The following is a 57,671-nucleotide window of genomic DNA, read 5'->3' on the forward strand; positions in this document are numbered from 1 at the left end:
AGGGGATTACCGTCCACCCTCGTCCGGATGAGCGCCACATCCGCAAGACAGACGTTCTTGACCTCGCCGAACTCATCGAGGACAGGTTCCCCAACAAGGAACTCTGCCTGGAAGGCTACCCGACCGAAGACTTCATGAAGCTCGTGGAACAGGCCCGGCCAGATCAGGTTCTGTTTGTGCCCGACGATCCAGACCAGACCACCTCCGACCACGGTTGGCAATTCGACAAGGACCTCTCCAGTCTGACGACAGCGATTGCGGCCGCGCATGAATGGAACATCACGGTTTCTCTGTTCTGCGATCCTGATCCCGCAGCGCCGGCCCGCGCTGCTGCCTTGGGAGCTGAGCGGATCGAAATCTACACCGGCCCCTATGGCGCTTGTCACGACAATGCGGATCTAGCCGAAAAAGAACTGGCCAAAGTGGTCGAGACAGCAGAGGTCGCTCGCACGGCTGGTCTTGGCGTCAATGCTGGGCATGACCTGACGGTTGAAAACATTCCTGCGCTCCTCGCCAAAGCCCCCTTCATTCGCGAGATGTCCATCGGTCACGGGTTCACGGCTGATGCCCTGATCCATGGCTTCGCAGACAGCGTGAAGCGCTTCCGGGCCTCGATGGGCGAACTCTGACCATGTCCCTCGAAACCTGGCTCCTCTTCATACTCGTCGCGCTGGTTCCTGCGGTCTCACCCGGCCCCGGTGTGATGCTGGCAATCCACAACACTCTGCGCTTCGGGCGCAACGCAACGCTTGCATCGGCCACAGGCAACGCTGTCGGACTGGTTGTGATCGGGCTCTCGGTCGCCTTCGGGTTCGGCGCTTTGATGGCAACATCAGCCGCCGCTTTTACCGTACTAAAGCTGATCGGCGCTGCCTATCTGATTTACATCGGCATCAAGGTCTGGCGAGATAAATCCGGCTTCAACGCGCTGGATGACGCCTTGAGTCCACGAAAAAGCTACCATGCCCTGTTTTTGCAGGCATTTCTGGTTTCCGTGACCAACCCCAAGGCAATCCTGGTTATTACTGCATTGTTCCCGCAATTCATGGCCAAAGACGGAATTCATCTGGATCAGGCTGCGGTTCTATCGTTTACCTATGCAACACTATGCTGGGCAAACCATGCAGGCATTGCCTTTGCTGGCAACTCAGTCCGCAGGTTCCTCACCTCAGAGAAACGCCTGAAGATGACCCGTCGCCTCACCGGCGGTCTATTCATCGGCTTCGGCGCTGCATTGGCAGGTGCCAGCCGTTAATCTCTTCCGGCGCAATCAGGGGCACTTACCAAACTACTGCGCCAGCGCCGGGTCACTGTCACATCGCGACAACGGAATCTGGGTGAAGGAGTGAATGGCCGTAATATAGGGTTCCCCTTCGTAAATGGAGGTATCGGCCTCAGCACAGGCACATCCGTAGCCATAGTTGCCGTTTGACTTTCGGTAGTCACCAGCGGAAATGTCGCCAATCCGATCCATGCCCAACGGTTCCCACGGAGTTCCTTGAGTACGAATGGTCCAGGTTTCGTCCGCATCGGTGAACCACCAGTTCCCCGGCGTTGGATTCTGTATCCAGCCACAACGGGTTTCCGCTGCTGCAGCCCACCCGCTACCTAGCGCTCCGGTCAGAAACACACTCAAACCAGCGGCCCTGAAAATCTTCCAATTGCCATCCATATGACGTCCCCTTCCGACCAAGTCGCAATGAAGTGGTTAAGAAGACAGCCTAGCCCGCCTGCCGGAAATACCATAGCTTTTCCAGCGAGGCTTGATGCTAGCGCGCCGGACCGTAGAGCGCTACAGCACCTGCAATATCACCTTCAGATAAGCCGTTGCGCGCTTCCGTGTACTTGAAATGCATCAGGGATCCGCGACGGGCCGGGTGATCAAGGCCAATCGCATGGCCAATTTCATGCGTAAATGTGTGGGTCAGATCGTAGGTCTTCAGATTTCCGTCAAAGCCGAGCTTCCAGTCATGAACCGGGTTCAGGCAAACGGCGGATTTTTCGATAACGGAAACGGGCCGGCTACGTCGACGCGAATTCGTCGTGATAACGCCCTCAAGCGGCTGCACCCGGTTAAGCGCGCGCTCGCCACCAACTTCATTACCGATAAAGCTGACAGGTCCCCTTGCAACATCGCTTTCAATCTGGCGCACATTTGCAAAAGCATAACCACGCGGGATCATCTGGCTACCGATAACGATGTTGGCCATTTCGACTGAGGCTGATTCACGAAACTGCAAGTCTGCGACATTCGACCAGCGTTTGAATGCGGAGCGAGCGGCTGAGCGGATTTCCTGTCGGGTGAAGCCACTGCGTGAGCTCAGGGTCTTGAACCCGGTCATCGCCGTACAATTGCGTGCCTTGCTATCGCGAACAGGTCCTTCAAGGAAGGCATAGGTCACGACAGCCCCGCTCCCAAGTGTCGGCCGGCCCCATTTCACGAGTGACCCATTCAGCTTGAGGAGCTTATAGGCGCTCTTCAAAGCCTTCTCCTGAACTGCTCCGGCTGCAATAGCGTCTCGGCCGGACGTAAGCCCCACAGTCACACTGGCCAAAACTGCCAGTACGACCCCGGTTCTCGCCCAGGATCTGGTGCGCCAGGGTGTCCCCTCGGCGGTGATCCGATGGTTCCAGGTCATATGCCCCTCTACCGCTTTGGCAACTCTGAGTCCCGGACCCTCATCCGGTGGCGACTCGGTTGCCTTGCTGTCAGCAGATAGAATGAATCATCTCAGTCGAAGCGCCTATCCGCAAGAACGCGCAATCAGTTTTCCCTATGCCGGTAAACAATTTGACTACGTATCCCACAGCAAAAACCGCAGACCTGTGCGGGTTATCAATGACATTTCCTGTGAGACACATTTTTTCCGGCTCCCCCAAGCGTCGCTCCAGCGCGGCATTGGATGAGTTCTCAAGATCATGATTTTCCATCTTGACCTCCCAAATCAACGTCGGTAAATAGCAGTACCGTACCGTACGGTACAAGAATTGACGCATCTGTTTGCGCCACGCAGCATTCCACCCGGACCGTCCGGAAATATCGCTAACCAGAAACACTATCGCCCGTGAATACGATGTCCCTTACAGCAGCACTCACCGATCAAGATTTTGAGAATATTGATTTCACCCCTCGTCAGGAGGCGGTGCTTGAATGTGCTTTGGGGCTGCTTGTTGAAGGCGGTGAAAAGGCTCTGACGACAGCCGGCCTGGCCAGAAAGGCCAACTGCTCAAAAGAGAGCCTTTACAAGTGGTTCGGCGATCGAGACGGCCTTTTGGCAGCTGTGGTTGCCTATCAGGCCAGCAAGGTTCACTTCCCGCCGGAAAGTGGCGCGACGGCTGATGGCGCCACCTATCGCGCCTATCTGGTGGACTTCGCCACCGAACTGCTTGCCGTGCTTTTCGGCGAGACATCGGTGGCCCTCAATCGTCTTTCCATTGGTCAGTCCAAACGGGAAGACAACCGGCTGGGCCATCTGCTATTGGTCCGCGGCAAGCGCATGATCGCAGCAAAGGCCAGGGGGCTTCTGGAGGCAGGACGCCATCGAGGTTATTTGCGCTTCGACGATGCGACCGAGGCCTATCAGGTGCTTTACGGCCTAGCGGTTCGCGACGTTCACATCCGTCTGTTGCTCGGCGATGAAGCCAGCGAGCAGGAACGCGATCTCAAGGGCCAGGCACAATTGGCGGTAGATCGCTTTTACAAGCTTTTCGGCGTCAGCCTCTGACGCCCGATCACAGTTTCACAGAAATTTCCGGGCACCGACGGCAATAAGTCGGGTTTCGGGGTAAACGGGAGAAAGGAAAACCCATGCGTGTTTATTACGATCGCGACGCCGATCTGAACCTGATCAAATCCAAGAAGGTTGCCATCATCGGTTACGGTTCCCAGGGCCGTGCCCATGCGATGAACCTCAAGGACAGCGGTGCCAAGGAACTCGTCGTTGCTCTGCGCGAAGGCTCCACCACTGCTCTCAAGGCTGAAGCTGATGGCTTCAAGGTCATGACAGTAGCGGAAGCAGCTGCTTGGGCCGACCTGATGATGATGGCCACGCCTGATGAACTTCAGGCCGACATCTACAAGGATCACATCGAAGCCAACATCCGCGACGGCGCAGCTATTGCATTCGCACACGGCCTCAACATTCACTTCGGCCTGATCGAAGCCAAGTCCACTGTTGACGTTCTGATGATCGCCCCGAAGGGCCCAGGTCACACCGTGCGCGGCGAATACCAGAAGGGCGGCGGCGTGCCTTGCCTGATCGCTGTTCATCATGACGCATCGGGCAACGCCCATGACCTCGGCCTGTCCTACGCCTGTGGCGTTGGTGGCGGTCGCTCCGGCATTATCGAAACCACCTTCAAAGAAGAGTGCGAAACCGATCTATTCGGCGAACAGGCTGTTCTGTGTGGCGGTCTCGTCGAGCTGATCCGCGCTGGCTTCGAAACACTGGTTGAGGCCGGCTATGCTCCGGAAATGGCCTACTTCGAGTGCTTGCACGAAGTGAAGCTGATCGTCGACCTGATCTACGAAGGCGGTATCGCCAACATGAACTACTCGATCTCCAACACCGCTGAGTGGGGCGAGTACGTCACTGGACCACGCATCGTGACGTCGGAAACCAAGGCCGAGATGAAGCGCGTCCTGACCGACATTCAGAACGGCAAGTTCACTTCTGATTGGATGCAGGAATACCGTGCAGGTGCTGCCAAGTTCAAGGCAACTCGTCGCCTGAACGATGCACACCAGATCGAAGAAGTCGGCGAAAAGCTCCGCGGCATGATGCCCTGGATCAAGTCCGGCGCACTCGTCGACAAGACCAAGAACTAAGACTGCGCGAGCGCCGGACTGGATCCAGGACATCAAAGTACAGCGCCTGCTCAAAGCAGGCGTGGGGGATCGAATCCGGCGCACTCGTCGACAAGACCAAAAACCAAGGTTCACGCAGTCAGAAAAATACGAAACGGCCCGCTGTTTTCAGCGGGCCGTTTCTGTTTCAAATCTGTGCATCGTTTCAACTGAGCTGGATCAATGGACAGGCAGTTTGTCACGATCCCCAAACAGGCGGTAGACGAAGCCCCCTTCGCCATACTCCATCGAGACCTCGCCGCCGAAATCAACGGGGGCAATCTGGCTCAGCAGAATGCTGCCAAACCCCTCCTTTGAAGGAGGCGCCACAGCAGGCCCTCCCCGTTCCGCCCAGACAAAGAAAAAACCCCTGCCTTCGTCCGCCGTTGTATCAACTCCCCAGGTCACCATGACCGAGCCCGTCCCCTGGCTGAAGGCACCGAACTTAACGGCATTGGTCGTCAGCTCATTGACAGTCAGCGCAAGAGCCATGGATTGCCGCTCGTCGAGATCCAGTCGGGGACCTTCAAAAGTCACCACCCGTCCGTCGCCCAAATGAGGGGACAATGCCGCACGAACAATCTCTTCCAGATCGACCTTGCGAGACTGCGCGTCGAGGATTTTCGTATGTGCGTTGGCAAGGGCCGCAATACGATGCTGCAGCGAAACACGCGCGTCATTGATAGAGATCGAGCCGCGCACGGTCTGATTGGCGATTGCCGCCACTGATGCCAGCATGTTCTTGATGCGATGGTGCAGCTCCCTGTTCAGGAAATCCGTCCGCTTCTGCTGCTCAACCTTGGCGGTGGTTTCAATGACCGTATCCATAAAACCGCAAACGGTTCCACGCTCATCATAGATAGGACTATAGCAGAAGGTGAAGGACGCCGTTTCATCGTAGCCATGGCGGTTTATCACGAGCGGGAAGTCTTCAATGAAGGTCGCCGATCCATTCATCGCCTTTGCGGCAATAGGCTCAATGTCATCCCAGGCCTCTGCCCAGATATCAGCGAAGGAGCGTCCCAGGGAATTCTTCTTCTCTCCCAGGATGGGCGCAAAGGCTGAGTTGTAGATCGTTGTGAGGTCCGAGCCCCAGGCAATGGCCTTCGGGAAATGGGAGTTCAGCATCATTCCACAGGCAATCTTCAGGGCTGGCGGCCAATCCGCCATCGGCCCCAGTGGGGTTGTCTCCCATGGAAATTCCGCAACGGCCCGAGACATATCGTCATCCGTCGGAAAATGCTTTGGTATCATTTGGATGGATGGAACCCCATTGGAACAGACAGCCGACTATATTAATGCTTTGGACGGGTGCAATCTGAGAACGCCGGTGAGAACTGACGGTTCCCGAAAGGACGACGGCAAAACACCTTTACCCGAGCTCTCTTAAGGACTGTTGCCCCACTCTCCACACACGAACAGTTGAACGCAGATCGAGACCTGTAAAAAGAGACGGCCTCAACTCGCAAAAACCACTAAAAAAATATAGTGAATTCCTGCATTCACTATATATGATTCAACCTGTATATCTCACCGAAATTTCCACGATTTCGTTAAAGATTTAACGAAGACTGTAAGCTTTTGGAAACAGCCTGCGCCTAGCTTACCAGCAACCTCACTGGCGCATCTGATCGCCTTAGAGAACTGGCTCTTCATGGACCCCCATACCTTGTTTATCGCCACTGCGCTGGTGCTGGCAGTGTTTTCCGTTGCCTTTGTTGGCGCCTTTCATGAGCTGAAGGATCAAACCTTCTGGCGCACGTGGACTATTGCCAACATCAGCCTCGCCTTGTGCCTCGCACTGAAGTTTATCATTCCAGAGGACGCATCCTTTTCCCGCCAGCTCCCGCTCGTGCTCTTGGGTCTGAGCGGTATCGCCCTATTCTGGAAAGGCGCACGCGAGTTCAATGGTCACAAGGTATCGCAATTCTGGCTGTTTCTCCCGCTTGGGCTTCTTGCAGTAGCTGGTGCCTTTAGCGCTATCACCGGCTACCAGGTCATCTACAGCGTCACCCCCGGCATCATTCTCTCCGGGATCGCACTTGCGGTGGCGTATGAGTACAGTCGCAAACGCGCTACCGCTTTTTCCTCCAGATCAGCTCTCTCCCTGACCTACCTTCTCGCGGCGGTAGACTTCATCACTCTTTCGGTCGAGAGCCTGTTCGTCGCAGCGCAGCCATCGACATTTGTCGAGATGCTCGCTCCCGATGCCCTTCACGGCATGCTCTGGCTTGTATTTGCCTTGACGAACGGGGCTTTCTCTCTCGCCGTGGCTTTCGAGCGCAAGCTCTACGAACAACGTCAAGCAGCCATCCGCGACCCGTTGACGGGAGCGTTCAACCGACGCGAAATGATGCATCGCCTGGAAGCGCTTCTTGAAAAGCCCAACCGTCGGCCCTTCTCGTTTCTTCTGGTGGATCTGGATCATTTCAAGTCGATCAATGATCGCTTCGGCCACGACGCCGGAGACGAAGTGCTGCAGCATTGCGTTGACATGATGCAATGGAGCATCCGCGAGAAGGACTGCCTCGCACGCTTGGGTGGAGAGGAATTCGCTGTCCTGATGCCAAACACAACGGCTGAAGAAGCTACGAAACAGGCAGAGAAGATCAGGCATTCCATCGCCATGGCACCGATGAGCCTGACCGGGCATGACGTTCATGTAACTCTCTCGGCAGGTGTCTACACTGGCATCGGAAAAGGGCTTACCCCAAAACAGATCCTCCGAGCAGCCGACAAGGAACTATATCGGTCCAAGCATGCCGGTCGGAATCAGGTGTCGATCACGCAGGCAGCCTGAGTAAAGGACCAACCGATTGGGCCGCCGAAGTCATCGGGTATTCTGAGGGCTATAACGCTTCGTCCAGCAACGCCGTGACACGGTCATCCCGGACTTTTTCTGAGCTCCCCCCCATTACGACGACGAGCCGTCGGCGCCCACCGCGATTTGCAGTCGCGACCAGATTATAACCGGCAAGCCGAATGTAACCGGTCTTCAGCCCGTCCACCCCTGCAACCCGCCCGATCAGATTGTTGGTTGCCTCGAAGGTCCTGCCTTCAAACTCAAAACTGCGAGCGCGATAAAAAGCCGAGTACTGCGGAAATCGCCGTTTCAACGCCAGACCGAGCCTCGCCATGTCACGAGCCGTGCTCACATGACCTGCATCAGGCAGACCACTGGCGTTCTTGAAACGGGTAGAGCGCATGCCTAACGCTTGCGCCTTGGCCGTCATCTTGCGTGCAAAAGCCCCCTCCGAGCCGGAAATTGCCTCGGCCACCACCACAGCAACATCATTTGCCGACTTCACGGCCATCGCTCGTGCCGCCTGCTCCACCGTGATGGTATCGCCAGCTTTCAGTCCCAGCTTCGCGGGAGGCTGACTTTGTGCATGAGCCGAAACAGCAAGGGCAGAAGACATGGACAGCCGGCCGCTGTTGACCTCCTCGAACAGGAGATAGAGCGTCATCATCTTGGTCAAACTGGCAGGAAACCGGGGTGCATCAGCATTCAACTCGAGAAGCTCCCGGCCCGTACTCATATCGATGACAAGTTCCGAATAGCCACGTGTCTCTGCGGTCAGCGCTGGCGCAGCGTAACCAATTGCAGCAACGCCAGAAGCCTGGGCAACCGGGGTTTGCACGCTCGAATGCGTGTCGGAAGCGGGCAACGGCGATCCAGGCTTCGCGCCTGTCGTGCTCTGGCAAGCCACGAGCGCCAGAGACGCAAGGCTGATGACCGCAATCCGCAGATAAACCTTCAGGCCATTCCGTCTCTCCGCATGTGGCGCAGCACCGAAACCGTCGAGCCCCATAGTCTCTCTCCTCAAGGCTTGAGCTTGTAGCCGGTCTTGAAGATCCAGCGCACCACATAAAGACAGACGCCGAGAAAGATCATCGTCATGCTGATGGAAAGACCCAGGCTGACGTCTGACTGCCCATAGAAGCTCCAGCGGAAACCGGAAATCAAATAAACCACCGGATTGAGCAGGGCGACCTTCTGCCAAGCTTCCGGCAGCATGTCGATCGAATAGAAACTACCACCCAAAAACGCCAGCGGCGTCACAATCAGAAGCGGAAGAAACTGAAGCTTTTCAAAGTTGTCGGCCCAGATTCCGATAATGAACCCGAAGAGCGCGAAGGTGATGGCTGTGAGCAGGAAGAACGTCACCATCCAGACTGGATGCTGGACCTCGATTGGCACGAAGAAACCGGCGGTAAGGAAGATGATGAGCCCCACGATCATCGCTTTCGTCGCCGCTGCCCCCACATAGGCAACAGTGATCTCCAGAAAGGAGACAGGTGCGGAAAGCACTTCGTAAATCATGCCGGTGAACTGTGGGAAATAGATGCCGAACGACGCATTCGACAAGCTTTGGGTCATCAGTGACAACATAATCAGCCCGGGCACGATAAAGGCACCGTACGACACCCCATCGACTTCCGAGATACGTGAGCCAATGGCGCCTCCGAAAACCACGAAATAGAGCGAGGTAGAAAGGACCGGAGAGACCACCGATTGCATCAGAGTGCGCCGCGTGCGCGCCATCTCCCAAAAATAGATGGATTTCATCGCCTGAAAGTTCATCAGTTTGCCCTTACCAGATCGACAAAGATCTCTTCGAGAGAGCTTTGCTTTGTATGAATATCGTCGAACCGCAAACCAGCTTCAGCCAGTGCATTCAAGAGCCCTGTGATACCTGTCCGTTCGCCCTGAGCATCATATGTGTAGCGCAGGCTTCGACCTTCGGCGCCCAGTTCAAGTCCGTAGCCTTTTAGCGACTCAGGAATTTCCGGAAGGGTGTCGCTCAATTCGATCATCAGCTCCTTGCGGCCGAGCTTGCTCATGAGCGCCGCCTTCTCCTCGACCAGGATCAACTCGCCATTGTTGATAACGCCCACACGGTCGGCCATTTCTTCAGCCTCTTCGATGTAATGGGTGGTCAGGATGATCGTCACCCCTTTGTCGCGCAAACGGCTGACGATACGCCACATATCCCGGCGCAACTCGACATCAACGCCTGCGGTCGGCTCGTCAAGAAACAGGATCTTCGGCTGGTGGATCAACGCCTTTGCCACCAGAACCCGGCGCTTCATTCCGCCTGACAGTTCCTTCATCGCCGCATCACGTTTGTCCCAGAGGCTGAGGTCTTTCAAGATCTCTTCGAGAAGCTTTTCATCAGGCGCAAGGCCAAACAGACCACGACTCAAGCGGACCAGATCACGTACACCCTCAAACTGCACTGTCGGCATTTCCTGTGGCACCAGACCGACCAGCCTGCGTGCCTGACGATAGGACGTCTGATTGTCATGCCCGCCGATAAAAACCTGCCCGGACGATGGCTGCACCAACCCGCAGATCGTGCTGATCAACGTGGTCTTGCCTGCGCCATTAGGCCCCAGCAACGCAAAGACCTCGCCTGCATTGATGTCGAGGGAAACGCTCTTCAGCGCCTGAAAACCCCCGGAGTAAGTCTTTTCAAGATCGCGAATGGAAATGATGGGAGTCATGTGAACGGGAAAATCCTCGGGTAGAGTTCCGATTTTCGTAAAGCAGTCCTGCGACATGTGGGGCCGCAAGCGCTCCCGGCAAGGGAGCAAGGCAAGGAGAGGGGCGACTTTGCCAAAACCAACAGCAAAAGAAAAGCGATCTGGCCATCTAAAACTCCGCCATCCCCTTTGCAGCGCAACATCAAGAGAACTAAGCTTGAGCTGAGAAACTCCGATCCGGCAGCATTTCGAACTCTCCCGTTTTCCGTACAGGACCATCGCTTACATGACGCTCAAGATCCGCCCAGCGCATTCAGCCGACCAACATCGCCTCACCGCGATCCTGCATCGGTCCAAGGCGTCCTGGGGATATCCGGAAGAAAAGATGGAAAACTTTCGTTGTGCCTTTCGCTTAACCGCAAAAGATATCGAGCGTGGCGTTTTTCTGGTTGCAGAACGGGATGGCCAACCTGTCGGGTTCGCTGGAGGGTTTGCAAGAGGAGAGACATTCTGCCTCGACTACCTGTTCATTGCGCCCGAGGCCACCACTCAAGGGATTGGCCGTCTGCTCCTGACCCGGATTGAAGACCAGGCAAGGATCCAGGGTGTAAAACGCCTCAAGCTAGAGAGCGACCATTTCGCAGCTCCCTTCTATGTTCGTCAGGGTTTTGAGCAGACCGGCACACGTCCCAGCCCCATGTCTCCTACCGGCGCGATACCCGTTTTCGAGCGCCGCCTATCCGGCCCGGCGTTTCCTCTGAAGTCCATCAAGCTCAAGATGAGCACGGAAGCCGACTGGGGCTTTGAGCAATCCAACGAGTCTGCAATCTCGGCGCATTGGCAGGATGTCACCCGCAAGAACCCGCATCTCTGGAACGGCCGAACCCTGAAGGTCACCGATCTAAATTTTCAGGATGGTCACCTTAATGGCACCTGCCAAGAGAGTTCATTCGCCGCGTTTCTGGCCTGGCGGGATTGGGGTTTCCCCAGTCTCGCCACCTACAACCTGTTCGGGTCAGCTGTCTTGCGTTGTTCCGACGGGGCGCTCGTCTTTGGAGTGATGGCCGATCACACGGCCAACCCCGGCAAAATCTATCCGCCCGGCGGAAGTCTCGAACCATCAGACATTAATCCCGACACAGGCGAAATCGAAGTGCTCGGGTCGATCTTTCGCGAACTCGAAGAAGAAACCGGAATGACCTCCGCTGATGTGACCCACACAGACACCACGGCAATCTTCTTCGGACCAATGATCAGTGTCGCTGCCATTCTGGAAGTCAACGAAACGGCGGAAACCGTGCGCGAGAACATCCTGCAGCATTCCTTCGCGACGGAAGAAAAAGAGCTGAAGGACGCTGTCATTCTGCGTAGTCAGGCCGACTTGACCCAACCAGGGCTTCAACCCTGGGCAAAAGCCATTGCCAAGGCCATTCTACCGATCGGGCAACCGCAGAACGCGTAATCCCCTATTTACGATATTTAAGACTGCATGGGGGCTTTCGCACATCTGACCACTGGCCCTGCTCCGCCAAATCGTGCAACAGTCGCCGCCAATCCGCCCCTTACTCCCGCCAGAAAGCCTAAGGAGTTCCCGCTTATGGGCCGCCGCTACGCCATTCTCGACGTATTCACGAACAAGAAACTCACCGGCAACCCCTTGGCAGTTGTGCTCGACGCCGAAGGCCTGAGCGACGAACAGATGCAGGCAATCACCCGAGAGTTCAATCTCTCGGAGACGGTTTTTGTTCTCCCCACGGATAATCCCGGGCACTCGGCAAACATCCGGATATTCACCCCCGGACGCGAACTCCCCTTCGCTGGCCATCCCACAGTCGGCACCGCCATTCTGCTGGCCATGGAACGCTTCGGCGAAATCACCGGCGAGCAGGATTCCATGGTCGTGCTGAAGGAAAAGATCGGCGCGGTCCGCTGTGGCGTCGTCCTGAAGGAAAACGCTGCGGGCTTTGCAGAGTTTGACCTACCGCAGCTTCCCAGACCTGCTGGCCCGGCTGAAAACCGGGACACCATTGCAGCAGCTCTCGGGCTGGAGCCGACGGACATCGGCTTCGAAAACCACGCTCCATCATGTTATGAGGCTGGCGTCCCCTTTGTCTTCGTACCGGTTCGTGATCTGGACGCGCTCTCACGCGCCAAGCCCAACATGACCCAATGGAAGAAGGCCTTCCGGGAAGCGACTTCCGAAGACGCATTCGTCTACTGCCGCGAAACCCGTGTACATGACAGCGGTTTCCATGCGCGCATGTTTGCGCCAACCATGGGCATTCCGGAGGATCCGGCAACAGGATCCGCAGTTGGCGCTTTTGCAGGCGCCATCCATTACTTCGATGACCTGCCCAACGGCACCCACTTCATCCGCATCGAACAAGGCTACGTAATGGGGCGTCCGTCATTGATTGACCTGGAAATCGACATCGAAGCGCGTAAGATGCATGCCGTTCGCATCGGCGGCCAGGCAACAGTCGTCGCCCGCGGAGAGCTTTATATCTAAGCCCGCCAGTCGTCTTTGTCAGGGAGCACTCGCGATCAGATCCGCCCCGAGATGAAAGCCTTCGCATCAGCCTGGTCCTGCCGGGGCGGCTGCCCGAACTGGCGCGAATACTCGCGACTGAACTGACTGGAGCTTTCATAGCCAACCTGAAAGGCACTGGCCGAAATGGAAACTCCTTCCAGCTGTATCAACCGGCGTGCTTCCATCAGGCGCAAACGCTTTTGGAACTGCATGGGCGTGATGCCGGTGAACGCTTTGAAGTGGCCGTGGAAAGAAGACGGGCTCATGCCGGCAAGTTGGGCCAGGTCTTCCACCTTCAGGCTGGCAGCCACGTCCCGACGGATATGGGTGATGGCCTGAGCCACCCGCGCCGCCTGACTATCCCGCGTCGACAGCTGGCGCAAAATGGCGCCGTGTTTGGCCTTGAGCAGCCAATAGTGAATTTCCTTGATGATCAAAGGCGCCAGGATATTCAGAGCTTCCGGCCGTTCTGTCAGCGCAAAAAGCCGTCCCATCGCATCGAGAACTGCCTCATCCGCGGAGGCCGCTGCGACCGCACTCCGGGACTCAGCTTGTTCTTTCTCTGAGCCGAGCTCAAGCGCCAGCTCGCGGATTTGTGCCAAGTCCAGGATCAGGGCCAGCGCGAGATACGGCTCGGTCCGGCTGGCTTTGGAGACCCTGGCCTGTGTCGGCAGGTCCAGTCCGACAATCAGCGACTGCATCTTGCCGAAGCTTACCGCCTCGCTGCCGAACCAGGTTGTCTTCTCCCCCTGCAGGACCAGGCAGAAAATCGGTTGGTAGAGGACCGGGTAAATTTCTGTTGGCACCCGCTGACGAACCACCTGCAAGGACGAACAATTTGTCACAAGCGGCTGATCTCCCGCCCCGTTGCCGTCAGCGTAGGTCAGCACCTTTTGCGCCAGCTCTTCCAGTTTCATTACAGGTCTCCAGTCTCTGACGCGCTTTTGCCTTCGCTGGAGGCCAAGAACAACAGCAGTTTGTTCTCATTTGGAGGAATAGGCAAGTGAAGTAGAGAATGCGGCAGGCAGAAACACATTCCCTCCCCTATCTCATGGTCATCGCCAACACCGAACTCAATCGGAACTTATCATGACCACTCATTCCAAAATCGCTCTCATCACCGGTGGCAGCCGTGGCCTGGGTCGCAACACTGCCCTGCACCTGGCCGACAAGGGTGTCGACACGATCATCACCTACAAGTCGTCGAAAGCCGAAGCCGAACAAGTTGTCGCGGAAATCATTGCAAAAGGCGCCAAGTCGGTTGCCCTTCAACTCGATACCACCGACACCAGCTCGTTCACAGGTTTTGCAGATCAGCTGAAAACGACGCTGAATGAGACCTGGGAACGTGGGCAGATCGACCACCTCGTCAACAATGCGGGCATCGGCATCAACAAACCTTTCGCCGAAACAACAGAAGAAGACTTCGACCTGATGATGAACATGCACGTGAAGGGCGTGTTCTTCCTCACCCAGAAGCTTCTTCCGATCATTGCAGATGGCGGGCACATTCTAAATATCTCCTCCGGCCTCGCCCGCTTTTCCCTGCCCGGCTATGCCGCCTACGCGACCATGAAAGGCGCCGTTGAAGTGCTCACCCGGTATCTCGCCAAGGAACTGGGCCCACGTCGGATCGCCGTCAATTCCTTTGCGCCTGGCGCCATTGAGACCGACTTCGGTGGTGGGGCGGTTCGTGACAACGCCGACATCAACAAGGCCGTCGCCTCGATGACAGCCATGGGTCGCGTCGGCCTGCCAGACGATATCGGAGGTGCAATTTCCAGCATCCTTGCAGGCGACATGGGCTGGATGACCGGCCAGAGGATCGAAGCCTCCGGCGGCATGAACCTGTAACACCTGCCCCGCCGGAGCTATGAATCCGGCATTCCCAAGCACGGCGTCCTCCCCTAGTCTTGATAGCAATGACAAGCTGACGGGAGAACGCCGAAACCATGACCAGATACTCCAGGCCGTTTACGGCGTTAATCTTCTCCGCCCTGCTTTCCTCAGCACTGGTCGGGCTCAGTACTGCAGCTGCCTCTGCTCAACAGGCTGCAGATGCGGTAGCACCCGAAGCGGCTTCTCAGACGACCAAGGCTTTTTCCAGCCTGTCTCCCGCCGCTCAAGATGCGTTGGAGAGCAAGGCACAAGGCCTCTCCACATCGGCGAAAGACTGGATGATCTCGGCTGCCAATCCGCTTGCAGTCGAAGCTGGAGCCAACATTCTGCGCCAAGGTGGCTCTGCCGCCGATGCCATGATCGCGGTCCAAACCGTTCTCGGGCTGGTTGAGCCACAATCCTCCGGTCTCGGAGGCGGTGCGTTTCTCGTCTGGTACGATGCCGCAAGCAACAGCCTCACCACGCTCGATGGCCGCGAAACCGCTCCGCAGGCAGCGACTCCGCAGTTGTTTCAGGATGAGAACGGCGAGCCGCTCAAGTTCTTCGATGCGGTCGTCAGTGGTCGTTCTGTCGGAACGCCCGGCACGCCGGCGCTGATGCAGACTGCCCACCAGAAATGGGGCAAACTGGAATGGAACCTTCTCTTCACGGATGCCATCCAACTTGCGACAGAAGGCTTTACAGTGTCACCCCGCCTGGCAGAACTCGTCGCCTCGGACACTGAGCGACTTTCTCGTTTTGAAGCGACCAGCGCCTACTTCCTGCCAGGCGGCACAGCCATCACCGCAGGCGACACCCTGAAAAACCCGGCCTATGCCGCCACGTTGACTGCCATCGCCACCCAGGGAGCCGATGCCTTCTACCGGGGCGAGATTGCTTCCGACATCGTCTCGACCATCACCGGGGCAGAGGACAATCCAGGTGTGCTGAGCGCGACGGATCTGGTTCTGTATCAGGTCAAGGAACGTCCTGCAGTCTGCGCCAATTTCAAAGACACTGACGTCTGTGGTATGGGCCCGCCCTCCTCCGGGGCTTTGACCGTCGGGCAGATCGTCGGAATGATCGGCCCGCGCCTCAGCTCGGATCTGGGCCCGCAGGATCCTGAAAGCTGGCGACTGATCGGCGATGCGTCGCGTCTGGCGTTTGCCGATCGCGGCCGCTACATGGCCGACAGTGACTTTGTACCGATGCCGACAAAAGGCCTTGTTGATGCCGACTATCTGAAGTCACGCGCAGAGCAACTTGATACAAACACAGCGCTGGAAAGCGTCGGCCCCGGCACACCGCCTTGGGATCACGCCATGCTGCTGGCCGACGATGAAGCCTTGGAGTTTCCCTCCACATCTCATATTTCGATCGTCGATCAGGCGGGCAATGCGCTCTCCATGACCACCACCATCGAAAACGGATTCGGCTCGCGGCTTTTCGTCCGCGGCTTCCTGCTCAACAACGAGCTAACGGACTTCTCCTTTCGCTCCCACACGAACGGCGTGCCAATCGCCAACCGGGTGGAGCCGGGCAAACGCCCGCGCTCGTCGATGGCACCGACAATCGTGATGAAGGACGGAAAGCCGGTTCTGGTGATCGGCAGCCCTGGCGGCAGCCGCATTATCGGCTATGTCGCCAACAGCGTGATCGCCTGGCTCTCCTGGGGGGCCGGAACCGCGTCGGACCTCAACCTGCAAGAAGTCGTCTCACTTCCTCATCTGATTAACCGCTTCGGTTCATATGACCTGGAATCTGGCACTTCGGCTGAAACTCTCGCCGCACCGCTTGAAGCCATGGGCTACGAGGTCAACATTCGCGACCTGAACTCCGGCCTCCACGCCATTGCGATCAATGCCGATGGCTCCCTCGAAGGAGCCGCCGACCCGAGACGCGAGGGCATTGCTTTGGGTGGCATCTCGAATTGAAGCCTCAGCTCGCCTGCCCTGCAAAGACAGTTCCATGGCAGGCGAGACTGAAAATTTCAAAAACACGGTTGCACGAGACATAAACCTGTCTTACACAGACTTGCATCAACCGATGAGTCACTTTCGCCCGCCATCCTGAGCAGGTTTTAGAGTGATAGCAGACCAAGGCCCGAGACACCTGATGATCGCGACCCGCGACATGACCGGCTTCTCCAGCGACGTGCAGACCCTGCGCGGCGGCCTTCTCCTGATTGGTGACCTCCTTCTACTTAGATGCCCCTGAGCGTCGGCTGATCCGTGTATTGCGGGACGGACACTTGGGGGATGAAGCGCATTTATCAGATCAAAGACATATGATCGCGCGCCGTGCCCGAGAGCAGAGCTGAACAAGCCTCTCGCCGGCAGCGGATCTTCAAGGAAGGACCAGACCGATGACCGACAACCAACAGACCCCTGCAAAAGACCCGATCCGCATTTTCGACACGACCTTGCGTGACGGGGAGCAATCGCCTGGGGCTTCCATGACTCTGGAAGAAAAGTTGCAGATCGCCGATATTCTGGACAGCATGGGCGTTGACATTATCGAAGCCGGTTTTCCGATTGCGTCCAACGGCGACTTTGAAGCCGTTTCCGAGATTTCCAAGCAGTCAAAGAACTCAGTCATCGCCGGATTGGCACGCGCCATTCATGCTGACATCGACCGTTGTGGCGAAGCCGTGAAGCACGCTGAACAAGGCCGCATCCACACATTCGTCTCCACTTCGCCAATCCATCTGAAATTCCAGATGAACAAGACGGAGGAGCAGGTTCTCGACATCATCACTGATACGGTGGCACGCGCACGCAACCTGATCGATGATGTGGAGTGGTCCGCAATGGACGCCACCCGCACCCCACTTGATTACCTGTGCCGCTGCGTGGAAGCAGCCATCAAGTGCGGCGCGACCACCATCAATCTGCCCGATACGGTCGGCTACACCACACCAGATGAGTATCGCCAGATGTTCGCCGATGTCATCGCGCGTGTTCCGAACTCCGACAAGGCTATCTTCTCCGTCCATTGTCATGATGACTTGGGCTTGGCTGTTGCCAACTCCCTGGCCGGTGTTGCCGGTGGTGCGCGCCAGGTGGAATGCACGATCAACGGTTTGGGCGAGCGCGCCGGCAATGCAGCGCTGGAAGAAATCGTCATGGCGATCCGCACCCGCTCCGATGCCCTGCCCTATGACTGCAAGGTCGACCCAAAGTTCCTGACCCGCGCCTCGAAGCTGGTCGCTGGCGCCTCCGGTTTCACGGTGCAGTACAACAAAGCCATCGTTGGCAAGAACGCCTTCGCCCACGAGAGCGGCATCCACCAGGACGGCATGTTGAAGAATGCCGAAACCTACGAAATCATGCGTCCGGAAGATGTTGGTGTGAAAGCCACCTCCCTGGTCATGGGCAAGCACTCCGGCCGCCACGCCTTCAAGGACAAACTGAAGGAGCTGGGCTTCGAGTTGGGCGACAATGCGCTGCAGGATGCGTTCCGTCGTTTCAAGGACCTCGCCGACCGCAAGAAGCACGTCTACGACGAAGACATCGAAGCTTTGGTTGAAAACGAGATTGCAACCGCAAGCGAGAGCACCAAGGTGCTGTCCTTGACCGTTATTGCCGGCACCGGTGGGCCGCAAAAGGCCATCCTGACAATGGACGTCAACGGCACGCACCACACACGCGAAGCCACCGGCGACGGTCCAGTCGATGCGACCTTCAATGCCATCAAGGCGATCGTGCCTCATGACGCCACGCTGCAGCTGTACCAGGTGCATGCCGTGACCGAAGGCACTGATGCCCAGGCCGAAGTGTCTGTTCGTCTCGAAGCCAATGGCCGTATCGCCACCGGCAAGGGGGCCGATACCGACACACTCGTCGCATCGGCTCGCGCCTATGTTTCTGCCATGAACAAGCTGGCAGTACGCCAGTCGGCCGATAATCCGGGTGCCCTGAAGGCCAGCTAATCTGGACCACCTATTAAGCCCGACAAGATATGACAAAGGCCGCGCTTCAGAGTGCGGCCTTCTTTGTTTGCGTGGCTATTTCACCACTCCCCGAAATAAAGGCTTCCGACTTGATCGGTCCGCGTGTTCAGATCGCACAATCTTGGATCACAGCCCGCAGGATTGTCTTTGCGGATAAGGTTGGCTGCCGAATTGCAAAGGACTTCGCGCTATCATGACAGCTCGACACTATCTTCGCCTTGCCTTCTGCGCATCAACGCTCGGCCTTTCGGGCGTTCCGGCGCTTGCGCAATCCTGCGAAAACCCGATCACGACACGCGATATGATCGAATGCGCGCAATTGCAACTCAATCTGGTGGATGGCGATCTCAACCGCGTTTATCAGGGCCTGAAGGCATCAACTGATAAAACCGGGCAGCTCAAGCTGCGCGATGCACAACGCGGCTGGATTGCCTACCGGGACGCAGAGTGCATCCGACGCGCCGATATGGCGCGAGGCGGCACCGTTGCTCCTGTTCTTCACACTGAATGTCTTGTCTCTCTGACAGCAACACGTGTGATGGAGCTCAGCACGAACCCGCTGACAGGCGAAGCGAATTGAACAGCTGTGCAAGGTGACAACAAAAAATGTCGAGGCATTCAAGCCACGGCACTCGCATTGCCAAAAATTGGCGCTTAATGCGCAATTGAGAGAAACTCGCCCCTATCAGGCGCTTGCCACCAGCGTCTGCATCGACGGGCTCAGCCGCTGGAATACATCGCAAGGCATATCGAAGATCCGCCGACTTTCGCGATAAGAAAACCCGAGCGACTGAGCCAGAATCCGGCCCTCCCGATCATCGGTGCGCACACAATCCACCAGATGCGAAAAATAGGTTGTCTCGAAAAACCATTCGATCAACTCAGCCGACACCTTCCCCAACAACTCCGGATGGAGCTCCTGGACGTCAGGGTCGATGCAGTAATGCAGGGCAATTTCAGAGGTTTCTTCCAGAGCGGTGAAGCCAGCCCATCCAGCGAAGCTCTGGTCATCCAGCGCAAGCTTGAAGGGTGAAAAGCCATGCCGGTCCTGATCAATCAGAGCCTTCTCAAGCCATTCAGAGGTTCGCTCTTGTGACCACCCCTTACCGCTTCGCGACAGGAACCGGTTGGCATCAGACTTGGCGTGGAGTGTGCTCAATAGCGACAGATCCGAAGTTGAAAATGGCTCCAGTGAAAAGCCCTTTCCCCTTACAATTAGATCTTGCACAACAATCTCCCATTTCTCTGTCACCACGGCAGCGCCTGAAGGCGCGTGGTTCATAAAGTCCACATGCGACTCGTTATCAAGCACAAACTACCCCAACGGAAGAATTAGATCCTTGAGATAGCTCATGCGAGCCAACCAACCTGCAACTGAACTTTCACCAATTGCCACGTGATGAGTTCACCCCGTGCGGGTCATGAACGTTTTTCAACTTCTCTGGCGAGACTTTCCGCTCACTGCCTGATGATCCTTTTTCTGGACTCTTCCAAAGCAGGCTGAAGAGGAGAAGAGCCTAAGCTTGTACTAGGACGCCAATTCAGTTTGAATAAGGCGTTCTCTCCCTCTGTGTAGGTATCGAATTCACTAATCCTAGATTGTGCCCGAACCATGGCAAGTATGCCACATTTAGCCGACCGTCATCAAAAATTCTTATACGTTTTCTTGGATTTAGACAAATGTTCCACAGTGCGGCGCACAAAATCTGGACGTCATTTTCGCTCTCCCAATACAAGGAAAACTCCCGCATTGATTGTAATAACGATGGTCGGGAGCAATGGTCCTCTGGCGCATCATCGGACAGATCTGATCACGTCAAAGCTACGAAAAACTACTGATTTGACGCCGTTTCCAAGGCTACGGTATCCGTCGGATCAACCCGCGGCCACTTCGGCATCTGATTGCGAAACCAGGTTTCCTGGCGCTTGGCATAGCGCCGCGTGGCCACTGTCAGATGGTGAAGAGCCTGCTCCCGGTCCGTTGTGCCCCGCAACAAATCGGCGATCTCTCTCACTCCGATGGCGCGCATCGCAGGCAGACTTTTCGGCAGGCTCATCTCCAAGAGAGCACGCACTTCCGCCTCGCCTGTCTCCGAAAGCATCAGGCTTGCTCGTTGAGCGATTCGCGCGTGAAGCCATGGACGCGGCGGTCCAAGCACAAAGCTACGACAATCCACCAACCGCAGAAGTGCCGAGCTCTGGGCATCCCGTTGCCACTCAGCCAAGGGCCTTCCTGTTGCTTCCGCCACTTCCAGCGCACGCGTCAACCGTTGCAGATCAATCAGATTTTCAGCAGCCAGCGGATCCTTCGACACCAGCCGTTCACGCACTCCGTCGACACCTTTTACATCAGCCAGCAGCCGACATGCAGCGCGAATCTCATCGGGAATTTCCGGAATGATTGCCAGACCTTCCGTCAGTGCCTTGAAGTAGAGCCCGGTTCCGCCAACGATCACCGGCAGCTTGCCCTCCTGCTCGATTCTATTGATTTCCGCGCCAACCAGATCCAGCCACGCTCCGGTGGAGAACTGCCGTGCAGCCGAGATAACCCCGTAGAGACGGTGCGGGACCCGCGATTCCTCCTCGCGGCTCGGGCGGGCACTGACGAGGCGCAGTTCCTTATACAGCTGCATGGAGTCCGCGTTGACGATCACCCCATTTTGCCGTTCAGCCAACTTGAGCGCCAAAGCCGACTTGCCGCTGGCGGTCGGCCCGGCTATCAGAACGGCACGAGGTGTTTTCGCCGCCCCTTCCTGCATGTCTTTCAAGGTCCCGCACATGTCCCTTGTTGCCACTTTCGTTTCCAATCCGATGACCCCGGCTGTCACGGGTGCCTTTCTGGAAGAAATCCAGGTCTTGTTGCCCGGCTCCGGCGATCCGCGCATCTTGAACTCCGGAATTGCCGCTGAATTTGCCTGCATCGCAGGCGATCAGGCAGCCCTAACGGAACAGCTGAAGGCCGCCCTCTCTGAGCGGCCAATTGACGTCTTTGTGCAGAAAGCCGAAGGCCGACGCAAGCTGTTGCTCATTGCGGACATGGATTCCACCATGATCCGTCAGGAATGCATTGACGAACTGGCAGCCGAGCTCGGGCTGAAAGACCAGATCTCCGAAATCACCGAAAGAGCCATGCGCGGTGAGATGGAATTCGACCCGGCTTTGCGGGAACGCGTCGGCCTGTTGGCCGGCTTGCCGGTCTCCTCTATTGGCAAGGTTCTGAGCGAACGTATCCAGCTGATGCCCGGCGGCCGTACTCTTGTCCAGACGATGAAGGCAAATGGCGCCTATTGCGCGCTCGTCTCAGGCGGCTTTACGCATTTCACCTCGGCAATCGCCACTCTTCTCGGTTTTGACGAGAACCAGGCCAATCTGCTTCTGGAGCGCGATGGAAAACTCAGCGGCAAGGTCCAGGAACCGATACTGGGTCGAGACGCCAAGCGTCAACGACTGGAGGAGTTGGTCAGCGAAAAGGGACTGGCGTTCTCTGATGCACTTGCAGTCGGTGACGGCGCCAATGATCTGGCGATGATCGAGCGCGCGGGCCTGGGGGTTGCCTACCGTGCAAAACCAGCAGTTGCCGCGGCAGCTGACTTGAGCGTCAAGCACGGAGATTTGACCGCTCTCCTCTACATGCAAGGCTATGCGCTCAGCGACTTCAACCTTGGCTAATCGCCAGCAGGACCATTCAACGTCCAACAGTCCATACAGAAACAGCCGCCCCGAAAGGAGCGGCTGTTTTGTCTTCAACGACGGAGAAAGCCAGCAGGCTTTAGTCTTCAATACGGACAGGAACGTAACGCAGATCACCAGTCTCGTTGGACAGCAGCAGAAGCGCCAGGCGACGGCCTTCTTTCCGCAGCGCTTCAACCGCATCGATCACGTCCTGCGCGCTTTCCACCGGCTCCTGAGCCACTTCCTTGATCACGTCACCACCCTGAATGCGTTTCTCTTCAGCCGAGCTCCCAGGCGCCACTTCTGTGATAAGAACGCCAGTGACATCTTCCGCGATGCTGAACTTCTCGCGGGCTTCATCGTTGATATCACTCAGGATCATGCCGAGAACTTCGCGCTCGACAGGCTGATCGTCCTCGACAACGGAATCCTTCGGCAGTTCATCAGTTTCCACTGCAGCCTCTTCCAGGCGGCCCAGCTCAACCTGCAGGGACACTTCCTCACCCTTGCGCAGCACCAACACGTCCACACCCTTACCGATAGGGCTTTCCGCGACCATTCTTGGCAGTTCCCGCATGGTCGGAACCGGCTTGCCGTCGAACTCCAGAATCAGGTCACCTGGCTCAATCCCGGCGGCTTCCGCCGGACCATTCTCGGTCACTCCGGCAACCAGTGCCCCAGAGGTATCAGCCCCCCGATCCAGGCTCTCGGCAATCTCGTCTGTGACTTCCTGAATACGCACGCCGAGCCAGCCACGGCGGGTTTCACCGAATTCACGCAGCTGCGCGATTACCCGGGTCGCGGTCTTGGCCGGAATAGCAAAGCCGATACCGATAGAGCCACCTGAGGGTGAAATGATCGCCGTGTTGATACCGATCACACGACCATCCATGTCAAACAGCGGACCGCCCGAGTTGCCTCGGTTGATGGAGGCATCTGTTTGAATGAAATTGTCATAAGGACCGGAATTGATGTCGCGGTTCCGCGCCGAAACGATCCCGACCGTCACCGTACCACCTAGGCCAAAAGGGTTGCCGATGGCCATCACCCAGTCGCCAACACGGATCGCATCGCTGTCGCCGAAACTGACATCGACCAGCGGCTTCTCCGGTGTCACCTTCAAAACGGCAATGTCGGTTTTTTCGTCGGTCCCGATCAGCTCTGCAGTCAACTTGGTGCCGTCATTGAAGTTGGCGACGATCTCGTCAGCCCCTTCAATAACGTGATTATTGGTGATGATGATACCGGCGGTGCCATCAATCACGAAGCCGGAGCCAAGCGACTGCACACGCCGAGGGCGGTCCTCATCCTGGTTCTGTTGATTGAAGAATTCCTCGAAGAACTCCTGAAAAGGAGAGCCGTCCGGCACTTTCGGCAAGGGAACAGAGCGTTGGCCCTGCACTGTCTGCGACGTGGAAATATTGACGACTGCATCGGCCAGATCCTCTGCGAGATCAGCAACGGAAACCGGCCCCTGAGCCAAACCAGGCTGAAGGGTAGCCGTCGTCACCAGAATTGCCGTTGCGACAGCAGTTGCCACCGGACGCAGGCTGCTGAAGACCTTCGTCAGGACCAGCGTTCGAGTGCTTTCGAGTGTTTCGAACCCCATTCGGTTCCTCCATCCGGCAGTCGACGTCACGATCCCGGGAAGGGATCTTCGCCGATCAGGTTAGGCTTCGTCTGTTGCAGCCATCTTACAGGACAGCCACTTCAGTCAATTTGAGTGTAGTGGAGAAAATTGGCTTTGCCATCGGCGTGCCCGAGAATGGGCAGCGGATTTTTCACGTGCGCACAAGCCAGATGATCAAAACACCGAGAGCAAGGGCCGCAACCCCTGCAAGTCTCAGTGCCTGATCGGTGCTTTCCAGTGCGGCCCGCATCATGGATTTCATGCGGCCTGGCGCCAGCGCATAGAGGGTACCCTCCAGCGCCAGCACCAGGCCCAAGGCCGTCAGAAAATCGCTCATTGGGCAGCAGGAGCCGCCGAAGAGCCTGTTTCAACCGGAGCAGTGACCGCAGCGTCTGCTTCACCAGCGCCGAGCCTTGCTGTACCAGCCGGATCGTTAAAGTAGCGGAAGAAGCTGGAATCCGGCGACAGGACCAGGCTTGTCTCGCCCTGCTGCAAACCCGTTTCATAGGCTTGCATCGACCGATAGAATGCGAAGAAGTCCGGATCAGCGTTGTACGCTTCAGCAAAGATACGGTTTCTCAAGGCATCGCCTTCACCGCGTGTGATTTCAGAATCACGCTTGGCTTCAGCAACAAGAACCGTGGCATCACGATCCGCCCGCGAGCGAATACGGCGTGCCTGCTCTTCACCCTGTGCACGGATCTGCGTCGCTTCCTGCTGACGCTCGGTCTGCATACGGGCGAAAATCGCCTGCGAGTTTGCATCCGGCAGATCGGCACGACGGATTTTCACATCCACCACTTCGATGCCGAGCTCCTCGGCCTTCACGCTGACGTTGTCTCGAATGATTTGCATCACGCCGTCACGGTCGTCACGAACGATCTTGTCGAAGGAGACCTTACCAAGCTCGTTACGGATTGCCGAGTTCAGGAACGTCGAAAGACGCTGATTACCCGCGTTGATGGTCTGCACTCGCTGGAAGAACAGGACCGGGTCGGAGATCTTGTAACGTGCGAAGGCATCAACAACGATACGCTTCTTGTCGGCCAGGTTCGGCTCGACGGTCGGCACGTTAAGATCAAGAACGCGCTTGTCGAGATAAACGACGTTCTGAACAATCGGCCATTTGAAGTTCAGGCCCGGCTCCTGAATAACCGTGTCGATTCGACCGAAAGTCAGGACGAGAGCCTGCTGGGTCGGATTGACGATGAAAGCGCCCATGTAAAGCACCACCGCAACGATGGCGACCAGGGCAGCGAGAAAACCGCTACGCATTATTGAGCCCCTCCAGTGCGATTGGCAGAAGACCGTCCAGTCAGTTCACCGAGCGGCAGATATGGCACGACGCCCTGGCCACCGGACTTGCTGTCGATAATGACCTTGCTGTTGGCTCCCAGAACTTTCTCCATGGTTTCCAGATACATACGTTCACGCGTAACAGCAGGAGCGTTCTTGTACTGGTCATAGATCTGAGTGAAACGCTCGGATTCACCGGTCGCTTCAGCTACAGTCTGCTCGCGGTAACCGTTCGCGCCTTCCAGAATACGGGCTGCTTCACCACGCGCTTCCGGGACAACCCGGTTGGCGTAAGACTGAGCTTCGTTCTGGATACGCTCCTGGTCGGCACGAGCCGCCTGAACATCACGGAATGCATCAATGACCTGCTGAGGCGGATCAACGCGCTGCATCTGAACTTCTGTCACTTCAACGCCGGCGCGGTAGGTGTCCAGCGTCCCCTGCATCAGGGTACGGACATCTTCCTGAATGGCCTGCTTGTTGGCAGTCAGAATCGCGTCGATCTGCGAACGCCCGACAACTTCACGCATGGCGCTTTCAGCAACGGCCTTCACAGTGCCTTCCGGATTCTGAATATTGAACAGGAAGTTGGCAATGCCTTCAGAAGTGTTCTTGATACGCCACTGAACCTTGAAGCCGACATCCACGATATTTTCATCGCCAGTCAACATCAGGCTTTCCTGCGGAACATCACGGGAACGAACCTGGCTGCCGGTCACAAATTCTTCGACACCAACCGTCAGCTCGCGCTGCAAGGCGACCTGCGGAAGATAGACGGCGCCAACCGGGTACGGCCAGTTGTAGTTAAGGCCTGTTCCAGCTTGATTGGTGACTTCACCAAACACCAGCTCGACGCCGACTTCGCCTTCTTCGACCCGGTAAAGGCCAGTGAACAGCCAAATGCCCGCAACGATAGCGATGACCAGAAGACCACCGACTACGCCAAGACCACGACCGCCGCCACCCGGCATGACATTTTTCATGCGATCCTGAGTACGACGTAGCAATTCTTCCAAATCGGGCGGGGTATTGCCGCCGCCGCCACCGCCACCGCGGTTCGGGCCACCACCCCAAGGGCCGTTATTGTTGCCCCCACCCCATGGTCCACCGTTGTTGCCGCCGCCCTTCCATGGGCCACCGCCTCCGGATTGATTGCTCCAAGGCATTCACGTTTCCTTTTCCCAAGGTTCCGACACGCAACTTGCGAGAGAACCTGTTGTTCCCACCCAGCTTGCCGGTTTCATAAGTTCCGTTCTGACTCACCGCCGGTTATAGGGAAGTTACCAAGGGCTTTCAATCAAGCCGCGTAGTCTCCCCTTCCCAGTCCGGCGAAAACCTCTCGCGGACATGGTGCGTTTTGCCAAGCTTTTCAAGGTGTTTCGGAGTGTTTCCTGAGGCCAAATGCAGCATTCATGGTTGCAAGACCATGTCCACATGCGGAATGCCGTCTTCGAGGTACTCTTGCGAGCAGGACTTGAACCCCAAACCGGCGTAAAAAGCATGAAGGTGTGATTGAGCAGACAACTCAATTTCAGCTGAAGGCACAAGTTCCCGCACTTTTGCAAGTCCGGCTTCCATCAGCATCCGGCCGCGACCACCGCCACGGTACTCCGCACGCATCACGACGCGTCCTATACGCGCTACCCGCGAGCCAGCCTCCGGCAAGAAGACACGCAACGCCCCCACCAGAGTATCAGCAACCTCGTCGAACAGTCTGAAATGCAGTGCCTCCGGGTCTTTGCCATCGATATCGGGAAAAGCGCAGCCCTGCTCAACGACAAAAATATCCTGCCGGAGTCTGAGCATGTCATGCACCTCCTTCCCGCTCATGCGATCAAAAGCCGACCAACGCCCGACAAGAACAAGTTCGGTGGTTTCCACACTCATGATTGAAAATCCTTGCGCTCATAGGTCACGAACTGAAAATCAGCGCTGTCCAATGGGCCACGTTCTCCCTCCACACGCCTCGTAACTTGCCAGCTTTGCGGGTCCAATTCCGGGAAAAAGGTGTCGCCTTCCGGAACGGCGTTGATCTCGGTCAGCTCCACCCGGTCAGCCAGGGCAAGCGCTTGCGCATAGATCTGCCCTCCGCCGATCACCATGACCTGCCCGACAGAAAGCGCCTCCGAGAGTTGCTTCGCACGGGCCAGAGCATCTTCAAGTGAGGTCACAATCTCCGCGCGCCCCGCCTGAACGCTCGGATCCCGACTGACAACGATATGCGGTCGGCCCGGTAACATGCCCGGCAATGACTGAAAGGTCTTGCGGCCCATAATCATTGGCTTGCCCATGGTGAGCTGCTTGAAGTGCTTCAAATCGGAAGAGATCTTCCAAGGCATGTCGCCATTGGCGCCAATTACCCTGTTTTTGGCCATCGCAGCGATAAGAACGATCTCGGTCATGGCAACTCCGTTTGAACAGGCCGTTGTCATACGCACTCGTTCGGGGTCGCGCAACCAGACCGATCGATCACAGGCAAAGATGCAATTATAAGCACGCCCAGAAAATCAGCGTAAAAATGTCAGTGCTATTGACGTTATTCTGAGCCGGATTGAACCTAAGAAAAATCGCAAGAACACTTGAGCGTATACCCCCTAGACACGGTTCCGGGGAAGTGATTTTTTCCGACACCTCCCAAGCATCCGGGCCACGCCCCGGATCCCTCCAAAACAATGCTTTTCAGCGTTCACAGGACATTTTCCATGGATCGTCGTTCGTTTATCAAATCCGCAGCCATCGGCGCGGGTGCTGCAGGCGCCGCCACATTGTCTGCACCGGCCATTGCCGCAGACAAGATCACCTGGCGCATGGTTACCACCTGGCCGAAAAACTTCCCTGGCCTCGGCGTCGGCGCGCAGCGGCTGGCCGACCGCATCACCAAGGCCTCCGATGGCCGCCTGACCATTCAGGTTTACTCCGCTGGCGAGCTCGTGCCTGCGCTTCAGTCGCTGGATGCCGTCATCGATGGTTCCGCCGAAATGTGCCACTCCGCTTCCTATTATTGGCAGAACAAGTCGCAGGCCCTGAACTTCTTCACAGGTGTGCCTTTCGGCATGACCCATCGCGAAGTGTCCACCTGGGTCAACAACCTCGGCGGTCAAGAAATCTGGGATGAAGTTTACGACCAGTTCGGCCTTCAGGCATTCATTTCCGGCAACACCGCCAACCAGGCTGGTGGCTGGTTCCGCGAAGAGCTGACAGGCCTCGACAGCCTGAAAGGCCTGCGCTTCCGCACACCTGGCCTCGGCGGCAAGGTCTGGGAAAAGCTCGGCGTTACCGTGACCAACATTGCCGGCGGCGAAATCTTCCAGGCGCTGCAGTCCGGCGCTCTCGATGCAGCCGAATTCGTCAGCCCCTACAATGATTTGGCTCTGGGCTTTTACCAAGTTGCCAAGAACTACTACATCTCGTCCTTCAACGAGCCGGGCATGGCAACCGAACTCGCCATGGACAAGGCAAAGTTCCAGGCGCTGCCGGCTGACCTGCAGGAAATCGTCAAGACCGCCTGTCAGGCCGAAAGCGACCAGATGGGCAACGATTTCTTTGCCAACGATCCACGTGCCCTCAAAACCCTGGTGGACGACCATGGCGTTCAGGTGCGCGAATTCCCGGAAGAGATCAAGCAGGCCGCAGCAACCGCCGCACTTGAAATCCATGGCGAGCTGCTGAACTCCAGCGATCCGCTGACCAAGAAGGCTGCTGAAAGCTTCCGAGATGCACTGCGCCTGGTGCGCACACGCACAGAGAACAACGAAGGTTCTTACATCCAGACACGCAAGCAGTACTTCGACCTCTGATTTGACAGATCAACCCTTCTGAAACGGAAAAAGCCCGGGAATTCTGCCCGGGCTTTTTTACTGAAAACCGTGCGGCTTCAGAGCACCGTCGGCAACCAGGTGACGATCTCCGGGAACATGAACAGGATCGCCATGCCGAGGATCTGCAACAGCACGAAGGGAATAGCCCCTTTGTAGATGTCAGAAGTTGCCATCGACGACGGCGCGACCCCGCGCAGGTAAAACAGTGCAAATCCGAAAGGCGGCGTCAGGAACGACGTCTGCAGGTTCACACCCACCAGCACCCCAAGCCAGATCGGATCAACATCCATCGCCAACAGGATCGGCGCGGTAATTGGCAGAACAATGAAGATGATCTCGAAAGTGTCGAGAATGAACCCGAGCAGGAACATGATCGCCATCACCAGGATCAGCGCCGCCACCTGACCACCTGGCAGGTTGTTCAGGAATTCATGCACCAGCGCCTCGCCTCCCAGCATCCGGAAAACGATCGAAAAGACCGATGCCCCGAACAGGATGATGAAGACCATGGAGGTAATTGTCGCCGTCGCCACCATGGTTTCGCGTAGGATCTGGTAGCTCAAACGCATGCGCGCTGCCGCCAGAACCATGGCCCCGACAGCTCCGACGGAAGACGCTTCAGTCGGCGTGGCAACACCACCCAGAATGGAGCCGAGCACCGCCAAAATCAAAAGCATCGGCGGTACAAGAGCAAACAGCACCTCCCGTGCCAGGCCCTTTTTTTCCTCCGGCGGCACTGGTGTCGCCGGACAAGAGTCCGGATCCGTGATCGCCTTGACCACCACCCAACCGCAGTAAAGCCCGACCAATAGCAGGCCCGGCAGCATGGCACCCGCAAACAGATCCCCGACAGAAACCGGAGTGGGCGCAAAGTTGCCCTTCTCCATCTGCACCTGTGCATTGATGGAAGACAGCATGTCCCCCATGAAGATCAGCACCGTCGATGGCGGAATGATCTGGCCAAGCGTCCCGGAGGCGCAGATGACGCCACTGGCCAGCTTCGGGCTATAGCCGGCGCGCAGCATTGCCGGCAGGGAGATCAGGCCCATCGTCACGACCGTCGCCCCAATCACCCCGGTGGAAGCTGCCAGCATGGCACCAACAATAATCACCGACAGTCCTAGACCTCCGCGAAGATTACCAAACAACTTGCCCATGGTCATCAGCAACTGCTCGGCGATCTTCGACCGTTCCAGCATCACACCCATGAAGATGAACAGCGGCACCGCGACCAGCACCTCATTGGTCATGAAACCGATATAGCGGTTCGGCAGGCTGCCGAAGTTGGACGGATCAAAAACGCCGAACCACATACCAGCCGCGCCAAACAGCAGCGATACACCGGCAAGCGTGAAGGCAACGGGAAAGCCCAGAAGCAGGAACCCGATGATACCAAAGAACATGAGACCCGAGAGGATCTCACCAAGCAGGGAGGGTTCCATCAGACAGCCGCCTCGTGTGTTTCTTCTTCTGTTGTGTAGGCAAAGCGTTCCGGCACCATGTCATCACGGCCACTCAGCACCAGAATGGAGCGAGCGACTATGGCCAGACCCTGCAAACCGATCAGCAGGGCGAAGGCGACGATGAAGCTCTTGAGCACGAAGAGACCCGGCATGCCGCCGACGTTGGCTGATGCCTCCGTGTAGCGCCATGAGCGCGACACGAAGGGCAACGAATAAGCCAGGACCACAAACGTGAAGGGCAGCAAAAAGACGACGGCACCGATCATGTCGGCCGCCGCCTTACGCGCAGGACGGGCGTGCCGGTAGAACACATCGACGCGCACATGGTCGTCACGCAGCAGTGCGAATCCCGCGACCGCAGTAAACATCACGCCATTCAGCCAGATGTAGAGATCCTGCATCCAGACAAAACTGACGGCAAATGCGTAGCGCAGAACCACGACGGAAAAACAGACCAGAACAATCGCCAACGCGCACCAGGAAAAAGCTTGGCCGATAAAATGGTTCAATCCGCTGACAAAGCGGATGAAATGAGCAAGAAGCTTCATGGGAAGTCCTTTGGGGAAGTTCCTCTGGGGTGTCCCTGGAGGGAGGCCCTAGAGCCCCGGGAGGGGCTGAGACTGCGCAGGACATGGCATAAACCAGACCAACGGGGCAAGACTAAACGCCAAAAAAATGGCGGGTTTCGGTAATTTTCTTTCTAACGACGGCTTTAAGTCCTTCTTCTTGTTCCTTCTTCCTGCCAAACTTGGCTCTCCGTCTGCCCCGCGCCGTTTCCCGCACTTGGCGCGCCTGCATCTCGGTAAGAACAATGAGGCTATCCGAGACATCTTGCGGGATGCGTCCCCCCCCAAAGCGGTGCTACACAGAATGTGAAACAAGCGGGAAAGCCGCTCCTTTCTGCCTCACTTTTCCAGCGTCACATCAGGGATGCCGTTGAATGACTTCCGCCACCTCCCTCGCCAAGACACTTGCCCAAAAATTTCCCGATGACTTTCTGTTCGGCGTTGCGACTGCAGCCTACCAGATCGAGGGCGCAGCGCGCGAAGACGGCCGGGGTCCCAGCATCTGGGACGCCTTTTCAAAGATGCCCGGTCGTGTCTATCAACAGCACTCCGGCGATGTTGCCTGCGATCATTATCATCTTTGGGAAGCAGACCTTGATCTGATCAAATCGCTTGGCGTAGATGCCTACCGCTTCTCCATCGCCTGGCCACGCGTCCTCCCCGATGGACGCGGTCCAGTGAACGAAAAGGGCTTGGCGTTCTATGACCGGCTCATTGACGGCATGCTGGAGCGAGGGCTGAAGGTTTTCCCGACCCTCTATCACTGGGACCTACCACTAGGCCTGAGTGGTGATGGTGGCTGGACTGCCCGTTCAACAGCTGATGCCTTTGCCGACTACACGGACGTCGTCGTCCGTCGGTTGGGCGACCGCTTCGATGCCTTGGCCACATTCAATGAACCTTGGTGCATTTGCCACTTAAGCCACCTCTACGGCATTCATGCACCGGGTGAGGCTAGTATTGAAGCCTTTGCAGCCGCCACCCATGTGGTCAATCTGGCGCATGGAAGGTCGGTCCAGGCTGCTCGTGCTATTCGTCCAGACCTGCCGATGGGCACAGTCCTCAACCTGCATTCTGTCTATCCCCATAGCGACAGTGCGGAGGACAAGGCAGCAGCAGAGCGGGCATTTGCCTTCAACAACGGCATTTATCTTTCTCCCGTCTTCAAGGGGGAATATGACGCAGGCGTCCTGGATGCCTTTGGCGACAAGATGCGCATTAAAGCCGGCGACATGGAGACCATCAATCAACCGCTCGACTGGTGGGGCCTGAACTACTACACACCCATGCGCGTCCAGCATGACGCCACGCCCACCGCCCCCTACCCTCAGGCAAATATTGTGCCTCCGAGCACAGATGTTCCCCTGACGGATATCGGTTGGGAGGTCTTTGAGACAGGGCTGGGGGATCTAATACGCGAGGTCTATGCGCGCTATGACCTTCCGCCCTGCTATATCACCGAGAATGGCGCCTGCTACAACGACGAGCCGGTTGATGGCACAATTGCCGATCAAAGGCGGATCGACTACCTCGACAAGCATCTTGCCGTGGTCGCCGAAACCGCCTCGACCGATATTCCGCTCAAAGGTTACTTCCTCTGGAGCTTGATGGACAATTTCGAATGGGCGGAAGGTTACAAGATGCGCTTCGGCATCACTCATGTCGACTATACCACCCAAGTCAGAACCCTGAAGGACAGTGCGCACTGGTATCGGGCTCTCGTTGAAGCGCATAAGTCCGGTCGCTGAACAGAATACAGCGACTTCAGGCCGCGTCCTGTTTGACCTTCTGGCCACGCCACAAGATGAACAGGCCCGCTACCACGATCAACAGGCAGCCGACAATCATCATGCTGTCCATGTCTTCGCCGAAAACAAGGACACCAAGCCCAACCCCAAAGAGCAGACGCGTATAGCGAAAGGGTGTGACGCTGGCCACTTCTCCCGTCCGCATCGCTTTCATCAGGGCGCTGTAGGCGAGCACACCACAACCCACGGCCGCAGCAAAGGCGGCTGAGGCAGCGCTGTCCGGAACGGCCCAAGGAGCGCCCTCCCAAACAGAATAAGCCAGTCCAGCAACGCAGATTGTCAGAAAGCCGTAAAACCCAAGTGCATTGGTCGAAAGCGCCGCAGGGGCAGCCCGGCTGGCCAGATCCCTGCCGGCAAATCCGATCATGCCGACAACAGCCAGAATGGACAGAGGCGAAAAAGCCTCGGCGCCCGGCTGCAGGACAATCATCACGCCCAGCAGCCCAATCGCGATTGCTGTCCAGCGGCGCCAACCTACCGTTTCCCCGAAGACCAGCGCTGCCCCCATGACAACCACAATCGGCGTCGCCTGCAGAATGGCCGTCGCCGATGACAGCGGCGTCAAGGCCAGGGCAAGCACGTAAAACAGCCGTCCGGTGAACTCGAAGACGAACCTGATCAGCATCGGTGGTGAAACCACATCCCGCGTAAACAAGCTTTCTCCGCGGATCAAAGCCAAGACGGCAAAGGCAACCGCCCCGCCCAGGCCGAAGATCAACAGCACTTCACTAGCTGGCAGAACTGCCGCAGCCCCCTTGATAAAGGTGTCTTCAAGCGCAAACAGCCCCATGGCCACGACCATGAACAGACTACCAACGATATTGGCCTTTTGCGCGGGCGAGCGGAGCAGTTGGCTAGACACGAGAGATCCAAGGCAGGAAGGGAGAGACAACAAAATGGATCACAGGCCTACTCCCTTCTCCCTCACACGGCAATTGGCGCCTTGATATGCGGATGCGGATCGTAGCCACTCAGAGTAAAATCATCGAACTTGAAGGCAAAAAGGTCATCGACGTCCGGGTTGAGTGTCATGACAGGCAGAGGGCGTGTCTCACGCGAAAGCTGTTCCGCTGCCTGGTCCAGATGATTATGATAAAGATGAGCGTCGCCGAGCGTATGAACGAAGTCGCCGAGCTTCAACCCGCAGACCTGCGCAACCATCATCGTCAACAAGGCATAGGACGCGATGTTAAACGGGACGCCAAGGAACACATCAGCCGATCTCTGATAGAGCTGGCAGGAGAGTTTTCCATCCGCCACATAGAACTGGAAGAGCGCGTGACACGGCGGTAGCGCCATCTCGTCCACTAGCGCCGGGTTCCAGGCCGAAACGATCAGTCGTCGACTCTCAGGATTGCTCTGGATCATCTTCAAAAGATTGGCAATCTGGTCGATGTGACGACCATCAGGCGCAGGCCAGGACCGCCATTGATACCCATAGACAGGCCCGAGCTCGCCTGCCTCGTCGGCCCAGTCGTCCCAGATCTTGACGCCATTTTCCTGCAGGTAGCGGATGTTCGTATCACCGGCCAGAAACCAAAGAAGCTCGTGGATGATCGAGCGCAAATGCAGCTTCTTGGTTGTGACCAGGGGAAAGCCCTGACCTAGGTCGAACCGCATCTGGTGACCGAAAACGGAACGTGTCCCGGTGCCCGTGCGGTCTCCCCGGTCGATCCCCTCATCCAGAATCCTGCGCATCAGGGTCAGATACTGATCCATGCGGCCGCTCCCTAACTATTCAGTCTCGATGCTCAAAGCTGGCGCATTCTGGCGACATGAGGCCAACTTGAACAGGCGCCTGTTTGGTCGTTTCCGTGTCGTCCCCAGCCAATTGCCTCACCATTCGACCTAGCATCCGTCCCCAGAAGCCAAGCCAAATTTAACTGCCCCCTCTTTCATTTGCCGGAACATCAGCCTATATCAGGCGTGCCGGCCTGTCCGGATATGGCGATAAATGGTCAGTGAAATAAACCTATCGGACCCGGGGGCGGTACCCGGCGCCTCCACCCAAGCGCATTGAATTGCAAGGCCTTGCAAACAGTGCGTTTCGGCGGGGGCGAAATAGGATCGACGAGGGCGTAAAGACTGTGCTTTTGCTCGGTATTGTACCACCGTTATCGGGCTACTTTTGTAGTTGCAAATGACAACTATGCTATGGACAACGCTGTCGCTGCGTAATGCAGTGCCGGTAGTCCTTAAAGCCCTACTGGGTTAGCACCTGTAGGCGGGGTTCGGAGGCACCTGGCAACAGAAGCCTCCACTCATTTCCTTATTTCAAAGACATGATCGACCCGAGATATCCTCTGGCTCTCCACGCGTATTCATTGCGATGCGTCTGGAAGCATTTTCAATCAACGATCTTCAGCAAACTTTTGCGATTTCCCGCCAATATCAGGGACAGACCAGCTTTTGCCCACTATAAGGAACCTTGGAGCAAGCCAAGACTTTCCTTTTCAGCTTCAACACGGCAAGCTGCTCCAGATTTCGACCGATTCCGTTCCACGACGATGAAGAGAAGATGGCAGAAGACCTCCTCCGATATGACATTCTGATCCAGGACGCGCTCCGCGGCGCGGTCAAGAAGATTCTGGCCGAGGTCAACCGCACTGGTTTGCCAGGCGAGCACCACTTCTATGTGGCTTTCGAGACCACCGCCCCTGGCGTGCGCGTTTCTCAGAGACTGAAGGAACGCTATCCGCAGGAGATGACAATCGTCCTCCAGCACCAGTTCTGGGATCTCAACGTCGGCGAACATGCTTTCGAAATCGGCCTGTCCTTTGGCGGCGTGCCTGAAAAGCTCGTTGTCCCCTATTCCGCGATCAAAGGCTTCTTTGATCCGTCAGTTCAGTTTGCGCTGGAGTTCGATCCGGGCAAGACGGCAGAAGAATTGCCGGAAGAGCTGCTGGAAGCGGTTGAAGAGCTGGCCCGCGCCGAGCAGGAAGCGGACGCAACCCTTGCCAACGCCACACCTGTGGAAGCCAAGCCCGTTGATAAGACGGAAAGCGAAGAAATCGCGGCCAATGCAGAAAAAAGCGACAACGGCGGTGAAGTCGTGTCTCTGGATGCGTTCCGCAAGAAACCCTGATCCACAACGGTCTCAAGGATTCTTCAGATGACTGCGGAGATCATCAACCTTCGCCAAGCGCGCAAAAGCAAGTCTCGGTCGGATAAGGAACGGCTGGCCGAAAACAATCGACAGAAGTTCGGTCGTTCAAAAGCGGACAAGAACCTAAGTCAGGTTTCTGACGCGCTTGACCGGTCCAGGCTGGAGGCGCATCGGATTGAGCGCGCGCCCAGTGACACCGACGACGTCTAAGGAACCTTTCCGCACGCCGGTCTAAGACGCCCAGGAGCCTCCTCATGGCGTTGTACAAGCGCTCCGTCTCTCTCCATGGACATAGAACCAGCCTGGCACTTGAAGGTGAGTTTTGGCAGGTCATTGATGAGATCGCCGAGAGCAAGGTCATGGCTGTCTCGGCCTTGATTGCCGAAATCGACGTCGCACGAGATCCAGAGAACTCACTCTCATCCGCCGTGAGGGTCCACGCCCTGACATACGCGCTTCAGAAAAGTTCCTAACCATACCTCCTGCGTCAGTTCGTAGAGCGGCGGATTTCCCGAGCGATCAAGTCTTCAACGGTCTGCGGCGGATCGAGAGGTTTCAACGCCCCGTCATCTGTCCGCCCACTCGCTTCATTGCCGGATTGAGCCTGATTGTCATTCGCTTGCCGCCCGATCACCTGCCGAATTCGATTGGCAAAATCAGCCGCAGTTTCTTCAGAAGAGATCGGCGAAGGCGTCAATTCGCCCGACTGAGCCCCGTCAGGTCCGGCAGGCGTCTCCGACGCTTCCGGAACAGCATTTCCACCCGAGCTCTCCTCTGACGGCGCAGTAGCCTGTGAGGCTTCCTGTTCAGCTTCGCGTGCGGCTTCTTCCTCGGCCTCCCTCGCCCGGCGTCGTCGCTCTTGCGACTGCCGCTTGAGGTTCCGATCAAGGCTCTGGCGCTCCAGAATTTCAGACTGCAATTTCTCCACTCGCTCCACTTCGCGCTCAAACGCTCGCAAAGTCAGATAAGCCGTGAACGGCGCAACGTCTACAGAGCGCACTGGTGCGTCCAATGGGCCATTGAACAACAGTCCAACCTGAGGTTCGGCCCCAATGACGGCTTCGTCACCCGCATCCACAGTCAGGGAAAAATCACTATCAAGAGAAAGCTCATTGAGGTTGATCAGAGCGGAACCGAACATTTTGGCGGCTTGCGCATCAACCGCGATATTTCGCGCACTGACACGCCCGCCAAGAATACCGAGCGCTGCTTCCAGCGTCTTGAACCGCAAGGTCCCCGCCTGCATATGGCTGAGGAAAACGTTACGGATCTTGGTATCCTGCAAATCCAGGCCCGCATCCACCGCACGCATCACCAGAGAAAAGGCTTGCGGGTTGAGCCCACGCAAAGCCCCCTCCGAAACCTTGAGTGTGCCGCCTCCGGTCAGGCCCGCAACAATGCCTGAGAGCGAGCGCCCAACGCCCTCGAAATCGGCGAGAAGATCCAGGCTTCCCGTTGCAACTGAACGTCCTTCCGAGGCCCAGACGAGACGTGACAGGTCAGCCGCTTCAAGCTTCAAACGTCCGGAAAGAGCACCTTCGGCTCCCGATCGACGCAACGCCAGTTGTCCACTCAGGCGGCCGTCCGCATATGTCGCCGTCAGATCGTCCAGTCGCAGCTCGTCCGGCTTCAGCCGAAGGTTAGCCGAGACATTGCCTGCAGCCTCTCCTAGCCCAAGTGGCATGGACTGGGCCGTTATGTCCAGATTGAGATCCAGCGACGTCAGCAAGGGACGGTCAAAAGCGACGGATGGCCAGACGCTGCTTCCATCGCCAACGGAAGCCCATTGGTCTGCTCCAATGACGATTTCACTCAACGACATCAGATCAAGTGCAGAAAGATCGACCCGCCCCTTGAACCGACGCAGCCTTTCTCCCGTTGATGGCGCTAGGCTGCCTTCGGCATTCGCAGTCAAAGTCACATCGCCAACACGTCCTGAAATGTCCCGGAACGCCAATGTGTCCCCATGGCCGTCCAGCGCATACCGAAGATCGACCGGGATATCTCCCGCCATCACCGGCATCATCCGTCCCGCAAGCAGGGCAAAAGGAGCCAGATCATCCATCGCCAGGGTACCCTGAAGGGAATAATTCGCATCCTTGTCTTTTTGCCAGCGCAGGGAACCATCGGCGCTCAGACTTGCGGCTGGAGATGCCGCAGTCATCCGCAACTCGACCCCGTCATCAGGGCGACCGATGGCTTCCAACGTCACATCGCCCGCCCCAAGCTCATCAACAGGCAGAATTTCAAGGCCAATCTGTCGGAGGATCTGCCCGCCGTCAGCGCTCTTGAGATCGAGTTTCATGTCAAGGTCGGCGTTGCGCCATGCGTCCACCCGCCCTTCAAACGAACTCCGCAGCGTCGTCTCGACACCGCCAGCCGTCCCCGAAAGATCGAACTGCAGGCTACTGCCCTCAGCCGTTCCGCTTCCCTTGAACTCGCCTTCAAACTCCGCAGGCACCAGATATTCCGAAGCTCGCTCCAACCGCGCCAGCAGCCCGGCATCGGGCCAAGCACTGCGCAGAAGCGAAACCAGACCATCCAGATCACTCGCTTTCAGGGACCCCGTCATCGAGCCGACCGGGGCACTGAACAGGTTCTCCACCCGTCCGGACACATCGACCTCGGCGCCCGCCAGATCTCCGGCGTACAATCTGTCGATCTTCAGGTCGTCATCAGAAAATGACGCCTGCAAGGCCAGGTCCTTGCCCGCAACGTCGCGCACAATCGCTTCGCGTGCCCGCACCATCAGGGAGACATTGGTATTGTTCCAGAACGTTGCCCCCCCGGCAGACGGACCAACCAACCGCAGCATGTCTTCGACCTGATCGATATTCAAACGGTCAGCCACCAGAGACAGACCGAACTCATCCCGACCCTGGTGTGGCTTGCGGAAGGAAAGACCGCCCGTGATGACCGCATCGTCCAGTTCAACACGCAAGTTCTCAAGAGCAGCGCCCGTATCCACCAGACTGACCCGCCCTTCCAGAGAGATTGGCTGGATTCGGGTCGAGCCGTCTGCATTTTCTCCCAGCCACGCAGCCAGGGCACCGGGCTGCTCGGAGTTCAGCGAAACCGACCCGCGATAGGAAAACTTGTTGCGAACAACCAGATCGCCTTCAGTCGCGATCGTCGTGCGGCCCGGTATGCGCCCAGCCAACCGGCTGATGTGCCATCCGCCCGGCCGGGTTTCCAGATCAGCCTTCACTTCCTGCAGCAGTTCCCCACCCGCGACAACGACAGGAATATCAAGACTGATTGTGCCCTTCATGTCCGGGATTGGGAGACCTTTCAGAACATCGATGACCTTGGCGCTTGCCTCGCTCAGATTCACCGGATCCTGCGGCCCGCCACCATAGATGCGGTCCAGGTCGATCTGTTTGGCGCGTGCTGTCAGATTGAAATGACGATCCCCCGCGTAGACCATTTCAAGACGACCGTCGAAACCGGAGCGTCGCTCTTGCGGACCGAAGTGATATTCGCCCTTATCCACCGTCAGATGCGCCGTATCAGCCTCAAACGTTCCATTGGCCGTCCAGACGACCTGAGGCTGATCTTCGCCTTGCTCGATACCCTTCAGCTGAAAACCACCGTCAAAACGCGGCATGCCTTCAAGTGACGACAAAATGCCGTCAATCGAGGCCGACATGGAAACTTGCCCAGGAGTAATCGTGCCTTTCACCCGCAAGGCGCCGTCAGCCTGCTTGCGACCGGTCGCAAGCGATAGCGAATATCTCTCGTCCGCGATTTCAACGGGACCATCAATACGGAATGGGCCGGCAAGCGAGCGTGCCTTCACCGTCAGTTCGGCATTATCCAACGTGTGCGTGATACCGGACCGTGCATCGACAACCGTCACCGCGCCATCTGTGATGGAAATGTTCTCGAACGCCACATCATCGGCTGCGATATCGGCAAGCGCTCCACCGCTTTGCATCGCTGTCAGCCAGTCAGGTCGCCCGTCCTCATCCAGGGAAATGGTCAGATGCGGACGATCCAGCGTCATGTCGAGGATGCGGAATTCACCCTTGAGCAGAGGAGGAAGCTCCATGCGGATCTGAAACCGCGAGATAACCAACAAAGGATCTTCCGCCCCACCGACGCGCACGTCAGTGAACGTCACTGTCGGTGACGGCAGAATCGACATGTCCGCCTCCCCCAGCACTGTGACCTTGTGACCGAGCGCCGCCTCTGCATAGGCTTCGAAACTCGATCTGTAGACTGTCCAGTCGACAAAAAAGGGCGCTACCAGTGCAGTTACCAGCACCAGAATGATCGCCATACCGACGCTAATAAAGACCGAGTTCAGAACCCTCTCCTTCCGTCCCGCTCAAAGCATCCTTCCACCTTGGTAGTGGAATCGGAGCGAGCATGCAAAACCTCTATAGAAGTTAGTTTATCACGAGCCGCACGAGATCAGGCCGTCGGCATGATCTTTCCCGGGTTGAGTATATTGTCCGGATCCAAGATGCTCTTGATCGACTGCATCACATCAACTGCGGCACCGTGCTCCTTCCGCAGGTACTTCATCTTTCCCTGGCCCACGCCGTGTTCACCAGTACAGGTACCGCCAAAGTCGATCGCACGAGAGTTCAAGCGGCCCACAAATGCCTCGGCAGTTGCGACTTCTTCCGCGTTTTCCTCATCTACCAGCACCAGAACGTGAAAATTTCCATCACCGACGTGGCCTACGATTGTCGCCAGCAACTTTTCTCGGTCCAGATCGGCACGTGTCTCGGTCACACATTCTGCCAACCGGGAAATCGGAACACAGACGTCGGTTGCCACGCCTTTAGCGCCAGGACGCAGTGTGAAAGAGGCCCAGTAGGAATCGTGGCGCGCCTGCCAAAGCGCCGTCCGGTCTTCCGCTTTGGTCGCCCAGCGGAACTCTGATCCGCCGAATTCCTCGGAGATCCCGGCAAAGGTTTCCGCCTGCTCGCGCACTCCCGCTTCACTGCCGTGAAACTCCAGCAGCAAGGTCGGTTCTTCAGCCAAGTCCAGCTTCGAATAAATATTGCAGGCACGAACCTGAAGCGGATCCAGAAGCTCAATCCGGGCGACCGGCAGGCCGCACTGGATCGTCATGATGACCGCGTCACACGCCGACTTGATACTGGGAAAGGAACAGATGCCGCCAGAGATCGCTTCCGGTTGGCCGAACAGTTTCAAGGTGATTTCGGTAATCACACCAAGTGTGCCCTCAGAACCGATCATCAGGCGTGTCAGATCGTAGCCGGCAGACGATTTACGTGCCCGCCCACCCGTTGTGATGACTTCACCGGAGGCCGTAACGACCGTCAACCCGAGGACGACGTCCTTCATTGTGCCGTAGCGCACCGCATTGGTGCCAGAGGCGCGTGTTGCCGCCATCCCACCGATAGTCGCATCAGCACCTGGATCAATGGGAAAGAACAGACCGCTGTCGCGCAGGTAGCTGTTGAGTTGCTTGCGCGTGACTCCGGCCTGAACCCGGCAATCAAGATCCTCCGCATTGACTTCAAGCACGGCGTTCATCCGCGACAGATCGATGGTGACACCACCGCTCGGCGCATTCACATGCCCTTCAAGCGATGTGCCGACGCCAAAGGCGATGACTGGCACCTTATGGGCAGCGCAGAGCTTCACCACTTGCGCCACTTCCTCGGTGCTTTCAGCAAACACCACCGCATCCGGTGCCTGGTTCTTCAACCATGTCGTCGTATGGCCGTGCTGCTCGCGAACTGCCTGAGAGGTCGAACAGCGCTCGCCGAAAGCCTCTTTGAGGTCATTTACGACATCCGCCACACTGGCGGAGCTGTACGCAACAGGGGTCTGGAGATCGGCCAGAGACATGATGTTTCCCTTTGGAATTCAATTTTCTGAACTGGATAAGAGCCAGAGAGCCCGAGGGACAAAGATCCGTCACAGCCCGGGGCACCTCGATAACGGGCACCTTGGCTGGCAATCATCCTGCTTGAATTGCCAATATGTTAGCCAAATGGGAAAAGGTCAAAAGATTCCGCAAGTTTCCGTCGCAACAATAGACGGAATGAGGCCGTGGGAAGGCAAAACTCCCCACGGCTGAGGTCATGCGTAGTGATTGGAAATCACTGCGTCGGCAATTTCCGTACGGTCGATCACCCCGACGACATCATCCGGACGCGGCACGCGCGACGACGTATCGGTGATGATAGCGTAAGATCGGCCACGCTGATGCATGCGCGAAATCACCGTATTCAGAATGGAGAACTTCGGCGATACGACGTAATCGGTCCGCACCAGATCCTTCAACGTCTGCCCGGCGTAACGATCCGGTACATACGGAACGGATCCGAAACGTACATATCCAGCGATCCGCGCGCCTTCTGCCACGATCACATGCTCGATCTCTTCGTCCATGACGATCTGCAGCGCATCGTTCACCGGCATATCGATAGGCAGGATCTTGACCTTTGTCGCCATGAGTTCCCTGGCCTGACGAACCAGGTACATGTTCGTATGGCGGTTGGACGGCACCACCTTGCCGCGATTGCGCAGCTTGATAGTGTAAATATTTTCCGCAACCAACCAGCGTCGAACTCCAACGGCAACGGCCACAGCCAGCACCAGAGGCACGATGATGTTGTAGTCGCGGGTCATTTCAAACAGCATGACGATTGCCGTCATAGCGGCACCCGTTGCGCCACCAACCACAGCAGCCATCCCGACAACCGCAAATTCAGCCGCCTGAAAGCCGTTGTCCGGAAACAGCATGCCACCGACGACACCGACCACCCCCCCCAAAGTAGCACCGATGAAGAGCGATGGCGAAAACACCCCGCCCGAGGCTCCAGCACCAAGGCTGACGGATGTGGCAAAGACCTTGCCAAACAGCAAAAGCCCGAGCAACAGAACCGTGTAAGGCGAACCGTTCAGAATGTCCTGAATGGTTGCATAGCCCACTCCTGCAGTGTGGTAATGGCCGGTGAACGTAAAGAAGGCATATGCCAGACCACCTACCATCACCATGCCGATGATGTTCTGCAGATAATCGTTGATCCCCAGAGCCGGAAACAGATCTTCTGCATAGGCAAGGCAGCGGATGAAGGCCCAGGACATGACACCAGCCAAAGCGCCCAGTGCTGCATAAGCTGCAAGCTGAACCGGATCCACGGCCTCACTGATCTGCAAGCTTGCAAGCGGCATCAGGAAGGCCGGGTCGAGACCAAAAACCATGTGACTGACGTAAGTGGCGGTCGCAGTGGCGACCACAACCGGCAGGAACGTACGGTTGCTGACTTCCGGAAGCAGCATCTCTACAGCAAACAGCACTCCGCCCAGCGGCGTGTTGAACGTGGCGGCAATACCAGCACCCGCCCCCGCGGAAAGCAGTGTGATCTTCTGCCACCGCGTCATGTTCAGATATCTGGCAATCGTCGAACCGAAAGAAGCGCCGATCTGAATGATCGGACCTTCCCGGCCCACGGACGCGCCAGACCCAATGGAGATGGCAGACGCAAGCGACTTCACCACGGCGACGACGCCGCGAATGTTGCCCTTCTTGTGATAAATCGCAAACATCACCTCAGGCACACCGTGCCCCTTGGCTTCCGGAGCGAAAGTGCGGACCAGAAACACCACGATCAGGCCGCCAATGACCGGCGCCAGAATGATCAGCGGACCGAAACTACTCGGCGCTTCGAACTGATTGGCATCGTAGTGGATGGAAAGAGTGCCGTAGTAAAAGAGGTTATGCACCAGGTTGATCAGGTGGTGGAAAACCGTCGCCCCCACAGCAGCAACGATGCCGACGGCAACGGCAAGCAGGCACATAATGGGGGTCGAAAACGTTCGGGCTTCAGGAAGGGCGCTCTGCGCCCCCTCCAAATCTTCGCTGGTGGTATTGGGTCGCGTTGCAGACATTGTACCCAGCTTTCTTGGGTCTGGCGTGAGAAACAGGGATGAGCGCTGAGCGAACAGAATACGGGCTGTCAGCCTGAAAAATCAGAACCAAGTGCCGCTGTGAAACGGTTCAAACAGGAGAAGTGTTCCCCTCCTGACTCTTGTGCTGATGAAAATCAAGGGGAATCCCGACAATATTTCTTGCCGATTGCCTTCGGTCTGGCGCAGCCTGTCTGAGATGATCTTTTTAACCTTCTGCCGCACGAAGATGCTCTGACAGGCCAAAGCCAACCGCAATGCCCGATTACAAATCCAGTTTTGGCTCCCGTGTCGCACGTTTCTGCGCTCCTTTGCGGATCGGCTGGGCGACCATGCGCTCCACAATCCGGGTAAACCTCAAAAGCTATCTGGAGCACGGTTTTCCGCAGGTCTGGCTGATCTCGCCGTTGATCGGCGTTCTCGTCGGCATCGCTGCCATTCTGTTCCGGGAAGGCATCGGCCTCATCCAGCTTCTCTGGCTCGGCACCCGATCGGAGCATGTCGTCACCGCCGCAGCTGGGGTTTCGCCCTGGGTCATCTTGCTGGCCCCTGCTGTTGGCGGGCTCCTCGTCGGGCTCTTGCTGAAATACCTCCAACCCATGCAGCGCACCTACTCGGTTGCGGATGTCATCGAGGCGCGCGCCAAGGCAGGTGACGGATTGCCTTTCTGGTCCGGGCTTTCCTCAGCCCTCATCACAATGATTTCCCTGGGCAGTGGCGGCAGCGCCGGCCGCGAAGGGCCAATGGTCCATCTTGGCGCAACTCTGGGCGCACTCTTCACCAACTTCACCAGCCTGCCAGCCTCCAGCCGCCGCCTGCTCCTGGCCTGTGGCGTCGCCAGTGCTGTATCAGGCTCCTTCAACGCGCCGATAGCCGGACTCCTCTTTGCGCACGAGGTCATTCTTGGTCATTACGCGCTTTCAGCTATCGCGCCCGTGGCGATTGCCTCCGCCATGGGGGCAATCCTGTCGCGCCTCTGGTTTGGCGATGTTGCAGCTTTCGTCATTCCAGCACACCAAGTGACCTCTTACTGGGAGTTTCCGGCCTTCGCACTACTGGGACTGACCTGCGCCGCGGTCGCCATCCTGTTTCAATGTTCGCTGATCGGCACTGACTGGCTGGCACGCCACGTTCCGCTTCCCACCTGGCTGCGCCCAGCGGTTGGCGGTCTGATGGTCGGCGCAATCGCACTGTTCTTCCCCGAAATAATCGGGGTTGGCTATGAGACCACCGATGCCGCCTTGCGCAATCAGCTATCGCTGCAACTCATGCTGGTTCTGCTGGCCGTCAAGACCGCGGCCACCGCCATCACACTGGCGTCACGTTTCGGGGGCGGCATTTTTTCGCCAGCGCTTTACCTTGGTGCCATGGCAGGCGGTGCATTCGGACTGATCGCCGCCGCGGCCTTCCCCGAGTTGGCCTCAAGCGAGGGGCTCTATTCAATCCTTGGAATGGGGGGCGTGGCTGCCGCCGTGCTCGGCGCACCTATCTCGACCACGGTGATTGTTTTCGAGCTGACGGGCGGCTATGCGCTGTCTCTTGCGCTGTTGCTCACGGTTTCTTTTGCAGTCGGGCTTACTCACGCTTTGCTGGGCAAATCCTACTTCCATTGGCAGCTTGAAATTCGAGGCCTGTCGCTTGCCGCAGGAAGCCATCTCTACCTGCGCGATCAAGTAAAGGTGCGTGATTTCATGGATCCGTTGCCTGAAGGTCAGGAAAACGCCAGTTTCGACCCGGCGAAAGACGGACTATACCTTCAGGAAGGCGATACTCTGACCAAAGCCCTGCGCAGTTTCGACGAGAGCGGTGAAGCCAGCCTCCCCGTTGTCCACGCAAAGGACCCAACGCGAGTGGTCGGTCATGCACGCCATGTCCGCTCCCTCCGTTTTTTCAACCGGGCCCTGATTGATGAGAGCACCGAAGCCCACTACTAGAGCAACGGCCTAGTCTTAAATTGGCGACGGATCGCGCAACTGGATTTTGCCAACATGCGTATGGCTCGGCCGGCGTTTAAAGAGTTTCGCCTTGAGCTGGATCTCGCCCATATGCAACTGCGCCTGACGCCCCTGAACACCTGGCAGCATCAGCGGATCAAATCCGGTAAAGGGCAGATAAGGGTTGCGTCGCAAGGAACCATAAACCCCCACCCGCACGGATGGCCGCTCGCTCTTGCCACGTGCATGAAATCCATGCGTATCGGCCACCACAAGCGTATTGCCGGGCACGTCGAACGAAACCGGTTCACGCAGTCCCAAGGTTTGGAGCTGGTCCCCGTTGACACGAAATGACCCCAAAGCGTGATGACCATCGGCAGAATGCGCTGCACTGATGCTTTCCGCCAGCTCCCACGCCTGCCGCTCTTGCGTCAGTCGATGCGAGCCTGGAACATAGGTGAAGGGGCCTTCCGCCAGCGGGACGTCATAGAGAAAGAACCAGGCTTTCGCCGTCGCATGGAACGTATCAGAGTGAAAATTCGTCTGCGGGTCGACCTCACCAGCGGTCGGATCGGTCAAGACCACATGCAGAAAGACAATGGGATCTGCGGTTGTCGACGCAACATATTTCAGGGAGTTCTGAAACAGGTCTCCGGTAACGAAACGACGCAGATGTGGCAGTGCGCGCAACACCTCCGGCGGCAAGGGAATAAACCGTGTCACCGCATTCCCCTGGCGAAAGTCGTAAGCCTCAAACCGTGTGTTTTCCACTTCCTCCCGCAGGCTGGAAATCTCTTCAGCGTCGAGAACTTCGCTTCGCCGGATGAAACCGTCCTGCGCATATTGTGCACGGTCTTCTGGGGAAACCAGCTTTTCCATCCGACGTCGACGCCAGTCACTCATCCGCTCAGCTAGAAGCGCCCGTTTCAGATGCAAACCCTTCTCATTCAGACGTTTGCTCCCAAGAATAGGGTTGTGCCGAAAGGACTTTGCTCCGGTCGCAAGCTCGGCAGCCCAAAGCGGCGATTTGAGAACATCTAGCACACGCATTTTCTGAAATACCTCCGCAGAAACCTTAAGGTCGGCTCTTAAATAATTGAAACAAGCACAAAGCGTTTTCTCAAAAAGGTCAACGCTTAAAACAGCATTGCGCTCCCTGTTTGGTCGAAATATCTTTCGGCACAGAAAACAACGGCCCGGCTTTTAAGGCCGGGCCAGGTGGCACATCAGATCTGGACTGTCGCCTCTTCGAGCCACGACAAGACATGATTATCGAGTAACGGCGCAAGTTCCTCGCGCACCCAGGCGTGATAGGTGTTCAGCCAGGCAATTTCATCAAGGGTCAGCAAACCCTTGTCGATCAGCCGGAGATCGAAAGGCGCCAGAGTGATCGTCTCGAATTCCATCATCGGACGCTCGCCACCTTCAACCGATTTCAGCTCCGTTACAATCTCCAGGTTTTCCAGGCGAATGCCGTATTCACCTGCCGGATAGTAGCCTGGTTCATTCGACAGGATCATCCCCGGCTCAAGCGGCACAACGCCGGTCTTGGCGATGCGTTGCGGTCCTTCATGAACGCCCAGATAAGCACCAACTCCGTGGCCCGTGCCATGGTCGAAGTCGAAGCCGGCCTTCCACAACGCAATGCGGGCCAGTGCATCCAGCTGAGCACCGCTGGTCCCTGCCGGGAACCGCGCCGATGAAATCGCGATATGGCCCTTCAGGACAAGCGTGTAATGACGCTTCATCTCATCGGTCATCTCGCCCACGGCCAGGGTTCGGGTGATGTCGGTCGTGCCATCTTCGTATTGTGCTCCGCTATCGATCAGGAACGGCTTGCCCACAGGGATCGGCAGATTGCTGTCCTTGCTCACACGGTAATGACAGATGGCACCATTCGGGCCGGCCCCTGAGATCGTGTCGAAGGAGATATCCTTCAGCTTTCCGGTTTGTGCCCGAAAGTCTTCCAGTTTCTGCGCTGCGCTTATTTCGTCGAGATCCCCATGGACGGCGTGCTCATCAAACCAGCACAAAAAGCGCACGTAAGCAGCACCATCGCGTTTATGCGCCGCTCGGGCACCGTCAAGTTCACGCGCGTTCTTCCGCGCTTTTGGCAGCAGGACGGGTTCTGCCGCTTCGACAAGCAGGCCGCCCGTCGAGGTAATTGCCTCAGCAACCGCCTGCCCCGCAAGGTTCGGATCCACCAGAACCCTTGCACCCGCAGCCCCCAACGCCCCCAGTCCCTTCAGAAATGCACTCTCTTCGTCGATGTCTGCCAGGTCGCTCAAAGCATCGCGAACAGTGTTCGACAGCTTTTCGCCACGAATAAAAAGCTGCGGCTTTCCGGAAACTGGAACGACAGCAAAAGATAGCGGAAGCGGCGTGTGCGTAACATCCGACCCGCGGATATTGAACAGCCAGGCAATTGAATCCGGCTGCGTCAAAGCACAGGCATCGGCCTCTTTTGCGGCAACGATCTTCTGGATTTCCTGAATCTTGTCGCTCGCAGCGCGCCCGGCAAGCTTTTCGGAATACAGGGAAACCGCACCACTCGGGGCTTCAGGACGGTCCGACCAGACCGCGTCGAGCGGATTGCCTTCGACTGGTACCAGTTCGGCACCGGCCTTATTGCAAACCGCCTTCAATCTGCGGACATCATTGATCGGATGCAGCAGCGCGTCATAGCCAAGACGTTGGCCCGGCTGCAGTTTCTCAGCCAACCACGTCGTCAGTGGCTCATTCATCAAATGGCGGGCCGGAAAGACATTCATGTCCACCTGATCGCGAACCTGCAGGGTATAGCGTCCATCCACGAAAATAGCTGCTTCGGCCCCAAGAACCGCTGCAATGCCAGCAGACCCGGCAAACCCGGTCAGCCACTGCAAGCGGCAATCATGGGGCGGAACATACTCGCCCTGATGAGCGTCTGCCCGGGGGATCAAAAAGCCATCGAGCGAACGGCTTTTCAGCTCATCCCTGAGAAGCGCTGCACGCGGCGCCCCGCAGGAGGGATCGTTGTGATCATCGAAAGTCTGGAACATGAACAGAAGCTAGGTCTTCGCACAGAAGCGATCAAGACGATTATGTCCAAAGGCCAACCGTTTATCCAACGGCAGATTCGCAAGAGTGCGATGCAGCATTAACTTCGCACATGCGAAAACCGCAAGGCTGTCATGCAGTTCCAAGTCTACTCATGCATGGCTTCAGGGGGCATATTCGGATCAACAAGAAAACGGCATCCACTGGCGCCAGAGAACGCCTTGAGTGAAACGCCTCCACCCAATTTACTATGGAGAACACCATGGCTATCGCAACAACCACTTCAATCGGCTCCGCACAGCGCTCTTCCGGCAACTTCGTCAGCCGTGCATTCGGTCGTATGGTAGAAGCACGTGAGAAGCAGGCCCGTCGATTCGTCAACGGCTACCTTCTGTCCCTGGACGATGCGACGCTGGCGGCTCACGGTTATGACCGTGTCGAGCTCGAACGTGAAGGCAGCACGGGCGCAATGCTCTAATCCTCCGAACCAGAGTAGAAACTGCCCGGAAGCCCGCTGAGGTTTCCAGAAAAAACGAGCGCGGCCCAGGCTGCGCTCTTTTTGTTTCTGCACGCGGTGACGGCCTCCCGCCCGGAAATTTCCCGAACGGCAGCATCGCCTTCGCTTCCCTTATGCCTGAGGGCGACCGCGCACCAAGGTCAGTGTCAGCCAACCTTCCTTCTCGCCCCGCTTGGACAGATGAAACCCGTGGCAGCCATAGGCGAAAAGGATGCGTGGTCCATCTTCGATACGCAGGCCCGACAGGATCAGCGTCGACACCGGCTGCATATGAGCCGCGATATCACGCGACATTTGCATCAAGGGGCGCGCCAGAATATTGGCGATCAGCAGATCGAAAGGCCCCTCTTCACCGAAGCGACGATCACTCATGCCATTGGCCGTAAAGGTGTGAACCAGATGACCAGCTCCATTCATTCGCGCATTCGCGGCAGCAGTCTTGGTCGCGACAGGGTCGATGTCCGTAGCCAGAACGGGCTGCCTTGACCGCAGCGCTGCAGCAATAGCCAGAACACCTGTGCCCGTGCCCAAATCCAGAACCCGATCATATTCGCGCATACTGAACAGCCGATCGATCTCTTCCAGACACCCGGCTGTCGTCCCGTGATGACCGGTTCCAAAGGCAAGAGCGGCCTCGATTTCAATACCGATGCCACCACCTGGAACCTTATCCCGATCGTGACCGCCATGGACCGTAAAACGGCCAGCAGTGACCGGCTTCAGGCCTTCCAGGCTCTTTTCCACCCAGTTCAGCTCAGGAAGAATATCAGCTTCGACGGGCGCGGAAAATGCATCCGACCCGATTCGGGAGCGGACATCGGCAATCGCTTCATCCGGCTCGACTTCAAACAACAAGATTTCTGCCGTCCACTCCCGGCCATCATCGGTGCTTTCATAGATGGAAACGGGATTGCCCTCGTCCTCATAGAGGCGCTCCAGCACATCCGCGATGCGCTTGGCTTCGAGTTCCGCTGCGACGATTCGTACCCTGACGGTCTGCATGTCTTGTCCTGTGGTCGCACCGCCCCGGCAGCAGCCGGTCGGCAGTCAAAAAAGGTGCTGATGGATTAGGCGCGGATATACAGGGACTTCAGAAAAACAGCCAGAAGAAAGACGTTCAGCCAAGCGGCATGCGTAGACGTGCGGTCAGTCCGCCGCCAGGCGTATCAAGCAGCTCCAACTCTCCGCCGTGCGCCTGCGCAATGGAGCTGGTGATAGAAAGACCCAGACCGAAGCCAGCCCCTTTCCCATATGTTCGTGCCACATCGCCGCGCTCAAAGGGTTCCATCAACCGCTCACGAGCATCCGCAGCAATGCCCGGGCCATGATCGATCACATCAATAACCAAATGATCGCCACGTCCGTGAGCTTCTATCTCGACCTCATCGCCAAAATGAAAAGAATTGTCGACAAGATTGGTAAGGGCCCGATTCAACTCGATTGGACGTGCGTGAATTTTCAAGCCTGGCTGAGAAGAGACCGGCACCTTGCGCCCCATATCTTCGTACTGGTCGGCAATTCCTTTCAAGAAGCTGGCAACATCAATCGGTGCTGCCCGTTCGCCCGTCAGCCCGCCACGCATCAGGCTCAGCGCACCGTTCAACTGAATCTCCATCATATCGAGATCCGCCAGATTGCGTTGTTTCTGCTCTTCGTCATCCAACAACGAAATCCGTAGCTTCAACCGGGTCAAGGGCGTCCGCAAATCGTGACCGACGGCTGCAAGCATCCGAGTGCGTTTCGAGATCATGTCCTGGATGCGTTCCTGCATCAGGTTGAAGGCCCGCGTGACAGCACGCACTTCGGCAGGGCCCCGCTCAATGATAGGCACCGGAATGGTCGAGGATTGTCCGAACTTGGCAGCTGAACGCGCCAGATCTGAAAGCGGACGGATCAAGGTGATCGTGACCCATGTCAGCAGCAGAACGACCGCCAGACCCAAAGTCAGAAGCGCTTGGAAAATGGGATTGAACAACAGCGGAGGCTGGTTATCCGGCTTGGTGGAGATACACACGAATGAGCCGTCATCCAGTTGAAACAGCACTTCGCTTGTCGGCCCCTTCCCCTCTGGCTTCTCAAACCGGATCTCGCGGATCAGTTCGACGCCTGAAGGCAACACTTCCGGCGCATATTTACGGCCATACCTCCCTCCATCAAGCAGTGGGACCTGCTCGGGATGAGCCAGCAAAGCTTCAGCCTGCTCGCCTGACAGCAGATGGAACGCCGCCGCCAGACCATCCACCTTGAGATTATGCAAATAGTCGGGTCGCTCGCTCGCTGGCAAGCTGTCCAGTTTTGAAAGAACGAGCCCGTAAACCAGATTGTCATGCGCCGTGTCCGGCGGGGTCGGATTAACCAGAACGAACAGAAGAAAGATAATGCCCGACATGGCGAGAAGCGCCGTCACCATGACAAGGGTGACTTGAACCGCAATGCGTCTGGGAACAAGCCGCATCAATCGCTCTTTTGAGCGAAGTTCAGATGCCGGGTGATCACTCAACTGGCAGTCACCTCGGCCACAAACTCATAGCCACCGGAACGAACCGTGCGAATGAACTGATAGGGCGCCCCGCCGGCCTCCAGCTTGCTGCGGACACGGCTGATCAGAATATCAATGTTCCGTCCGCTACCACTCGACTGTGAATTTCCGCCGTGGGTCAAATCAATCAACTGCTCTCGACTCAACACCCGTCCGCGTCGCTCGGCCAGGACCTGCAGAAGGTCGAATTCGGCAGGGGTTAAAGACACCACAGCCCCATCCGGATTGTGCAGGCTTCTCGTGGTGCAGTCCATTCTCCAGTTTTCAAACAGGATTGTCTTGGCCGAGACGGAAGGCTCCGCCGCCCCCATTTCCATACGTCGGAACATCGCCCTGACGCGTGCAATGAGTTCACGCGGATTGAATGGCTTGGGCAGATAATCATCCGCACCGACTTCCAGGCCAATGACCCGATCGAAGTCGTCCGACTTTGCCGAAACGATAATGATCGGCAAAGTGCTGCTTCCGCGCAGGCGACGGCATATGCTCAAGCCATCCTCGCCGCCCAGCATAAGGTCCAAAATCACCAGATCGATCCTGGACGTTCCCAGTATCCGGTCCATTTCAGCGCCATTGGCTGCGAGGCTGACTTTCCAGCCATTCTCCGACAGGTGACGCTCCATGAGAGCGCCGATTTCGCAATCGTCCTCGACGATCAAAATGTGTTCTGTGCGTTGCATCACGCTAATATGCAGAAAGAAAATTTGTTTTCATCAAAAAAATTGTACTTATTCGTATCGTTTTATGTCTGAGTAATATTGGATAGAAACATTTTAATTAGTTGAATTAACTTGAAAAACATTATGATTAACGCAAAGAAATAAAATAACCTAACGACATAAGCTCGTTAAATAGCCAACAGTAGTTTTGTACGGATACTCCCGAAACAGAAATGTATACTCATGAGTTTACATGCTTCTGAGGCTCTCTGCAGTGCCAGAGTACTCAGCCAAAACACGACGCAATTGCAAAACGCCGAACTACGCGGGATTTTCGGCCAGCCACCGCCCCCCTAGGGCCGCTCAACGAAACTGTCGATGACCTTTTTCTGGCCCGCTTTTTCAAACTCGATTGTCAGCTTATTGCCTTCAATGGTCGAAATCGCGCCATAGCCAAACTTGAGATGAAACACACGCTCGCCGAGCTTGAAGGACGAGGGACTTTCCGAAAAGGACTTCGCGACCAACTCCCCCTCAATCGTCATCGGCCCTGCCTTGCGTTGACGCGCCGACTTGAACCCGCTGCCGCCGGAATTACTGTTCCGCCCCAAAGCCGCCCCCTGCGCTGCCTTGGCCTTTTTCGCCCGTTCCCAGCCGGGCGTTGAATAGGAGTTCTGAAATGGATCCCGGTTATCGAAACGGGAAGAGCCATAGCCACCACCGCCGTAGCCGCCATAGTTTGACTGGCTTTCGACTATCTCGACATGATCCGCAGGCAACTCGTCCAGAAAGCGGGACGGTATGGATGACTGCCACTGGCCATGAATGCGCCGGTTCGACGTGAACCAGATCGTTGCCCGCTTCTTGGCCCGGGTAACACCGACATAGGCCAGTCGGCGCTCTTCCTCCAAACCGGCCTTGCCGCTTTCATCAAGGGCGCGCTGATGCGGAAAAAGCCCCTCCTCCCAACCTGGCAGGAAGACTGTGTCGAACTCCAGCCCCTTGGCGGAATGTAGTGTCATAATGGACACCGCATCATTGTCTTCCGTGTTGTCGCGATCCATCACCAGAGAGATATGCTCCAGAAAGCCGGGAAGGCTCTCGAACTCTTCCATGGAGCGGATCAGCTCCTTCAGATTGTCCAGACGACCGGGGGCTTCGGCCGACCGGTCATTGCGCCACATCTCCGTGTAGCCACTTTCATCCAGAATGACTTCCGCCAACTCGGTATGCTTGACGTTCTCAAGCTCTCCACGCCAGCGAACCACGTTATCGAGCACACCCTTCAGCGCAGCGCGTGGTTTTGGTCGAAGCTCTTCCGTCTGGCAAAGCTGGAAGCCCGCCTGCATCAGAGGAATGCGTTCAGTCCGCGCCAGTTCGTGCACCAGCTTCAGGGATGCTTCACCCAACCCTCGCTTCGGTGTGTTGACGATCCGCTCAAATGCCAGATCATCTGCCGGCTGAACCACGCAGCGAAAATACGCCAGTGCATCACGGATCTCCATCCGCTCATAGAAGCGTGGCCCACCAATCACCCGGTAGTTCAAGCCAAGCGTGACGAAACGATCTTCGAAGGCGCGCATCTGCAAGGATGCCCGCACCAGAATGGCGATGTCATTCAGCGCATGCCCTTTGGACTGCAGAGCTTCAATTTCCTCACCAATGGAGCGCGCCTCCTCCTCGGAATCCCAGACGGAGGCCACATTGACCTTCACATCTTCTGGATCCTCGAAATCCGTGAAAAGGGTTTTGCCCAACCGGCCTTCGTTATGGCTGATCAGATGAGAGGCTGCTGCCAGAATATGGCTCGTCGAGCGATAGTTTCGCTCCAGACGAATAACCTCAGCGCCTTTAAAATCATGCTCGAACCGCAGGATGTTGTCGACCTCGGCACCGCGCCAGCCGTAGATCGACTGATCATCATCACCGACACAACAAACGTTCTGGTTTCCCTGTGCCAACAAGCGAAGCCAAAGATACTGGGCGATATTTGTATCCTGATACTCGTCCACCATCATGTAGCGAAAACGCCTCTGATAGTCGGCCAAGACATCCGGATTGTTCTTGAACACCGTGATCACGTGCAGCAGCAGGTCACCGAAATCACAGGCATTCAGAATGGACAAGCGGTCCTGATAATCGGCGTAGAGCTTGCGCCCAAGGCCCGCAAATGCGCTTCCCTCAGCTTCAGAAACTTCACTGGGGGTCAGTGCGCGGTTCTTCCAGCCATCGACCATGTTGGCAAAGGCCCGCGGCGTCCACCGCTTGTCGTCAAGGCCTTCTGCCCGGATCAGTTGCTTGATCAACCGCAGCTGATCATCCGTATCGAGAATGGAAAAGCCGGATTTCAGTCCGACCAACTCGGCATGCCGTCTCAGGATCTTTACACAGACAGAGTGAAAGGTTCCGAGCCAGGCCATGCCTTCCACATCACCACCGATGAAGCCCGCTATGCGAACCTTCATCTCACGCGCAGCCTTGTTAGTGAAGGTCACAGCCAGGATCTGCGAGGGATAGGCCGAACCTGTCGCCAGAATATGCGCGATGCGCGTGGTCAGAACGCGCGTCTTGCCTGTTCCGGCACCCGCCAGAACCAGAACCGGGCCATCGAGGGTCTCGACCGCCAGACGCTGTTCCGGGTTCATGCCCTCCAGATAATCGGGCGCAGCTTGCGCGCCGCGTCGCGCTGCCATTGCACGGGCCGCAATCCCGCTGCCAGCAACAGGGCCTGCAGCCGGCATCGGCGCTTGCTCAGCTGCCTCGCCTCCCTGCCGCGACGGCCGGTCACCGGGAAAATCATCGTCTCCGCCAAACCCGTCGGGAAAAGTGTCTTCGATGTCGTCGTGATACCCGTTCGGGTCAGCCATATGCGCTCGCGTCGATTCTCTGCGTTCCAATCAGGGAACATTATAGCAACAAAAGCGGCAGGGGCGAGGCACAATGCCGGGAATTCGTGGGGAAAGCGGGAAGTTAGCAGTTCAACAAAACGCAAGTAAACGTTTGCCCGCACACGACGCGAAAAACGCGGCTTTCCACAAAGCTAGCTATAAAATTAATTTATTAAAAACAACAACTTAAACGAATGCCATTTGAACGTAGTCTGACAGAGTGCTTTATTTTCATTCTCACTAAACACGGATCTAGAGAAAAACTATGACTGAGTATGAAGTCACTACACTTACGCTGCAAATCGCGCAGATTATGACAATGATTTTGCTCTATCGGGCAGCCAATTAGCCGCCTTCTCAAACTTAACAATCTTCACCTGGCCTTATAATACCGCTCACCCCGGCCGAGGATTGCGCCATTGTAGCTGGCGACACCCATTTCCAGACTGGAGGCAATGTTGCGGGCGCGGGCAAGAAAGTGATCGGCTCCTTCCGGCGTGCATTCGTCGCGGACCGTTGCCTCGAACAATTCCAGCCAGCGATCAAAATGCGTGGCATCGACGGGCAGTACCATGTGTTTGGGCATGGGTGTGCCGGAGTAAGCTCCCGTCGCAAGCGCCACCGAGGACCAGAACCGGTACATGGTTTGCAGATGCGGCTTCCAGTTTGTGATCCGTTGCGTGAAGATCGGCCCCAGCAGCTCATCGGCCTGAACCCGGACGTAGAAACTGTCGACCACACGAACGATCGTCTCGTAATCGATTCCGGTTTCTGCCTGTATTTTTGCGCTCATCCGGGCGCGCCGCTCCGCCGGCGACAGACTTGCGTCATCCTCGTCAACCGCCATGAACCTACCCCTCTTCAAACGTCAGTAAGCCACAGCTTACGCCGGATGCATATCGCGGGCACTGCGGTGCGCAGACGCAGGGACTGTCAAAGTCTGGAGAAGCATACGCCTTCAGGCGCCGACCAGAACAAACCAGTCGTCCTCGGAAATAACCTCGATCTCCAGTTCTTCCGCCTTTTTCAGCTTCGACCCCGCCTTCGGACCCGCCACCACAAGATCGGTTTTCTTGGAGACCGAACCTGACACCTTGGCACCCAGCCGTTCCGCCATCGCCTTGGCTTCGTCACGCGTCATCCGCTCCAGCGACCCGGTAAAGACCACGGTCTTCCCGGCAACCGGACTGTCACCCGCATCGATCTTTTCCGCGTCCTTAGGGCTGACCTCCCGCAAAAGCGCGTCCAGCTGATCGCGGTTGTGGCTCTCGGCAAAAAATTCCGTCAGCGCTTCGGCAACGATCGCACCAATGCCATCAATGTCATTCAGCTCCTGCCACTCCGGTGTCGCATGGTCTGCAGCTTTTGACATCGCCTCGAAGAATGCGAGCCACGATCCGTAACCTCGCGCCAAAATTTTCGCATTACCTTCTCCGACATGGCGAATGCCGAGCGCAAAGATGAAGCGGTGAAGATCGATTTCTCGGCGCTCATTGATTGCCGCAAAAAGATTGCGCGCAGAGACAGCGCCCCAACCTTCACGATTGCGTAGCTTGGTGAGGGCCCTTTTGTCCCGCTCTTCCAAGGTGAAAATATCAGCCGGTGCCATGACAAGACCGTCAGTATAAAATGCGTCCACCTGCTTGTCGCCAAACCCTTCAATGTCAAAGGCATTACGGGAGACAAAATGCTTGAGCTTCTCGGTCGCCTGGGCCGGACAAATCAGCCCACCGGTGCAGCGACGCACACTGTCCAGGCGCCCCGTTTTCAGGTTTTCCTCGCGCACCGCGTGGCTGCCGCACGCCGGGCAGATCTCCACCGGCTCAAACGGCTTGGCGCCGTCAGGACGCTTGTCCAGATCCACGTCGACAATTTGCGGGATGACATCCCCCGCCCGCTGGATCTTCACCGTATCGCCGACACGCAGATCTTTGCCATTCCGCAGAGGCTCGCCGTCCTGACCGATCCCCTTGATATAGTCTTCATTGTGGAGCGTCGCGTTGGAAACGACCACACCACCGACAGTCACTGGCTCCAGCTTCGCGACAGGTGTCAGCGCCCCCGTTCGCCCGACCTGAATCTCGATATCATTTAGGATGGTGAAAGCCTGCTCGGCAGGAAACTTATGCGCAATGGCCCAACGC

49 protein-coding genes and 1 other RNA gene (2 of these 50 cut by a window edge) are annotated in these 57,671 nt (G+C 57.0%); 20 read left to right on the plus strand and 30 right to left on the minus strand.

All coding sequences use genetic code 11. From position 1 onward, the window contains the following. Both J0X15_RS00260 and J0X15_RS00265 read left to right on the plus strand, forming a co-directional pair. Positions 1 to 629, plus strand: partial view of a pyridoxine 5'-phosphate synthase gene (locus J0X15_RS00260; RefSeq protein ID WP_206937160.1) — the 3' portion only. The gene continues 118 nt to the left of window position 1, outside the view; 629 of the gene's 747 nt are visible here — the last part of the coding sequence; its start codon lies off the left edge, out of view; the stop codon is at positions 627 to 629. Positions 630 to 631: 2 nt separating this feature from the next. Further along, positions 632 to 1,255, plus strand: a complete 624-nt coding sequence (locus J0X15_RS00265; RefSeq protein ID WP_206937162.1) for a LysE family translocator — start codon at positions 632 to 634, stop codon at positions 1,253 to 1,255. Positions 1,256 to 1,288: 33 nt separating this feature from the next. On the opposite strand, the gene J0X15_RS00270 is transcribed toward J0X15_RS00265, so the two are convergent. Together J0X15_RS00270 and J0X15_RS00275 are read right to left on the minus strand one after the other, a co-directional pair. Beyond that, positions 1,289 to 1,672 carry a DUF4087 domain-containing protein gene (locus J0X15_RS00270; RefSeq protein ID WP_206937163.1) on the minus strand — a complete coding sequence of 128 codons (384 nt, stop codon included), beginning with the start codon at positions 1,670 to 1,672 and terminating at the stop codon, positions 1,289 to 1,291. Positions 1,673 to 1,769: 97 nt separating this feature from the next. Then, positions 1,770 to 2,639 carry a matrixin family metalloprotease gene (locus J0X15_RS00275; RefSeq protein WP_206937165.1) on the minus strand — a complete coding sequence of 290 codons (870 nt, stop codon included), beginning with the start codon at positions 2,637 to 2,639 and terminating at the stop codon, positions 1,770 to 1,772. Positions 2,640 to 3,074: 435 nt separating this feature from the next. On the opposite strand from J0X15_RS00275, the gene J0X15_RS00280 reads away from it, so the two are divergent. Beyond that, positions 3,075 to 3,725 carry a TetR/AcrR family transcriptional regulator gene (locus tag J0X15_RS00280; protein WP_206937168.1) on the plus strand — a complete coding sequence of 217 codons (651 nt, stop codon included), beginning with the start codon at positions 3,075 to 3,077 and terminating at the stop codon, positions 3,723 to 3,725. 83 nt (positions 3,726 to 3,808) lie between these two features. Further along, a complete protein-coding gene (ilvC, locus tag J0X15_RS00285; protein WP_206937170.1) occupies positions 3,809 to 4,828 on the plus strand; it encodes a ketol-acid reductoisomerase in 1,020 nt (339 codons plus the stop codon). 198 nt (positions 4,829 to 5,026) lie between these two features. Here the strand turns inward: ilvC and J0X15_RS00290 are convergent, their stop codons facing one another. Then, complete coding sequence (locus J0X15_RS00290; RefSeq protein ID WP_206937173.1) at positions 5,027 to 6,067, minus strand: PAS domain-containing sensor histidine kinase; 1,041 nt, start codon at positions 6,065 to 6,067, stop codon at positions 5,027 to 5,029. Positions 6,068 to 6,500: 433 nt separating this feature from the next. Between J0X15_RS00290 and J0X15_RS00295 the strand changes: the two genes are divergently transcribed. Further along, positions 6,501 to 7,646, plus strand: a complete 1,146-nt coding sequence (locus J0X15_RS00295; RefSeq protein ID WP_206937175.1) for a GGDEF domain-containing protein — start codon at positions 6,501 to 6,503, stop codon at positions 7,644 to 7,646. Positions 7,647 to 7,695: 49 nt separating this feature from the next. Here the strand turns inward: J0X15_RS00295 and J0X15_RS00300 are convergent, their stop codons facing one another. From J0X15_RS00300 to J0X15_RS00310, 3 genes are read right to left on the minus strand one after another with little or no spacing between them, the layout of a single operon-like run. Continuing rightward, positions 7,696 to 8,658: a D-alanyl-D-alanine carboxypeptidase family protein gene (locus J0X15_RS00300; RefSeq protein WP_206937178.1), complete on the minus strand. Its 963-nt coding sequence runs from the start codon at positions 8,656 to 8,658 to the stop codon at positions 7,696 to 7,698. Between the two features lie 11 nt (positions 8,659 to 8,669). After that, positions 8,670 to 9,431: an ABC transporter permease gene (locus J0X15_RS00305; RefSeq protein WP_206937181.1), complete on the minus strand. Its 762-nt coding sequence runs from the start codon at positions 9,429 to 9,431 to the stop codon at positions 8,670 to 8,672. Continuing rightward, on the minus strand, positions 9,431 to 10,354 hold the full coding sequence (locus tag J0X15_RS00310) for an ABC transporter ATP-binding protein (protein WP_206937183.1): 924 nt from the start codon (positions 10,352 to 10,354) through the stop codon (positions 9,431 to 9,433). Before J0X15_RS00310 ends, J0X15_RS00305 begins: the two co-directional genes overlap by 1 nt. A 265-nt stretch (positions 10,355 to 10,619) precedes the next feature. On the opposite strand from J0X15_RS00310, the gene J0X15_RS00315 reads away from it, so the two are divergent. Both J0X15_RS00315 and J0X15_RS00320 read left to right on the plus strand, forming a co-directional pair. Next, positions 10,620 to 11,795 carry a GNAT family N-acetyltransferase gene (locus tag J0X15_RS00315; RefSeq protein ID WP_206937186.1) on the plus strand — a complete coding sequence of 392 codons (1,176 nt, stop codon included), beginning with the start codon at positions 10,620 to 10,622 and terminating at the stop codon, positions 11,793 to 11,795. A 135-nt stretch (positions 11,796 to 11,930) separates the two neighbouring features. Continuing rightward, positions 11,931 to 12,842: a PhzF family phenazine biosynthesis protein gene (locus J0X15_RS00320; protein ID WP_206937189.1), complete on the plus strand. Its 912-nt coding sequence runs from the start codon at positions 11,931 to 11,933 to the stop codon at positions 12,840 to 12,842. A 35-nt stretch (positions 12,843 to 12,877) separates the two neighbouring features. Here J0X15_RS00320 and J0X15_RS00325 read toward each other — a convergent pair whose 3' ends face one another. Beyond that, entirely contained in the window at positions 12,878 to 13,780 is a 903-nt protein-coding gene (locus tag J0X15_RS00325; RefSeq protein WP_206937192.1) for an AraC family transcriptional regulator, read from the minus strand. A gap of 172 nt (positions 13,781 to 13,952) precedes the next feature. Here J0X15_RS00325 and J0X15_RS00330 point away from each other — a divergent pair, with 172 nt between their 5' ends. From J0X15_RS00330 to J0X15_RS00345, 4 genes are all read left to right on the plus strand, one after another. Continuing rightward, entirely contained in the window at positions 13,953 to 14,717 is a 765-nt protein-coding gene (locus tag J0X15_RS00330) for an SDR family NAD(P)-dependent oxidoreductase (protein ID WP_206937194.1), read from the plus strand. 98 nt (positions 14,718 to 14,815) lie between these two features. Beyond that, positions 14,816 to 16,675, plus strand: coding sequence for a gamma-glutamyltransferase (gene ggt, locus J0X15_RS00335; RefSeq protein WP_206937197.1), 1,860 nt, complete (start codon positions 14,816 to 14,818; stop codon positions 16,673 to 16,675). Positions 16,676 to 17,106: 431 nt separating this feature from the next. Beyond that, the gene (locus tag J0X15_RS00340; protein WP_206937200.1) at positions 17,107 to 18,672 is read left to right on the plus strand and encodes a 2-isopropylmalate synthase; all 1,566 of its coding nucleotides are present in this window, start codon (positions 17,107 to 17,109) and stop codon (positions 18,670 to 18,672) included. Between the two features lie 214 nt (positions 18,673 to 18,886). After that, positions 18,887 to 19,273: a lysozyme inhibitor LprI family protein gene (locus J0X15_RS00345; RefSeq protein ID WP_206937202.1), complete on the plus strand. Its 387-nt coding sequence runs from the start codon at positions 18,887 to 18,889 to the stop codon at positions 19,271 to 19,273. A gap of 105 nt (positions 19,274 to 19,378) precedes the next feature. On the opposite strand, the gene J0X15_RS00350 is transcribed toward J0X15_RS00345, so the two are convergent. Together J0X15_RS00350 and miaA are read right to left on the minus strand one after the other, a co-directional pair. After that, a complete protein-coding gene (locus tag J0X15_RS00350) occupies positions 19,379 to 19,921 on the minus strand; it encodes a GNAT family N-acetyltransferase (RefSeq protein WP_206937205.1) in 543 nt (180 codons plus the stop codon). Between the two features lie 604 nt (positions 19,922 to 20,525). Next, positions 20,526 to 21,488, minus strand: a complete 963-nt coding sequence (miaA, locus tag J0X15_RS00355) for a tRNA (adenosine(37)-N6)-dimethylallyltransferase MiaA (protein WP_331461851.1) — start codon at positions 21,486 to 21,488, stop codon at positions 20,526 to 20,528. On the opposite strand from miaA, the gene serB reads away from it, so the two are divergent. Continuing rightward, complete coding sequence (serB, locus tag J0X15_RS00360) at positions 21,472 to 22,362, plus strand: phosphoserine phosphatase SerB (RefSeq protein ID WP_206937207.1); 891 nt, start codon at positions 21,472 to 21,474, stop codon at positions 22,360 to 22,362. The two genes, miaA and serB, sit on opposite strands and share 17 nt — an antisense overlap. A gap of 100 nt (positions 22,363 to 22,462) precedes the next feature. Here serB and J0X15_RS00365 read toward each other — a convergent pair whose 3' ends face one another. The 6 genes from J0X15_RS00365 to J0X15_RS00390 all read right to left on the minus strand — a co-directional run bounded on the left by J0X15_RS00365 (position 22,463) and on the right by J0X15_RS00390 (position 27,693). Further along, positions 22,463 to 23,974 (minus strand): Do family serine endopeptidase, encoded by a 1,512-nt coding sequence (locus tag J0X15_RS00365; protein ID WP_206937210.1) that lies wholly within the window; start codon positions 23,972 to 23,974, stop codon positions 22,463 to 22,465. A 172-nt stretch (positions 23,975 to 24,146) separates the two neighbouring features. Continuing rightward, positions 24,147 to 24,332: a DUF2065 domain-containing protein gene (locus tag J0X15_RS00370; protein ID WP_206937212.1), complete on the minus strand. Its 186-nt coding sequence runs from the start codon at positions 24,330 to 24,332 to the stop codon at positions 24,147 to 24,149. Next, complete coding sequence (gene hflC, locus J0X15_RS00375) at positions 24,329 to 25,270, minus strand: protease modulator HflC (RefSeq protein ID WP_206937214.1); 942 nt, start codon at positions 25,268 to 25,270, stop codon at positions 24,329 to 24,331. The genes J0X15_RS00370 and hflC overlap by 4 nt, the downstream gene beginning before the upstream one ends. Beyond that, positions 25,270 to 26,457 carry an FtsH protease activity modulator HflK gene (gene hflK / locus J0X15_RS00380; protein WP_206937216.1) on the minus strand — a complete coding sequence of 396 codons (1,188 nt, stop codon included), beginning with the start codon at positions 26,455 to 26,457 and terminating at the stop codon, positions 25,270 to 25,272. The genes hflC and hflK overlap by 1 nt, the downstream gene beginning before the upstream one ends. Positions 26,458 to 26,701: 244 nt before the next feature. Further along, positions 26,702 to 27,178: a GNAT family N-acetyltransferase gene (locus J0X15_RS00385; protein ID WP_206937217.1), complete on the minus strand. Its 477-nt coding sequence runs from the start codon at positions 27,176 to 27,178 to the stop codon at positions 26,702 to 26,704. Beyond that, a complete protein-coding gene (locus tag J0X15_RS00390) occupies positions 27,175 to 27,693 on the minus strand; it encodes a dihydrofolate reductase (protein ID WP_206937219.1) in 519 nt (172 codons plus the stop codon). The genes J0X15_RS00385 and J0X15_RS00390 overlap by 4 nt, the downstream gene beginning before the upstream one ends. Positions 27,694 to 27,993: 300 nt before the next feature. Between J0X15_RS00390 and J0X15_RS00395 the strand changes: the two genes are divergently transcribed. Next, complete coding sequence (locus J0X15_RS00395; protein WP_206937221.1) at positions 27,994 to 29,088, plus strand: TRAP transporter substrate-binding protein; 1,095 nt, start codon at positions 27,994 to 27,996, stop codon at positions 29,086 to 29,088. A gap of 77 nt (positions 29,089 to 29,165) precedes the next feature. Here the strand turns inward: J0X15_RS00395 and J0X15_RS00400 are convergent, their stop codons facing one another. Together J0X15_RS00400 and J0X15_RS00405 are read right to left on the minus strand one after the other, a co-directional pair. Beyond that, positions 29,166 to 30,551 carry a TRAP transporter large permease gene (locus tag J0X15_RS00400; protein WP_206937223.1) on the minus strand — a complete coding sequence of 462 codons (1,386 nt, stop codon included), beginning with the start codon at positions 30,549 to 30,551 and terminating at the stop codon, positions 29,166 to 29,168. Beyond that, positions 30,551 to 31,120, minus strand: a complete 570-nt coding sequence (locus J0X15_RS00405; protein WP_206937226.1) for a TRAP transporter small permease subunit — start codon at positions 31,118 to 31,120, stop codon at positions 30,551 to 30,553. Before J0X15_RS00405 ends, J0X15_RS00400 begins: the two co-directional genes overlap by 1 nt. Before the next feature lie 392 nt (positions 31,121 to 31,512). Here J0X15_RS00405 and J0X15_RS00410 point away from each other — a divergent pair, with 392 nt between their 5' ends. Then, a complete protein-coding gene (locus J0X15_RS00410) occupies positions 31,513 to 32,886 on the plus strand; it encodes a GH1 family beta-glucosidase (RefSeq protein WP_206937229.1) in 1,374 nt (457 codons plus the stop codon). Between the two features lie 16 nt (positions 32,887 to 32,902). Here the strand turns inward: J0X15_RS00410 and J0X15_RS00415 are convergent, their stop codons facing one another. Next, the gene (locus J0X15_RS00415) at positions 32,903 to 33,808 is read right to left on the minus strand and encodes a DMT family transporter (RefSeq protein ID WP_331461852.1); all 906 of its coding nucleotides are present in this window, start codon (positions 33,806 to 33,808) and stop codon (positions 32,903 to 32,905) included. A gap of 62 nt (positions 33,809 to 33,870) precedes the next feature. Continuing rightward, positions 33,871 to 34,665, minus strand: coding sequence for a thymidylate synthase (locus tag J0X15_RS00420; protein WP_206937231.1), 795 nt, complete (start codon positions 34,663 to 34,665; stop codon positions 33,871 to 33,873). Between the two features lie 170 nt (positions 34,666 to 34,835). On the opposite strand from J0X15_RS00420, the gene ssrA reads away from it, so the two are divergent. The 4 genes from ssrA to J0X15_RS00440 all read left to right on the plus strand — a co-directional run bounded on the left by ssrA (position 34,836) and on the right by J0X15_RS00440 (position 36,525). Further along, positions 34,836 to 35,208, plus strand: a transfer-messenger RNA (tmRNA) gene (gene ssrA, locus J0X15_RS00425). A 256-nt stretch (positions 35,209 to 35,464) separates the two neighbouring features. Next, positions 35,465 to 36,031 (plus strand): SspB family protein, encoded by a 567-nt coding sequence (locus tag J0X15_RS00430; RefSeq protein WP_206937233.1) that lies wholly within the window; start codon positions 35,465 to 35,467, stop codon positions 36,029 to 36,031. Between the two features lie 27 nt (positions 36,032 to 36,058). Beyond that, positions 36,059 to 36,262: a DUF4169 family protein gene (locus tag J0X15_RS00435; RefSeq protein WP_206937236.1), complete on the plus strand. Its 204-nt coding sequence runs from the start codon at positions 36,059 to 36,061 to the stop codon at positions 36,260 to 36,262. Positions 36,263 to 36,306: 44 nt separating this feature from the next. Continuing rightward, positions 36,307 to 36,525, plus strand: a complete 219-nt coding sequence (locus J0X15_RS00440) for a ribbon-helix-helix domain-containing protein (protein ID WP_206937238.1) — start codon at positions 36,307 to 36,309, stop codon at positions 36,523 to 36,525. A gap of 14 nt (positions 36,526 to 36,539) precedes the next feature. Here J0X15_RS00440 and J0X15_RS00445 read toward each other — a convergent pair whose 3' ends face one another. The 3 genes from J0X15_RS00445 to J0X15_RS00455 form a co-directional block, all read right to left on the minus strand. After that, a complete protein-coding gene (locus J0X15_RS00445) occupies positions 36,540 to 40,334 on the minus strand; it encodes an AsmA family protein (RefSeq protein WP_206937241.1) in 3,795 nt (1,264 codons plus the stop codon). Positions 40,335 to 40,468: 134 nt separating this feature from the next. Continuing rightward, positions 40,469 to 41,884: an FAD-binding oxidoreductase gene (locus J0X15_RS00450; protein ID WP_206937244.1), complete on the minus strand. Its 1,416-nt coding sequence runs from the start codon at positions 41,882 to 41,884 to the stop codon at positions 40,469 to 40,471. A gap of 234 nt (positions 41,885 to 42,118) precedes the next feature. Beyond that, positions 42,119 to 43,933, minus strand: coding sequence for a chloride channel protein (locus J0X15_RS00455; protein WP_206937246.1), 1,815 nt, complete (start codon positions 43,931 to 43,933; stop codon positions 42,119 to 42,121). 275 nt (positions 43,934 to 44,208) lie between these two features. Between J0X15_RS00455 and J0X15_RS00460 the strand changes: the two genes are divergently transcribed. Then, the gene (locus J0X15_RS00460) at positions 44,209 to 45,885 is read left to right on the plus strand and encodes a chloride channel protein (RefSeq protein ID WP_408015309.1); all 1,677 of its coding nucleotides are present in this window, start codon (positions 44,209 to 44,211) and stop codon (positions 45,883 to 45,885) included. Positions 45,886 to 45,900: 15 nt separating this feature from the next. Here the strand turns inward: J0X15_RS00460 and J0X15_RS00465 are convergent, their stop codons facing one another. Together J0X15_RS00465 and J0X15_RS00470 are read right to left on the minus strand one after the other, a co-directional pair. Next, on the minus strand, positions 45,901 to 46,935 hold the full coding sequence (locus J0X15_RS00465; RefSeq protein WP_206937249.1) for a phytanoyl-CoA dioxygenase family protein: 1,035 nt from the start codon (positions 46,933 to 46,935) through the stop codon (positions 45,901 to 45,903). Between the two features lie 176 nt (positions 46,936 to 47,111). Continuing rightward, positions 47,112 to 48,926, minus strand: coding sequence for an aminopeptidase P family protein (locus J0X15_RS00470; protein WP_206937251.1), 1,815 nt, complete (start codon positions 48,924 to 48,926; stop codon positions 47,112 to 47,114). A 260-nt stretch (positions 48,927 to 49,186) separates the two neighbouring features. On the opposite strand from J0X15_RS00470, the gene J0X15_RS00475 reads away from it, so the two are divergent. After that, on the plus strand, positions 49,187 to 49,402 hold the full coding sequence (locus J0X15_RS00475; RefSeq protein ID WP_206937253.1) for a hypothetical protein: 216 nt from the start codon (positions 49,187 to 49,189) through the stop codon (positions 49,400 to 49,402). 150 nt (positions 49,403 to 49,552) lie between these two features. On the opposite strand, the gene J0X15_RS00480 is transcribed toward J0X15_RS00475, so the two are convergent. The 6 genes from J0X15_RS00480 to ligA form a co-directional block, all read right to left on the minus strand. Further along, positions 49,553 to 50,443, minus strand: coding sequence for a 50S ribosomal protein L11 methyltransferase (locus J0X15_RS00480; protein ID WP_206937255.1), 891 nt, complete (start codon positions 50,441 to 50,443; stop codon positions 49,553 to 49,555). Between the two features lie 115 nt (positions 50,444 to 50,558). Continuing rightward, positions 50,559 to 51,896, minus strand: coding sequence for an ATP-binding protein (locus J0X15_RS00485; protein ID WP_206937256.1), 1,338 nt, complete (start codon positions 51,894 to 51,896; stop codon positions 50,559 to 50,561). A gap of 41 nt (positions 51,897 to 51,937) precedes the next feature. After that, positions 51,938 to 52,660: a response regulator gene (locus J0X15_RS00490; protein WP_206937258.1), complete on the minus strand. Its 723-nt coding sequence runs from the start codon at positions 52,658 to 52,660 to the stop codon at positions 51,938 to 51,940. Between the two features lie 332 nt (positions 52,661 to 52,992). After that, entirely contained in the window at positions 52,993 to 55,506 is a 2,514-nt protein-coding gene (locus J0X15_RS00495; RefSeq protein WP_206937259.1) for an ATP-dependent helicase, read from the minus strand. 394 nt (positions 55,507 to 55,900) lie between these two features. Continuing rightward, complete coding sequence (locus tag J0X15_RS00500) at positions 55,901 to 56,374, minus strand: group III truncated hemoglobin (RefSeq protein ID WP_209014977.1); 474 nt, start codon at positions 56,372 to 56,374, stop codon at positions 55,901 to 55,903. Positions 56,375 to 56,485: 111 nt separating this feature from the next. Then, on the minus strand, positions 56,486 to 57,671 hold the 3' portion of the coding sequence (gene ligA / locus J0X15_RS00505; RefSeq protein ID WP_206937262.1) for an NAD-dependent DNA ligase LigA. 968 nt of this gene lie beyond the right edge of the window; only the last 1,186 of its 2,154 coding nucleotides appear in the window; its start codon lies beyond the right edge, outside the window; the stop codon is at positions 56,486 to 56,488.

It is taken from the genome of Roseibium limicola (assembly GCF_017313085.1).
GTDB classification, from domain to species: Bacteria; Pseudomonadota; Alphaproteobacteria; order Rhizobiales; family Stappiaceae; genus Roseibium; species Roseibium limicola.

Excerpts from the sequence above, each read along its gene's own strand:
- J0X15_RS00265 (WP_206937162.1), top strand. The coding sequence starts at position 632 with ATGTCCCTCGAAACCTGGCTCCTCTTCATACTCGTCGCGCTGGTTCCT.
- J0X15_RS00270 (WP_206937163.1), bottom strand. The coding sequence starts at position 1,672 with ATGGATGGCAATTGGAAGATTTTCAGGGCCGCTGGTTTGAGTGTGTTT.
- J0X15_RS00275 (WP_206937165.1), bottom strand. The coding sequence starts at position 2,639 with ATGACCTGGAACCATCGGATCACCGCCGAGGGGACACCCTGGCGCACC.
- J0X15_RS00280 (WP_206937168.1), top strand. The coding sequence starts at position 3,075 with ATGTCCCTTACAGCAGCACTCACCGATCAAGATTTTGAGAATATTGAT.
- ilvC (WP_206937170.1), top strand. The coding sequence starts at position 3,809 with ATGCGTGTTTATTACGATCGCGACGCCGATCTGAACCTGATCAAATCC.
- J0X15_RS00290 (WP_206937173.1), bottom strand. The coding sequence starts at position 6,067 with ATGTCTCGGGCCGTTGCGGAATTTCCATGGGAGACAACCCCACTGGGG.
- J0X15_RS00295 (WP_206937175.1), top strand. The coding sequence starts at position 6,501 with ATGGACCCCCATACCTTGTTTATCGCCACTGCGCTGGTGCTGGCAGTG.
- J0X15_RS00300 (WP_206937178.1), bottom strand. The coding sequence starts at position 8,658 with ATGGGGCTCGACGGTTTCGGTGCTGCGCCACATGCGGAGAGACGGAAT.
- J0X15_RS00305 (WP_206937181.1), bottom strand. The coding sequence starts at position 9,431 with ATGAACTTTCAGGCGATGAAATCCATCTATTTTTGGGAGATGGCGCGC.
- J0X15_RS00310 (WP_206937183.1), bottom strand. The coding sequence starts at position 10,354 with ATGACTCCCATCATTTCCATTCGCGATCTTGAAAAGACTTACTCCGGG.
- J0X15_RS00315 (WP_206937186.1), top strand. The coding sequence starts at position 10,620 with ATGACGCTCAAGATCCGCCCAGCGCATTCAGCCGACCAACATCGCCTC.
- J0X15_RS00320 (WP_206937189.1), top strand. The coding sequence starts at position 11,931 with ATGGGCCGCCGCTACGCCATTCTCGACGTATTCACGAACAAGAAACTC.
- J0X15_RS00325 (WP_206937192.1), bottom strand. The coding sequence starts at position 13,780 with ATGAAACTGGAAGAGCTGGCGCAAAAGGTGCTGACCTACGCTGACGGC.
- J0X15_RS00330 (WP_206937194.1), top strand. The coding sequence starts at position 13,953 with ATGACCACTCATTCCAAAATCGCTCTCATCACCGGTGGCAGCCGTGGC.
- ggt (WP_206937197.1), top strand. The coding sequence starts at position 14,816 with ATGACCAGATACTCCAGGCCGTTTACGGCGTTAATCTTCTCCGCCCTG.
- J0X15_RS00340 (WP_206937200.1), top strand. The coding sequence starts at position 17,107 with ATGACCGACAACCAACAGACCCCTGCAAAAGACCCGATCCGCATTTTC.
- J0X15_RS00345 (WP_206937202.1), top strand. The coding sequence starts at position 18,887 with ATGACAGCTCGACACTATCTTCGCCTTGCCTTCTGCGCATCAACGCTC.
- serB (WP_206937207.1), top strand. The coding sequence starts at position 21,472 with ATGTCCCTTGTTGCCACTTTCGTTTCCAATCCGATGACCCCGGCTGTC.
- J0X15_RS00365 (WP_206937210.1), bottom strand. The coding sequence starts at position 23,974 with ATGGGGTTCGAAACACTCGAAAGCACTCGAACGCTGGTCCTGACGAAG.
- J0X15_RS00370 (WP_206937212.1), bottom strand. The coding sequence starts at position 24,332 with ATGAGCGATTTTCTGACGGCCTTGGGCCTGGTGCTGGCGCTGGAGGGT.
- hflC (WP_206937214.1), bottom strand. The coding sequence starts at position 25,270 with ATGCGTAGCGGTTTTCTCGCTGCCCTGGTCGCCATCGTTGCGGTGGTG.
- hflK (WP_206937216.1), bottom strand. The coding sequence starts at position 26,457 with ATGCCTTGGAGCAATCAATCCGGAGGCGGTGGCCCATGGAAGGGCGGC.
- J0X15_RS00385 (WP_206937217.1), bottom strand. The coding sequence starts at position 27,178 with ATGAGTGTGGAAACCACCGAACTTGTTCTTGTCGGGCGTTGGTCGGCT.
- J0X15_RS00390 (WP_206937219.1), bottom strand. The coding sequence starts at position 27,693 with ATGACCGAGATCGTTCTTATCGCTGCGATGGCCAAAAACAGGGTAATT.
- J0X15_RS00395 (WP_206937221.1), top strand. The coding sequence starts at position 27,994 with ATGGATCGTCGTTCGTTTATCAAATCCGCAGCCATCGGCGCGGGTGCT.
- J0X15_RS00400 (WP_206937223.1), bottom strand. The coding sequence starts at position 30,551 with ATGGAACCCTCCCTGCTTGGTGAGATCCTCTCGGGTCTCATGTTCTTT.
- J0X15_RS00405 (WP_206937226.1), bottom strand. The coding sequence starts at position 31,120 with ATGAAGCTTCTTGCTCATTTCATCCGCTTTGTCAGCGGATTGAACCAT.
- J0X15_RS00410 (WP_206937229.1), top strand. The coding sequence starts at position 31,513 with ATGACTTCCGCCACCTCCCTCGCCAAGACACTTGCCCAAAAATTTCCC.
- J0X15_RS00420 (WP_206937231.1), bottom strand. The coding sequence starts at position 34,665 with ATGGATCAGTATCTGACCCTGATGCGCAGGATTCTGGATGAGGGGATC.
- J0X15_RS00430 (WP_206937233.1), top strand. The coding sequence starts at position 35,465 with ATGGCAGAAGACCTCCTCCGATATGACATTCTGATCCAGGACGCGCTC.
- J0X15_RS00435 (WP_206937236.1), top strand. The coding sequence starts at position 36,059 with ATGACTGCGGAGATCATCAACCTTCGCCAAGCGCGCAAAAGCAAGTCT.
- J0X15_RS00440 (WP_206937238.1), top strand. The coding sequence starts at position 36,307 with ATGGCGTTGTACAAGCGCTCCGTCTCTCTCCATGGACATAGAACCAGC.
- J0X15_RS00445 (WP_206937241.1), bottom strand. The coding sequence starts at position 40,334 with ATGGCGATCATTCTGGTGCTGGTAACTGCACTGGTAGCGCCCTTTTTT.
- J0X15_RS00450 (WP_206937244.1), bottom strand. The coding sequence starts at position 41,884 with ATGTCTCTGGCCGATCTCCAGACCCCTGTTGCGTACAGCTCCGCCAGT.
- J0X15_RS00455 (WP_206937246.1), bottom strand. The coding sequence starts at position 43,933 with ATGTCTGCAACGCGACCCAATACCACCAGCGAAGATTTGGAGGGGGCG.
- J0X15_RS00460 (WP_408015309.1), top strand. The coding sequence starts at position 44,209 with ATGCCCGATTACAAATCCAGTTTTGGCTCCCGTGTCGCACGTTTCTGC.
- J0X15_RS00465 (WP_206937249.1), bottom strand. The coding sequence starts at position 46,935 with ATGCGTGTGCTAGATGTTCTCAAATCGCCGCTTTGGGCTGCCGAGCTT.
- J0X15_RS00470 (WP_206937251.1), bottom strand. The coding sequence starts at position 48,926 with ATGTTCCAGACTTTCGATGATCACAACGATCCCTCCTGCGGGGCGCCG.
- J0X15_RS00475 (WP_206937253.1), top strand. The coding sequence starts at position 49,187 with ATGGCTATCGCAACAACCACTTCAATCGGCTCCGCACAGCGCTCTTCC.
- J0X15_RS00480 (WP_206937255.1), bottom strand. The coding sequence starts at position 50,443 with ATGCAGACCGTCAGGGTACGAATCGTCGCAGCGGAACTCGAAGCCAAG.
- J0X15_RS00485 (WP_206937256.1), bottom strand. The coding sequence starts at position 51,896 with ATGCGGCTTGTTCCCAGACGCATTGCGGTTCAAGTCACCCTTGTCATG.
- J0X15_RS00490 (WP_206937258.1), bottom strand. The coding sequence starts at position 52,660 with ATGCAACGCACAGAACACATTTTGATCGTCGAGGACGATTGCGAAATC.
- J0X15_RS00495 (WP_206937259.1), bottom strand. The coding sequence starts at position 55,506 with ATGGCTGACCCGAACGGGTATCACGACGACATCGAAGACACTTTTCCC.
- J0X15_RS00500 (WP_209014977.1), bottom strand. The coding sequence starts at position 56,374 with ATGGCGGTTGACGAGGATGACGCAAGTCTGTCGCCGGCGGAGCGGCGC.